Raw genomic sequence first — 57456 nt, 5'->3', positions numbered from 1 at the left:
CACTTCGATTTCTTCCAGCGTGGTGGTGGTGAAGATCGCATTGCGCGGGTCTTCAGCGAATTGCTGGGTCTGGAAATCCTGCGCTTGTCGCAGCCATTCGTCGCGATAGGCGTCAAGCGAGGGGAAGGACAGGCGCCAGTTGTCCGGGTTTGCATCCCGGTTGGCGTTGATGCCGAGAAAGCCGTCCTTTACGAAATCATCCGCGACTTTCGACCAGTCGGCAGTGAGGAAGGCGTCGATATCCCGCGTTACCAGCATGTCCCAGATGGAGTGGCGGGCGACGTCTGTTTCGGGAAAAGGGTTTTTGAATGGGTCGCGCATGATTCAGGTCCGTTGTTGAAATTATTTTCAAGATTTGGATATTTCTCTGGCGAAGATTGTTGGCATATGCTCATCTCGCAATCAACAGAGAAAATAATTTTCAAATCAAAGGTGTCCGGCGTGTCGTCAACGGGGCGAAACATGGTCGATTCAGGGGTGTGTACGGTTGACGTGCGTCTCGGATTAGGGTGCATCGGAAACGGGGCCAAGCCTTAAGTTTTGGCGGAACGGAGACCGGTGAGCATGGATATTTTCGCAAAGATTCAAGACGACAGGGGACAGTTCTCGCAATCGGAGCGGCGGATCGCCGATATCCTGGTTTCGGACTTCGAGTTTGCGGTCAATGCATCGATCATCGAGCTTGCCGCCCGCGCCGAGGTTTCCCCGCCAACTGTGACGCGGTTCTGCCGCCGTCTGGGTTGCCAGAGCTTTTCGGATTTCAAGGTCAGCCTTGCCAAGACCGCTTATGTCGGCATCCGCTACCTCACCTCGGAACCGACAAGCACGGGCCCGTCGGACGTCGCCGAGGAAGTGCTTGCCAAGGCGCAGGAGGCGCTTTTCCTGCTGCACAAGACGCTCGATCCCGCCCTGGCCGACGAAGCGGCCGTCCGGATTGCCAATAGCGGCATGATCTACGCGTTTGGAGCCGGTGGTAATTCCTCGATGATCGCCTCGGAAATTCAGAACCGGCTGTTTCGCCTTGGCCTGCGCGTTTCGACCAGCGCCGATCACAGCATGCAATTGATGATGACTGCCGCTGCGCGGAAGGAAGACGTCATCATCGGATCCTCTTTTTCCGGCCGCAACATGGAGTTGGTGAAGTGCTTCAGGCTGGCGCGGGAAATGGGGGTTACCACCATCGCGCTGACCCAGAGCGATACGCCCGTCGCCTTGGCCGCCGATATGGTGGTGGCCGTCAACGTGCCTGAGGGAAACAATATCTTCCGCCCAACATCATCGCGTTATGCCTATCTGGCGGCGGTTGATGTTCTGGCGACGCTAGCTGCCTATCACCACCGGCAGCGGTCGATGGTGACCCTGCGGCACATCAAGCAGCAGCTTGTGGAGCATCGTGATCCGGACGACCGGCAATTGCTGGGTGACTAGAGCATTTCCAGTGAGCCCGCGTAGCGGTTTCACGCCCGGAAAATGCATAAAAACAAAGATGTAGAGCGGCTTGACCTCAAAACCCGCTCTGGAAAGCTTCGAAGGAGTAGCATGAGATGCAGGACAGGAAAGACCAGGTCGCCGTCGTAACGGGCGCGGCGGGCGACATCGGCCGGGCAATTGCCGCGGCGCTTTCTGAAAGCCACGCGAAGGTGGTGTTGGTCGATATCGATCCCGACGCCCTTTCCAATGCGCTTTCCCTGCTTTCCGGTTCCGCCTTCGTTTCGAAAACCTGCGACGTCACCGATCCGCAGGATCTTGCAAGGCTGGCCTTGGAGGTTGCGGAGCTGGGTGATGTCGCGACCCTCGTCAACAATGCCGGTGCTGCAAGGGCCGTCAGCCTGCACGACACGACCGCAGAGATATGGCGCAAGGACAATGCCCTTAACTTGGAAGCACCGTTTCTCTGCTTCAGGGCTTTCGAGGACGCGCTTAAGCGCACGCAAGGGTCTGTCATCAATATCACCTCCGTCAACGGCATGGCTGTGTTCGGCCATCCCGCCTATAGCGCGGCAAAGGCAGGCTTGATCCATCTGACGAAGCTGATCGCTGTCGAATACGGAAAATTCGGCATCCGTTCCAATGCTGTTGCTCCAGGAACCGTGCGCACGCAGGCTTGGGAAGCGCGGGCGGCAGTCAATCCTCAGGTCTTCGAGGAAGCGAAGCACTGGTATCCGTTGCAGCGCATCGTGAGGCCTGAGGATGTCGCCAACGCAGTCGCTTTTCTAGCAGGGCCACAGGCAGCGGCCATCAGCGGCGTGTGCCTGCCGGTGGATTGCGGCCTGACGGCAGGGCAGGCGCCGCTCGCCCGCACTTTCTCACAATCCGAACACTACTGACCGAAGTCCTCTCGGGCTTGAAGCACAATAAAGGGGAGCATCATGGCGCTCGCACAATTTCGTCTCGAAAACTCATGGCATCCGCTCGAAGATTCCGCATCGGGTGGCTTCACCTTCACCCTGTTCAATCTTTCCAGCGAGGCGGTGAAGGATTTCCGGATCGTCTATACGTCGCTGACGCGGACCATCGACAAGCCCGTCTGCGGCAATGCCGTCTATCTGCGCCGCAATGCCAATTTCCATGAATTTGCGCCGCCAACGGGTTTCGTGCTCGAAGCCGGGAAATCGTGGCGTTTCACCGTTGACGGCCTGCTCAGGCCTGCCCGCCATCGCACAGACGGTGCGAAATCCGCCTATATCAGCCTTGCCGACGGCACATATCGCGCGGTTGATGTCGCTGACCTGATGCTTGACGGGCGCCATAGCGAGCCGGCGCCAGCCCTGCTTCCCGAAGGAAAGCTCGATCTGCCCTTCGCCATCCAGCCCTGGCCTGCGGAAATCGATGCCACGCCGGGCGAAGACTTCCCCGTCGCACTCTTCCCGACCGAAGAGGCAGGCAAGGAAGAAGTGCTTGCGGTGGAAACTGTTTCGTCGCTGTTCCGCAGGCTTTTTGCCGTTGGTCACGTGCCTTTCAGCCTCGCGCCTGTTCATGAGGGCAAACCGCTTCGTTTCAAGCAACATAGCGGTCTGGAAGCGGAAGGTTATCGCCTGTCTTTCTCTGATGACGCCGTCGTCGTGGAATATTCGGCCGCTGCAGGTCTGCAATACGGTCTGACTGTGCTCGCGCAATTGCTGCACGGCGCGCGCACCGATACCAAATTCCGTTTCCCGGTTTCCGGCACCATCGCTGATGCGCCACGTTACAGCTGGCGCGGTTGCCATCTGGATGTCTCGCGACAATTCTATCCGACCGGTGATGTCGTGCGGCTGATCGACATTCTTGCATGGCTGCGCACGAACCGGTTCCATTGGCACCTGACGGATGACGAGGCCTGGCGTCTCGAAATCAAGGCCTACCCGCTGCTGACGACAGTCGGCGCGACGCGCGGCCCGGATGCGCCGCTTCTGCCGCAGCTCGGCAATGGGGCTGAGCCGGTTTCCGGTTATTACACGCAGGATGATGTTCGCATGGTCGTCGCGCATGCGGCGGCACTGAACATCGAAATCGTGCCGGAGGTCGATATTCCCGGCCACAGCACGGCGGCTCTCGTTGCCTATCCGGAGCTGACGGATGGGCAGGAAGCGCCGGACAGCTATCGCTCCGTACAGGGCTATCCCAACAATGCGCTCAATCCCGCCATCGAGCCGACCTATGAATTCCTTGGCAAGATATTCGACGAGATGGTGGAGCTTTTCCCCTCGCGGCTGATCCATATCGGCGGCGACGAGGTAGCAGATGGCTCCTGGCTTGCCTCGCCGCTTGCCAAGTCGTTGATGGAAAAGGAAGGCCTCGACGGCACCTTCGGTATCCAGTCCTATTTCATGAAACGTATTCAGGGGATGCTGCATGAGCGCGGCCGCCAGCTTGCCGGCTGGGACGAAGTTTCGCACGGCGGCGGCGTCGATCCCTCGGGAACATTGCTGATGGCCTGGCAGAAGCCGGAAGTTGGCCTGGAGCTTGCAAAGCAGGGCTATGACGTCGTGATGACGCCGGGACAGGCCTATTATCTCGACATGGTGCAGGATGAGGCCTGGCAGGAGCCGGGCGCAAGCTGGGCCGGCACCGTTCCGCCGTCGCATACATATGCTTACGAGGCAGTCGGTGAGTTCCCCGAGGAATTGAAGGAGCGCATGAAAGGCGTTCAGGCCTGCATCTGGTCCGAGCATTTCCTCAATCGCGCCTATTTCAACCATCTGGTTTTCCCGAGACTGCCCGCCATTGCCGAGGCGGCGTGGACGCCGAAAGCGCAGAAGGACTGGCTGCGTTTCTCCGCCATCGTCCGCTTGAGCCCGGTCTATTGAGAGGAAGGCGAGATGCGTATTGCCGTTGGTGGAATTCATACCGAATGCAGCACCTATTCGCCGGTGTTGATGCGTCAGGAAGATTTTCGCGTCTTTCGCGGGGCGGAGTTGCTGGAAGCCGAATATTTCAATTTCCTCGGTGAAGGCGGGGCGGAGGTGTTGCCGCTTCTGCATGCGCGGGCGGTGCCGGGTGGTCCCGTGTCGCGCGCGGCCTATGATGCGTTCAAGCAGGAATTCTTGGAGCGTCTCAAGGCTTGCCTGCCGCTCGACGGGCTTTATCTCGCCATGCATGGCGCGATGAATGTCGAGGGAATGGACGATGCGGAAGGGGACTGGATTTCCAGCGCCCGCGCCGTAGTCGGACCGGATGTGATCATTTCCGCCAGCTACGACCTGCACGGCAATGTCAGCCAGTCGATCATCGACCAATTGGATATTTTCGCCGGCTACCGAACTGCGCCGCATATCGATGTGCGCGAGACGATGGTGCGGGCGTGGACGATGCTCATCAAGGCTCTGAAAACGGGCGAGAAGCCCGGTGTGGCATGGGCGAAAATCCCCGTTCTACTGCCGGGTGAAAAAACCTCCACGGAAGATGAACCGGCCAAAAGCCTCTATGCCGTCTTGCCGGACTACGACGCGCGGCCCGGCATTTGGGATGCGAATTTCATGATCGGCTACGTCTGGGCCGATGAACCAAGGGCGACGGCCTGCGCTGTCGTTACCGGGACGGACAGAGAGGCCGCGCAGGCGGTCGCCTCGGAGATTGCGCAATCCTACTGGAATGCCCGACAGGATTTCCGTTTCGGTCCCGTGACCGAACCGCTCGAGGTCATCATGGATATTGCGGAAAAAACAACAACCGTGCCGATCATTCTGGCGGATTCCGGCGACAATCCGACCGGCGGCGGGGTGGGCGATCGCGCCGATGTTCTGGCGGCGTTGATTGCGCGCAATTGGCAGGGCGCGTTGATCGGCGGCATCACCGACAGGCCGGCGGTCGAGGCCTGTTTTGCGGCGGGCGAGGGCGCGGCGCTTTTCCTGAAGATCGGCGGCAGTCTCGATACCGAAAGCCCTTCCATCACTGTCGAAGCCAAGGTCCTGAAACTGGACGATCCAGGTGCTTCCGATCAGCGGCAGGCGGTCGTCGTCATCGATGGCATTACCGTCATTCTGGCCGCACGGCGCAGGCCCTATCACATGATCGCGGATTTCACCCGTCTGGGCTTCGATCCGAAGGCGGTAAGGCTGCTGGTCGTCAAGTCAGGTTATCTTTCGCCGGACCTTGCGCCCATCGCCAATCCCAATCTCATGGCGTTGACGGAGGGGGTTATCAATCAGGATATCGAAAACCTCCCCAATCGCCGCCGGGATGGCGATTTTTACCCATGGAAATCGCATTTCAACTATATCCCGAAACCCATCCTTTCGGCCCGCTGGCGATGACAGCGGTTCGATAGCATTTCATTCAGCGATCCGGCCGTGCCGGATCATCTCAGGCGAACCTTCATGCCGTCGGCTCTTTCCATCGTTTTCAACAATCCGTCGATCCGCATCGGGGCGCTCGCCATCCTGTTCTTCGGATTTTCGAATGCCGCCACCGCCCCCTATCAGGCGGTGATCGGCATTCGCGAAATCGGGCTCAGCAACACCGTCTATTCCCTGCTGATGCTGTTTGCCGCCATCATCAATGTCAGCGCCAGCGTGCTGATGGGCATCGTTGCAGACCGGCTCGGCGAATATCGCAAACCCATGCTGCTGATCGCGCTTTTCGGCGTCAGCGGCTATCTGCTGGTTTATCTCGTCGGTAATGCCACCGCCTTCGTGACCGCGAAGCTGCTGCTCCTGCCGATTTTCGGGGCGATGAACTCCCTGATTTTCGCGCATGTGCGCGCCGATGCCCGCAATCTTTCGACGGGCGACATGATTGCCGTGAATTCGATCATGCGGGCCACCATCTCGCTGTCCTGGGTGCTGGTGCCTGGTATCGTCGGTATTTTTCTGGTGAATTCCGGCAATATGCTGCTGGCTTTCCTGTTCTCAGGCATCTGCGCGCTTATCTGCTTTCTGCTTGTCGCCTTCTGCCTGCCGCGCACGGCCACGCCGGGATCGGTGAACACGCAGGCACGCTTCGGTGTCCGCGCTTCACTTGCGGAAATCGGGGAGCGACGGGTGCTGCTGCGGATCATCGCCATCGCGCTCATCTGCTCGATGCTGCATCTCAATGATTCCATCCGCTCGCTCATCATAACGGGTCAGGCAAAGGGAACGGTCGCGGATATCGGTATCGTCGCGGGCATCGTTGCCGCGCTGGAAATCGTCTTCATTCTGCTGTGGGGCTGGATCGAAAAAAAGGTGCCGCAAACGCTGACCCTTGCGGCGGGAGCGGGGCTTTATGCCATCTACCTCATCCTCCAGGGGCTCGCGACGGCACCTTGGCATATCTATGCGCAGACCTTGATCAGCGCGCTCGGCGCAGCCGCCATCATCAGTATCCCGATCACCTATCTGCAGGAACTGATTGCGGATCGGCCGGGGCTTGGAAGCTCGCTGATTGCCGTCAACATCTTCCTCGGCGCGGGTTTGGGTGCGCTGATTTTTGCCGTCGGCACGCTCGTCACGAGCTATTCAGGCACTTCAATCCTGGGAGCGGTTGTAGGTCTCGGCGGCGTTTACATGCTCTACGCGCTTGATGGGAAGGGCCGCCGCAGGTAGAGCGTCGGACCGAAAAGTGTGGGCGGTTTTCGGATAAGCCGGCGCGAAAACACGGCACATTTAAAAGAAAGAGGTTACGATGATTCTCGAGATTTGCGTGGACGACGTGGCCGGTCTGGAAGCGGCGGTCAGGGGTGGGGCCGACCGAATAGAACTTTGCGCGGCATTGTCCGGTGGCGGTGTGACGCCGTCTGCGGGTTTCATGCACCGGGCGGCGGCCTACGCCCTGCCGGTGAGCGTGATGATCAGGCCGCGCGCCGGGGATTTCGTGTTCACGCGCGACGAGGCCGATGTGATGAAACGCGATATCGATGCGGCGCGCGCGGCGGGGCTTTCCGGCGTGGTGCTCGGTGCCTCGCTTGGCGATGGCTCGCTTGATATTCCCCTGCTCGAAGAACTGCGCCGCCACGCCGACGGGCTCGATATGACGCTGCACCGGGCGATCGATGTTGTTCCCGACATGGATGAAGCCTTGGAAGCCGCTATCGCGCTGGGTTTCCCGAGAATTCTGACCTCCGGGGGCGCGCGTTCTGCGCTTGAGGGCATCGAGACCTTGGCGCGATTATCCGAGCTTGCCGCCGGGCGGATTGTCATCATGCCGGGGGCCGGGGTGCGTCCACCAGTCGTGCAGACATTGCTGGACCGCTTTCCCATTACGGAGATCCACGCATCCTGTTCCGCCATTCCGTTTTACGATCCGGAAAGCCGGGTGGCGAAACTCGGTTTCACCGGCGCGGGGCGCAAGGGCACCGATGAAGAGGCCGTTCGAGAGTTAAAGGCGATCCTCACCGCTCATCAAAAAGGCGGCGCAAAGCTCTAGCCGTTCCTGCGGCGCCATCGAGATCGAGGTGGATCACGTCCGGTCCCGGCAGGGCCAATGCCGCCCTGATGGCATCGGCCATGGATTGCGCAGAGATATGCTTCTCTTCCAGCACCTGTGCCAGCCCCATCCGCGCCAGCCGTTCGGCGCGGGCGCTCTGTTCCGTTTCGCCATCGGCCGCAAACGGGATCAGAAGCGAGCGGCATTTTGCCTGTAGAATATCGCAGACGGTGTTGTAACCGGCCTGCGAAACCGAAAGCCGCGCGCCGGCAAGCAGGCTTGCGAAATCCTTGCGGAAGCGGAAGATGGACACATTTTCGGGCGCCTGCGCCGAGATCGCATCGAAATCTGCCTGCGGCATGTTGGGGCCGGTTATGAGGCACCAGCTTTTGATCTCTTCCAGCAGAGGCGATGCCTCAAGTGCGGCCCGGATAAGGGCTGCACCAACGGCACCTCCGCCAGCGGAAACGACGATATCGAATTTTTCCGCCGGTTCCGGCGATGGCAGCGGCGCGACGAGGCCGGTATAGACAACGCGCTGGCTGATTTCGCCGGCAAGGGGAAAGGTCTCCTCCAGCCGGACGAAATCCGGATCTCCGTGGACCAGCACCGCGTCGAAATGTTTCTTCACCAGCGACACGGTTTCTTCGTCACGGCCGGGTTTGGTTTTTTCCTGCAGAATATCGCGCAGCGACGTCATGACGAGCGGGCGTGGTTCACTGTCCTCGATCTCGTGCAGAAGCGGCAGCAATTCGAAACGCACCTGCCTTCGGCCGAAGGGGAAGGCCTCTATGATGACGATATCCGGCTTTGCGCCGTGATAAGCGCCGATCAGCATATCCGTTCGCAGCTTCTTGAAGTCGTCATCGACCGGTTTGCCGGAACTATCGACAAGGCCGGAAAAGCTGCCGTCGCTGACGGCGATCGGCGGCAATTCGACATGGCGGATGCCTTCGCCCGGAAAGCCGGGAACCGGGGTGCCACCTGTCACCAGAACGACATCGAAACCATCTGCCTGAAGGGCATTGGCCACGCGGCTGGCGCGGGCGATATGGCCGATGCCCAGAAGGTGCTGGACGTAGAAGAAAACGGAAGGGCGCTTTTCCGTATCGGTCATGGCGTTTTTTCCCACTCGGTTTCGAACAGCGTCTTCAACTCGGCAATGCTGGTGCGGTTGTCGAAGGCGGTTCGCACACGGTTTTCGGCCGCACTACCCAGACGCTCACGCAATTGTGGATCGGTAATCGCCGTGCGCAGAGCCTCGGCGAAGGCAACCGGATTTTCGGGCTCCGTCAGCAGGCCGTTTTCACCATCCACGAAGAATTCCGGAATGCCTGATATATTGGTGGAAATGCAGGTCAGCGCCTGGCTGGCGGCCTCGACCAGCACATTGGGAAGACCGTCGCGGTCACCATCGCTGGTGATGCGGCAGGCAAGGGCGAAGAGGTCGGCCTCGCGGTAATTCTCCAGCACCTGTTTCTGGTCCATGGCGCCGGTCCAGACGATCCTGTCGGCGATGCCAAGCTCGTCGGCGAGTTTTTTCAACCCGGCAAGTTCGTCGCCGCCACCGATATGGGTGAAACGCCAATGGATGTCCTGTGGAAGCGAGGCCAAAGCCTGCAACAGAATATCGATGCCCTTTTTCTTGACGGCCCGTCCAACACTCAAAATCCTGACCGGATCATGAGCGTCCGATCCATCTCTTTGCGGACGCGGCGTGTCGAAATGCGGGAAGCGGGTGAGATCAAGACCGTGATAGCTCAAATGCACATTCTGCTTGACGCCGGAAAGGGTGCGAAGATGCTGAAAGCCGCTTGCGGTGCAGGTCACGGCCCAGCGGGCGCTTTCCAGCTTTGCGGCAAGGTCCCGGTCGCTGGAGGTCCAGATATCCTTGGCGTGAGCCGAAATCGTCCAGGGCGTGCCGGTGATAAGATGGGTATAGGCGGCGACCGAGGCGGGTGTGTGGATGAAGTGGACATGCAGCCACCCGGCATCTACAGGCCATTCGTGCGCCAGCACGGCCGCCTGCCCGAAACGGCGGAAGCGGTTGCGGCTGAGATCATGCGGCAGATCGCTGAAAAACCGACGCAGCGCCTTGGTGAAGCCTGGCTTTTTGCGGCATGCCCACAGGGCCTTCAGCACGCGGATGGGCTCGTCATGCAGATATTCCGGCAGGTAGGTCACGGGTGCGCGGATTTCATCGTGAACGGGGTGGCGTTTTTTATCCGTCGGGCGGCGCATGGACATGAGTTCCAGCGTAAGGCCAGCCTTTTCAAGCCCCAGAAGTTCCTGGGCAATGAAAGTCTCGGACAGGCGCGGATAGCCCTTGAGGAGCACCACGATTTTTTTTGTGTCGGTCACGTTGCGCGTGTCTCTTTTGAAGCGGTGGTTGTCGGGGAGCCGGTCACGCTGTCAGCGTTATTGGCACCTTGTCGCCCTCGGGCGGCAGCCATTCGGCTATCCGTTTCGAAATGTTTTCCAGACCATCGAGCTTCAGGTCCTGCGAATTGACGGAAGGCGGCGCGCGATTCGGCAGCGCTTTAAGAGCTGCCGCCATTTTTGCCGGATTCTCGGCATCCTCAGGTAAAAGCATGTCGAAAAGGCCGAGCTCCGACGCGCGGCTTGCGCGGATAAGCTGCTCCTCCCTCGGCACCGTGCGCGGCACGACGAGGGCAGGCTTGTCGAACGACAATATCTCGCAGACGGTGTTGTAGCCGCCCATCGACACGACGGCCTGAGCGCCGGCAACGAGGTCTTCCATGCGATTGTCGAATTCGATGATCTCGATGTATGGAATATCGGCAACACTGCTCATGAATCGCTGGCGCTGGTCTGCCGGCATGTAAGGGCCGAGCACCACCAGCGCCTTGTGCGTCAGTTCGCTATCATGACGGTAGGCGTTGATGACGTCATCGATCAATTCGCTGCCGTCACCGCCGCCGCCAGTGGTGATGAGTAGATAGTCGCCCTCCGGCCGGTGCGCCACGGTTTCCGCCTGCGTTTTGGAGCGTTGCAGGAAGCCGACGAAATCCATCTTGTCCCGAACGGTCTGGGGAACGTCGAGCCCCGTCAAGGGGTCGTGGAAGTCCGGCGGGCCATAAATCCAGACGTGGTCATAGAACTTGCCGATCTTGGTCATCACGTCATTGCGCTTCCACTCCGCTTCAAGCAGCTGCGGTGCATCCATGACGTCACGCAGGCCGATGACAAGCTTGGTTCCCTGTCCCTTGAGATACGCAAGCGTTTCCTCCACCTCGCCACGAAGACCCATGGGCTCCTTGTCGACGATGAAGATATCCGGCTGGAAGCTTTCGGCAGTGTGATAGATGATGGAGCGGCGCATCTTCAGTGTTTCCTGAAGATCGATATGCCGGTCCATGGAGGTGTATTCGCCGTTGCGCAGCTTGATGACGCTCGGGATTTTCACGAAATCGACACGAGCGCGATAATCGAAGGCACCGGCGATAGTCGCACCCGAAATGATAAGCACGTTGAGGCCGCGATAATCCTCCACCAGCGCGTGAGCGATCGTGCGACAGCGCCGCAGATGTCCGAGGCCGAAGGAATCGTGGCTGTACATGAGGATGCGTGCGTCGTTCAGACGGGAGGTCATCGGCCACACCTCTTTTTGCCTTTCCCAAAAAAGGCGATGGCGGAAGAGCAGTTTATCAAGGCGTGTTCCATTTTATCTGAAGGGATCCGCAGCATCACGTAGTCCGTCACCGAAGAAATTAAAGGCCAGAATGACGAGAACAACCGGAATCGTCGGGATGAGAAGCCACGGATATAGCGCAATGACGCTGACGCTGCGCGCCTCCGTGAGCAGAATTCCCCAACTTGTGATCGGCGGCCTGAGGCCGAGACCAAGGAAGCTCAGCGCGGTTTCGCCGAGAATCATGCCCGGTATCGTCAGCGTCGCCGAGGCGATCAGATGTGACATGAAGCCGGGGATAAGGTGCCTGCCGATGATGCGCGGCGTGCCGGCGCCCATCAGTTGTGCAGCCAAAACATAGTCTTCCTCGCGCAATGCCAGCAATTTGGAGCGCACGGCGCGCGCCAGTCCCGTCCAGTCCAGCATGCCGAGAATGATGGTGATGCCGAGATAGACGAGGATCGGACTCCAGGTCACCGGCATGATTGCTGCGAGTGCGAGCCACAGCGGAATGCTCGGAATGGATTGCAGGACTTCGATGATACGCTGGACGATGAGATCGAAAGTGCCGCCGCGATAACCTGCAAGTCCGCCGATCACAATGCCGAGAACGAAGCTCATGGCGACACCGAGAAGGCCGATCGTCAGCGAGATGCGCGCGCCGTAGATGATTCGCGACAGCACGTCTCGTCCAAGCCGGTCGGTGCCGAGCAGGAACATTTCACCACCTTCGGCCGGACATACGAGGTGGGTTCTAGCCTCGATCATGCCCCAGAAATGATAGGTATCGCCCTTGCAGAAGAAACGCAGCGGCTGGATATCCGTCGGCACATCCCGGTAGACACGCCGCAGATTGTCCATGTCGAGCGTCATTTCCCGACCATAGACGAAGGGCCCGACAAATTTTCCGTCATTGAAAAGGTGAATGGCCTGGGGTGGGGCGTAGATATGCTCGATATTGCGGGTGTGAAGATTGTAAGGCGCGAGGAACTCGCTGATCAGGATCGAAAGATAAAGCACCACCAGAAAGGCGCCGGACCAGACGGCGATCTTGTGCTGGCGGAACTGCCACCACATGAGCCGCAGCTGCGACGCCTTGCTGAAGGCCGCCATTCCGGACGTATTGGGTTCGATGAGCGACGGGTCGAACGGCGCCGTCGAAACGTAGTGGGGCAGCGCTTCGCCGGATGTCGGGATGGATGAAGTCATTTGACGTTACCACCTCCGAAGCGGATTCTCGGGTCAAGTATGGCAAGGGCGATATCCGACACAAGAACGCCGATCACCGTGAGGAAAGCAAGGAACATCAGGAAGGAGCCGGCCAGGTACATGTCCTGGCTTTGCAGCGCCCGGATGAGCATCGGACCGGTTGTTTCGAGCGACAGCACGACGGCGGTAATTTCCGCGCCTGATATGATAGCGGGCAGGATCGAGCCGATGTCCGAGATGAAGAAATTCAGCGCCATGCGCAGCGGGTATTTGATCAGCACCTTGAAAGGGTGAAGCCCCTTGGCGCGGGCGGTTACGACATATTGTTTCTGCAACTCGTCCAAGAGGTTGGCGCGCAGGCGGCGGATCATGCCGGCCGTGCCCGCCGTTCCGATGATGAGGACGGGTATCCAGATATGTTCGAGAATCGATTTGAACTTTGGCCAGCTCATCGCCTGGTTCAGATATTCCCGATCCATCAGATGGCCGATGGAGATGCCGAACCAGATATTGGCGAAATACATCAGGATCAGCGCCAGCATGAAGTTGGGGATGGCGATGCCAAGCAGACCGAGGAAGGTCAGGCCGTAGTCGCCCCAGCTATATTTGTGAGTGGCGGAGTAGATGCCGATCGGGAAGGCAAGAATCCAGGTGACGATGATGGTGACGAAGGACACCAGAACCGTCAACCACAGACGGTCTCCCACAACCTCGTTTACCGGGAGCTGATATTCGAAAGAATAACCGAAATCGCCGACCAGCATGCCGGTTGCCCAGCGGAAGTAACGGATCGGCGCCGGCTGGTCGAAGCCGTAGCGGACGCGCAACTCCTCGATTTCGGCAAGGTTTGCGGTCTCGCCCATGGCGCGCAGTTCGGCGACGTAGCTTTCGAAATAATCGCCCGGTGGCAATTCGATGATGGTGAAGACCAGCATCGAGATCAGGATCAGCGTGGGGATCATGACGAGGATGCGCTTGAGAATATACCGCAGCATATCAGGCGTCTCCGTCATACCAGAAGGCATCCGGCATGTAGATGCCGAGATACGATGTGGGTTCAAAGCCGAAAAGCGCCTTTTCCGGCACGTTTCGCATGCGTTTGACATGGACGACGGGTTGCAGCGCGCCGTTGACGATGCCGATGGAAAATACCTGCTGCGTGTAGATACCAAGCATTTCCAGCCAGATTGCCTCGCGCTCTTCCTCGGTGACGCTTCGGCGCCATTTTTTCAGGAGATCGAGCAGATGCGCTGCTTCCGGCAGGTCAGGCTCCTTGCCCTCGCGCCCGCCGGACAGATAGTGGATGCCCCAGACCGGCCATTGCAACTGGTCGTCGCCGGTGGGCGCAAGGCCCGAAGGCAACATGTCGGGGGTCGGCACGCCATTGTCCATGCCCATCCACACCGACATCAGCACCTCGCCGCCCATGGCACGCTTGCGGAAGACATCGCGCTGGGTCGGGCGGACCGAAACCGCAATGCCGATATGCCGCCAGTGGTCCGTGACCAGTTCCATCACGTCCGTTTCGAGCGTGCTTTCGCCTGTGGTCTCGACGATGATATAGGCTGGACGGCCGTCCGGCAGAAGCCGGTAGCCGGCGCTGTCGCGCTTATCGAGACCTGCTTCGTCAAGCAACCTGTTGGCCATCGCCCGGTCGAAGGCACTCCAGGCCTCGGCAAATTCCGGTCGGTAAAGCGGGCTTTCCGGCAAGACGGTGTCGGCGCTTTCCTTGGCCAGCCCGTAAAAGCAGACCATGTTGATTTCGTGCCGGTTTATAGCGAGCGACATTGCGCGGCGCACGCGCACGTCCTGGAAACAGCTCCGCCATACAGGATCGGCGCAGTTCAGATTGGGCAGAAGCGCAATGCGCGACCCTTGAGAGCGTTTGTAGAGGTTCACCTTCAGAGGAAAGCGCTTTTCGGCATCCTTCAGGAAGGTGTAGTCGGCGAAATCGAGGCCGAAATATTGCAGATCGCTGTCACCCGACGCCGTCTTGGCCGAGATGATGTCGGAGGAGGTGACGTTCAGCAGGAACCGGTCGAGATAGGGCAGTTGAAGGCCGTTTTCGTCGACACGGTGATAATAGGGATTGCGTTCGAAAACGAACTGTTCGGCCGGTGGCGAAGTCGTATTGCGCCAGGCGTCCAGCGTCGGCAGAGCGGGATTTTCTGGACGGACCTGCCGCGACATCTTGATATGCAGACCGCTCCAGTCATCCGCCTTGTTCTTCTTGATGAGCTTGGCGAGGTTTTCCGCGGTCTGATATTTGATGTGGAACTGCTTCATATAGGCGGCGGGCAGGAAAAGCCGCGCGGGCGATGCTGCTGCGAGCTTTGCCAGAAAATCGGGGTTCGGACCTTCCCAGGTATAGCGCACCGTCAGCCGGTCAATGACTTCGATCTGGGGAGGATTGTTGTTGACCAGCAGTTCGATTGGCGGGCCGCCCTTGTGAATTTCCTTGTTGAGAGCAACATCCTCCCAGAAATACCGGAAATCCTCGGAGGTTAAATCGCTGCCGTCGGACCATTTGTGGCCTTCTCGCAGCTTGAAGGTGAAGATGCGTTCGTCCTGAACGTCGTAGCTTTCCAGAATGTCGGGATGAAGCTCGAATTTTTCGTCGTAACCAACCAGGCGGGCATAGTTGCTGATGGGCATAAGCCGGATATCGCGCTGGCCGCCGATCAGCATGCGCACGGAACCGCCGTGTTTTCCGGGCTCCCGGCCAAGCGCCTTCATATCGATGACGCGCGGGTTTTTCGGCAAGCGCTCGGCAATATCAGGCAGCTCACCTTTTTCCCGCTTTTCCTTGAAGTAGGCGGGGTCGGTATAGGCAGCGCGCGCATAGGTCGGCAAAAAGACGGAGGCCATCAAGGCAAGGGTGGTGCGGCGCGTAATCACGAGCGAAGCTCCCTGATGTCGGCATTGCCATTTGCGAGAACGAAATGGCCATCGCCAAGATCGGCAGAGATCATTTCGCCGTCACCCTCGTCGCGGAATTGCTTGCCCCAGTCGAACTTGCCCGTCGCGCTGATCTTGCCGATGGTGCGGAAATCGAGCGGACGGTCGAGATCGGGAAAAGGCACGGCCGCCAGCAACGATTTTGTATAGGGGTGAACCGGAGAGCGCATCATGATTTCCCGCGGCGCCAGCTCGACGATGCGGCCCTCGCACATCACCGCCACGCGGTCCGCCATGTAATCCACCACTGCCAGATTGTGCGAGATGAAGAGGTAGGTAAGTCCGAGGTCCTTCTGCAAATCCTTGAGCAGGTTGAGGATTTGCGCCTGCACCGAGACATCTAGGGCAGAAACGGGTTCGTCGCAGATCAGCAGTTCGGGACCCAACGCCAGGGCTCTGGCAATGCCGATACGCTGCCTCTGGCCGCCTGAGAAACTGTGCGGATAACGGTTCAGCGCGCTTTCTCCAAGGCCGATTGCCTTGACGAGATTACGGACTTTTTCCGCGCGGTATTTCGCATCGCCCCGTCCATGGATTTCAAGCGGCTCGCTCAAAATATTGCGCACGGTCATGCGCGGTGAAAGCGATGAGATCGGGTCCTGGAAGACCATCTGTATCTTCGACCGCAATTCCTTTAGATCGCCGTCCCTTGCATTGAGGACGTCGATATCGCCCTGCGGCCGGTGAAAGGTCACGGAGCCTTCATCCGGGCGAACGGCGCGCATGAGGATTTTGCTGACGGTTGTCTTGCCGCTGCCGCTTTCGCCGACGAGGCCAAGGCATTCTCCCCGGCGGATTTCAAAACTCACGCTGTTGACCGCCTTGGTGGCATTGGCATCGCGGCGGCTAAACCAGCTGGACTTCCGGGTCGTGAAGGTCTTGCTGATATTCTCCACGGTCAAGAGCGGGCCGGGGGTCTTGTTCACTGCGGCGGTCTTCTTGCCGACAAGGCTTTCGTGGTCGACGGTGATCTCACGAAGCGCCTTCAGCCTCTCACCCGGCTTCATGTCGAAATGCGGCACGGCGGCCATCAGGCCCTTGAGATAGGGGTGGCTCGGTGCCTTGAAAATATCGTCGACCGTTCCGGCTTCCATGATCTCGCCCTGATAGATCACGGCAACCTCGTCGGCGATGTTTGCCACCACGCCGAGATCGTGGGTGATGAGCAGCATGCTCATGTTCAGCCGGCTCTGGAGATCGCGCAGGAGTTTGAGGATTTGCGCCTGTATGGTCACATCAAGAGCCGTCGTCGGTTCGTCGGCGATCAGAAGCGCGGGGCGACAGATCAGTGCCATGGCAATCATGGCGCGCTGGCGCATGCCGCCCGACAATTCGAAGGGATACATGTTCACGACCTTCTTTGGGTTGGAAAACCCTACAAGGTCGAGCGTCTCATGCATTTTTTCCGCGCGCTCGGCCGGCGACAGGATGCTGTGGATTCTCAGCGCTTCGTCAATCTGGTTGCCGATCGTGTGCAGCGGCGAAAAAGACGTCATGGGTTCCTGAAAAATCAGCCCGATGCGATTTCCGCGTATAGCGCGGATTTCCCGGCCATCCTTCGGCAGTTGCAGCAGATCGACGGGGCCGGCTGCGGCATTTGCGGGATCGGTAAACAGCACGCGGCCGTTCACGCGCGCCGTCTTGGGGTGGATGCCCATGATCGTCTGGCCGATGACGGATTTTCCGGAGCCGGATTCTCCGACAAGCGCGGTCACTTTTCCCGGAAGAATGCGAAGGCTGGCACCCCTCACGGCGTCAATCGTGCCACCCATAAGAGAAAACGAGACCCGCAGATTTTCAATACGGAGCAAATCTGCGCCTGCGCTCATGCTAAAGGGTTCCTTGCCGTCTCTCTTTATCGTTGTCTTGTGACAATTTGCTCAGGAGGGCTTAAAGGCACGTTATCGTAGGGTTTGTTGTCTGTCTATGCCTCTGAAACATCGAATTGTTTAGCAAATTCAAAGCCGGCTTCCAAATTGCAATGGCTTGCCTGATGGCTTGTGTTTGGCGATATGTTAACGAACGTTCCCGGGTGAGGATCCATGTCCGACAAGAAATATTACGATGCCCAGCTGGATAGAGCCCGGCAGTTGCAAAACCAAGGACAATATGCGGAAGCGCATGCGCTTCTCTTATCGCTGGTTGCAGTAAAGGACGGGCACCTGATGGGTGAGCGGACAGTGCTCGGTCTGCCGCGCAGGCTGCATGCGGCACGGCTGCGTCTTGCCAAGGCTGAAGGCGATGTGGTCGCGAGGATCGGCTATCAATACACGCTGGTTCCGCCGCCGCAGGTGCTTGCAAAATATGCGCATTTTTCCCCGGAGGAGCACCGCGCTATCAATCTGAAAAGCAGGGAGGACGTGCCGAGGCGCATCCATCAGATTTGGATCGGAGACAAGGCCCCGCCCGTATCGGTCAAGGCCTGGGCCGCCCATGCCGCCTCGCATGGTTACGAATATCGCCTCTGGCGGGAGGCCGATCTTGAGCGGGAAGGCGTGTTTTCGAATGACGTCTTCAGGACGATGCTGGAAGACGGCGATTATCCCGGTGCTGTCGATGTGGCCCGCTATGTCGTGCTGGAGCGTTTTGGTGGCATCTATCTTGATTGCGACTGGTATCCGGCGCGGGATGATGCGAGTTTCGATGCTTTCCTGCCACTGGTAGGGCTGACGGCGTTTGATGAAGAAACACCGCGCGATACCGGGCAGGGCAGCATGCTTCTTGCCAACTCTTTCATTGCGACACCTGCCGGCCATCCGGTCTTCCGCAGGATGCTGGAGGCGTTTCCGAGGATTCTTGAGGAAATGCCGCGTGCGCCAGCCTGGTGGTCGACGGGTCCGCTGATCTTTACCGTCATCGCTCGGGCTGGGAGCATCAGCCTTGCGCCGGCGGGGTTTGTTGCCGCTTCTCTTGCCGATCGCGCCGCGTTGCAGGAGGTTGAAGCTGTCAGGCGCGAACTTGCCACCAAGACGGGTGGTTTGCTGATTGCCTGGAAGTCATGGTGATATCTGGTTGATGAGTTCCGCCGAGGAACGCCAGCGCGCGGCAGGATGTTTGCCGGTAATTTCGAACAGCCGTTTCAGAAAACGCCAGACGTTGTCATCATGCACGAGATGATGGGTGAGGATGCCGGTCGTGCCGCCGTGCTCCGCAGTCTGCAGGATGCGGGCGGCGGTCTCGGCGAAAAGGATGTCGTCTTCGCGCCCACCGCGGCTGCCGTGCCAGTCAATCACGTCGACATGGGTGTTCAGGCAAGGTGGCACGGCGTCTTTCTCCGGGCCGAAAACCGAAAGCGCTCGATATCCGAGGTCTGCCAGTCCCTGCACCACATTGGCATCTATGCGGTTCCACGGCGGAACGAGCATAGGCACGAAACGCCTGCCATGCAGATCGTGCAGTTTTTCCAGCCCGGATTGCAACTCGTCGAGAACGATGGACAGGTCACGGTGTGATCCGAGTTCCTGTTTCTTTTCTTTCTCGGTGGCATAGTTTGTATGGGACCAGCCATGCACGGCGACATGGGCAATGTCAGTCGTATCCAGGTGCCGCGCGAGCTTGTCCGTCGTCATCTCGGGGATAACCGCAAGCGTGACCGGCGCGGAAAAGCTGCTGCAAAGATCGAGCAGCGTGTCGAGCGCCGGTGTCGGTTCCACCGCATCGTCGTCCCTGAGCCAGAGATCGGCCGTTATGCCGCGTCGTCCACATTCATCCAGTGCCGCTACGAGTGTTTCCAGACTCATGATGTTCGTGCCTTTGCTCGCAACAGGATATCGTTCAGTTCTCTTGCGGCGTTTTCCAGAGATCGTTCATTTTTTACGAACTGGCGGGCTGCACTTGCCAATTCCTCACGCCGCTTGTCATCGCCGAGCAGGGTTTCGATTGCTCCAGCATAGGCGGCTGTATCATTTTCCGGTGTCAGTAATCCGGTGGTTCCGGATTTTAACACTTCGGGGACGCCGGCCACCGCTTCGGCGATAACGGGCAGGCCCGCAGCCTGTGCCTCGAGATAGGCGAGACCGTAGGCTTCGCCATGCCCCGGCCAGACGTAAACCGATGCTTTTGAAAGAAGTTCTGCGATTTCGTTTGCGTTTTTTTCTCCGTGCCAGACAAGACGGCGATCGGGAAAAGAGCTGAACATGGCATGTACGGCAGCGCGTTCCGGCCCGTCGCCGATGATATCCAATGTCCAGTTCAAATCGTGCGGCAACAGCGCAAGCGCTTCGCGAAGCGCACGATAGCTGTCGAACTTGTCGCCCGCCCGCATCATGGCGACGGTGATGAGTTTTCCCGGTGTGGGGCGCGGAGCAATTTCAAGAAAATTACTGGCATCGATAAAGGGCGCCAACATCGCCGAGCGGAGTGCGGGAGAGGCGCGGACAAGCCCGTCGCGATCACGCGCGGTGAAGCAGATATTGATGGCGGCAGCGTTCAATGCGGCCAGTAACTCGTCCTGAACCGCCTGCCAGCCCATGCCATTGCGCTTGGGGGAATAGGAGGCCTCGGCGGTGACGTAGGCAATACCGAAACGTCTGCTTATTTCCGGCCCGAGCAAGTCCGGGGCCTTGTAATAGGGGTGATAACAAAACCACAGATCCGGCGCGCCTTCCCGCTGCCAGCGCTCCGTGATGGTCTCGATTTCGTGCGTCGCCGCATCGGCAAGCAAGGACCTCGCCGGATCGTCAGCCTGTTTGAGAAAGCTGCGCAGCTCGGAAGCGACGGAAACATCGTGGCCGCTCATCGCCATCGCCTTCATCAGCAGGCGGGCCATCAGCCGGTCTCCGGAGGGAACGGGATGGTTGGGCGATTTGAGCGGTGAATAAAAAGCGATCCTCATCCGGATGGTTGTGCGTCGCCCATGGCTCTGGCGTCAACCGGAATTTGAGAGGGCCGAGCCTTGACAGCCTGACCATTCTTGCCCAACTGAAAGGCATCTTTTGCACATGCGCGGAGCGTGACACGCTTTGACTTTCCCAGTCGTTTCCCAGAACCTGCTTTCCAGCATCGAAAACAAGAGCGCCAAAGCGGCGGTGATCGGCCTTGGCTATGTCGGTCTGCCGCTAGCCATCACGATCGCCAAGGCTGGTTTCAAGGTCGTCGGTTTCGATATCGATCCCGGTAAAATGGTCGCGATCGATGCCGGCCGCAGCTATATCGAGGCGGTTTCGGACGAGGTGCTGGCAAGCGTCAGGCGCGATGATGGCTTCATCGCAACGTCTGATTTTTCCAGACTGGTTGAATGCGATGTGATTGCCATTTGCGTGCCGACGCCCCTGACGAAATATCGCGAGCCGGACCTCTCCTATGTCGAAAAGACCTGCCGGGACATTGCCGCGCATCTGCGCAGGGGGCAGCTTGTGGTGCTGGAATCGACCACCTATCCCGGCACGACCGACGGAGTTGTGAAGACCATTCTGGAAGGTACCGGACTTGTCTCCGGCGTCGACTTCTTCATCGGTTTTTCGCCCGAGCGGGAAGATCCCGGTAATCGCGATTTCGAGACCTCTACGATTCCAAAGGTCGTTGCAGGCGATGGTGAGGCTGCCGGAAAACTGATGGCTGCATTCTACGGCTCAGTGGTCAAGAAGATCGTTCCGGTCTCGACAAACGCCACGGCCGAGGCGGTGAAAATCACCGAAAACGTCTTCCGCGCTGTCAATATCGCGCTCGTCAATGAACTCAAGGTCGTCTACGAGGCCATGGGCATCGACATCTGGGAAGTGATCGACGCGGCGAAAACCAAGCCGTTCGGTTTCATGCCGTTTTATCCCGGCCCGGGTCTTGGTGGCCACTGCATACCGATCGATCCTTTCTATCTCACCTGGAAGTCGCGAGAGTACGAGTTGCCGACGAGGTTCATCGAGCTCGCCGGCGAAATCAACACCGGCATGCCGCGTCATGTCATCGGACGGGTTGCGGAAGCCCTCGACATCCGTTCCGGCAAGGCGCTCAGCCGCTCCAAGGTGCTGGTGGTCGGTCTCGCCTACAAGAAGAATGTGCCCGATATTCGTGAAAGTCCTTCGCTGAAACTCATAGAACTTATTCAGGAGCGCGGCGGCGAAGCGGCCTATTATGATCCGCACGTGGCAGAAATCCCGAAAACCCGGGAATATAGCCACCTGATGGGCATGAAATCCGTGGCTTGGGACAAGCAGACCGTCAGCGCCTTTGACGCTGTTCTGGTCGCGACCGATCACGACAATGTGGACTATGCCGCTCTTTGCGAATGGTCGCCGCTGATCATCGATACGCGAAACGTCTTCGCACGTCGGGATATCGCCGCAAAACACATCATCAAGGCCTGATCGCCTTCTCCCGGGCATTTCCGGCAACATCGCCATACGGTTTTACTGGAAATGCCCGGCATTCATGAACGGACGGACTATGAGCAGATTGGACAGTTTCATTCGCCGGTTGACCGCGCAGCGCGATATCCTCAACCACGTCAAGGCCGATCTCGATCTGCCTGACGAAGGTGCGATCATGGAAATCGGCCTTGGAAACGGGCGGACGTTCAATCATTTGCGCGAACTGTTTCCGCAACGCCGTATCGTTGCCTTCGACAGGGCCATGGGCGCGCACGCCTCGTCTGTTCCGGCGCAGGAAGATCTCGTCATCGGTGAAATATCGGAAACCGCTCCGGCCTTCATCGGTGTGGAGGCGGCCATGGTGCATGCCGATATCGGCACGGGCTACCCGGAAAAGGATGCCATTACCCTGACATGGCTGCCGGACCTTGCCGCGGGCATGCTGGCAAAAGGCGGCGTTGCGGTCAGCGGTCTGCCTCTGGATCATGCCATGCTTAAGCCTCTGCCGGTGCCGGAAAGCGTGCCGACCGACCGTTATTTTCTCTATCGCAAGATTTGAGGCCGGATGGCCCGTCAGAGAGAGCGCCGGGGTTGCCTTATAGGTAGCGCTCGCTCTCTTCTTTCGAGAGCAGGAAAACTTTCATTTGCGAGTTTCTCCCGCGAATGGCGATTTTTTCGCTTCGCAAATCGGCAATCTCCTGTCCCGCCTGAATGATGGCGGGTTCGGAAACGACAATGGCGGCGCCGAATTCCTTGGCCTTGGATTCCAGCCTGCTCGCCACATTCACGGTGTCGCCGATGGCGGTCAGGGTTTTCGCTGCGCCATAGCCCATGACGCCGACGATCGTCGGGCCGGCGTGGATGCCTACTACCACTTCCAGCCGGACGGCAAATTGTTTTTCCAGTCCCTCATTCAGGATTGAAAGCTCCCGCAATATGATAGCCGCGGCCTTCATGGCGTTGCGGCAGGCATTTTCTGCATCGTCGCCAAGTCCGAAAAGAGCCATGGCGCCATCACCGATGAATTTGTCGAGATGTCCTCCGGCCTGTTCTACGGCCTGCCCGACGATGGTGAAGTAGCGGTTTAGAAGAAACACGACGTCATATGGCAGTTTCGCCTCGGAAAGCGCGGTGAAATTGCGGATATCACAAAAGAGGATGGCGATCTCCTCTTCCTTGCCCGGCCGTGCCGGTTGCGCATCCGCTGGCAGGTCGCTCTGTTGGGGCGGCGATACCAGAAGAGCTATTCCAATATCCTGGGTGGGCCGCAACTGGCAGCCGAGCCGCACATCTGAATCGGCATGGATGCGCCTCAAAGTGGTTTGTTCGATATCTCCGGGAGGCGGAAGCGGGCCTTTGCTTTCGACAATCCTGACCCGGCAGGTCGAACAGCGTCCTTTGCCGCCGCATACGGAATAATGCGGTACGCCCGCGAGTCTGCTGGCCTCCAGAATGCTGAGCCCGGCAGGGACGCGCGCTTGCGCGCCATGCTCATAACGGATTTCGATAGCCGTCGATCTCTGTCGCCAGCTGCGCACGCCGCGCAAGACGAACACCAGCATGACCGCGCCGACAAAAATCGCTTCCGTTGCGTCGGTAACGAAACGGATACGCGTCTCCATCTCCCGTTGCAACGGTATGTCGTCTCTTTGAACGGTGGTATCTGCAAGCCCGGGAGGAAGTGAGTATTTTCTGTCCACCTCCTCCAGCCAGCGGCCGGCATCGCTGAAGCCCAGAAGCGCCAACAAAGGCAGCATCACCGCCACAGTCATGAATATCCCGGCAATTTTGGGATACCAGTCCCGGTAACGTAACCAGAAAAACAGGCCGATACACCCGTGGGTCCAGATCACGATCAATGCGAGGCTTTGCCACGCGCCGGCCATCGGGTTGTTGATCCAGAGCCGGCGAACGACCGAGTAATATCCCACGTCGATGTTGTAGATCATGTGCGACACGCGAATATTGACGGCGTGGCTTATGATCAAAAACGGGATCGACAGGCCAAGTATGGCTTGCAGCGCTTCGCGAAGGGGCATGCGCAATGTCCGGCGCTGATAAAGCGAGCGCAGGACAAGACAGACGTGCACCACAACCGACCCATAAAACAGCAGGCTGCTGACGGGATTGAGCCAGATCAGGCTGAACCATTTTCGCGCCCGCTCGGCGGTATCGATGGAGATGAGAGCGAGCGAATGGTTGAAAAGATGGGAAAATACAAAGGCAAAAATGATGAGGCCGGACAAGATCCGGGCGCGTCTCAAATTGGTCTCCGAAAAGAAACGGATCATGCAAATCCCATCATGCGGTCATTTGGCGCAGAATCATCATTAAGTGTGCTCTGTTGTATTTAATGCAGGGTATCTCGTGGCAATATCGTGGAGCAATGGGCCGGCGATGGTCAATTGTGCGTGTTCGAACGTCTGTTCGCCGCATGATACAAATCAGGCTTCAAAAAAGCGTCAAACGAACGCCAGCAACACGAGATTGGTGACCGCGATCAGAGGTCGATGATCTGGCCGTCCATTGTCGCGAATGCACCGCTGAACTGGGCTTTTGCCTGTTTTTCGATATCGTCCAGCTCATCGTCGCTGCGGCTTGGGGCGTGGTGGATGAAGCCGACATTTTTTGCGCCTGCCAGTTTGGCAAGGCGGATCGCCTCCTGCCAGGACGAATGGCCATAACCGCGATAAAGGCCCATCTCCTCATCGGTAAACATGGCGTCGTAGAGGAAGAGATCGACGTCCTTGATCAGATCAAGCACGTTCTTGTCGATATTGCCCGGTTCATGTTCCGTATCGGTGATGATGGCGAATGACTTTCCCGCCCAGTCCAGGCGATACCCGATGGCGTTGCCCGGATGATTGAGCATTCCAGTTCGGATCGAGAGGCCCGGATGAACATCCAGGACGTCGCCCGGCATAAAGTCACGGGTTGCCATTTTTGCGCAGCAGACTTCCAGAGGTACGGGGAACCATGGCGGGCTCATGAAGTCCTTGAGCATTTCCCGCGTTGTCATGGTGCCGGCAAGATGACCCGACCAGATGGCGACATCGTTGGAGCTATTGTAGAACGGCTTGAAATAGGGAAAGCCGACGATGTGGTCGTAATGGCAGTGAGAGAAGAACAGGTTGACGTCGGTAATACCTTCCGCCCGCAACGCCAGACCAGCAGGGTGTAACCCCGAACCCGCGTCGAACAAAAGAACATGATCTCCGCATCGTACCTCGATGCAGATGGTATTCCCGCCATATTTTCGGAAGTTTTCACCTGAAACAGGAAGCGTTCCCCGCGCACCCCAGATCTTTACCCGAAAATCTTTATTACCTTCCCGACTTACTATGTCGGAATCGAACGCCATGACACACCCCGATTACAACGGAATCTTGCACGCTTCCTCCCATGAAGCCCGTTGTCTCTACAGATTATTATATCCGCTCTCTTTTGGCGGACGCCCTTGCCCTTATTCAGTCAGCATTTCATTTATATTGCAATGGTGCGACATTTATTTTTCCAACATCGCCATCCAAGGTAGCAAGAAATTGCGGCTCATGTTCTCGCGTTTGCACGCGCTTTGCTAAGCTCCGTCGTCGTCTGGGTGAGACGTTCGGCAAGAACGCGCATGACCTTGATGGTAATGTCAGGGAAATCGGACATGAGCTTGAAGAACTGTTCCTTGCCGATACGCAGGGCTTCCACGTTGGTGGAGGCGCGCACGGTTGCGGTTCTGACGCTGTCGCAGAGAATGGCGATTTCACCGACGATCGCATTACCGGTCATTTCGGCCACTTTTAACGTGCCCGACGGAGAATCGACCAGAACATCCACTTTACCGGTCAAAAGGACGTAGGCCGCATCGCCGACATCTCCCTGCCGGAACAGCATGTCGCCGGTGTGATAGGACACGCGGTCGGATGCGAATGCGAGAAGTTTGAGCTTCGACGGTTCCATTTCCGAAAAAAACGGGACGCGTTTCAGCATTTGAATTTCGTCTTTGAAAAGCATTGCCTTACCCTGTTCTTGTTCCACCTCGGTCACTTTCTTGGATTTATGTTGCGACCATATCCTTGAATGTACCGTTTTCCTGCGCAAGAGTCTCGTAACTTCCATCAGCGCTGATAAGGCCCTGATGGACGACGATGACCCGGTCGAACATGCGCGAGAGCGTCGCATTCGACAGAACCCACACGATCGCCGGGTTATTATTGTTCTGTTTCAGGAATGTGATGACCCGTTCGACAATTTCCTCCTGTTGCCGCGGATCGAGGCCGGGAAGGGGGCGATTGAAGACGTAATAGTCGGACTTGCGGATCAGCGCCCTTGCGAGATTGAGCTTCTGCCGCTGGAGTGGCCCGAGCCGCTTGCCGCCGGCGCCGAGGTTGAAATCCAGACCCACCGCAAGCACACGCTCATAGACGCCCTGCTTGCGCATGACCTCGGCCACGATGTGGGTGATGCGCCGTGATGCGTCGGTATAACGATGGCTGACCTTGCCGAAGAGAATATTGTCCAGAAGGCTGGTGGCACTCATGTATTTCGTCGGATCGTAGATTTCGATCACGTTCTTCAGGCTGTCCGGCAGGTTTTCATGGAACATGTGCCGGACTTCAACGATCCGGTTCATGATTTCCGGTGACAGCAGGCCGAAACGCTGCCGGGGCTCAATGTAGAAGAAGCTCAGCCGCAGCATCGCGCGTCTTTCGCTTTCATTGGCCTCGTCGAAACTCCGGCTCTGAAGACGCTGCAGCATTTGCTGATAGACCGGAACATCGTCGGGTGTCATGAATGTCAGCTGCTGGAAGAAGGGGTGGTCACCCGGCAGGTCGGCGAAGATTTCCACGATGTTTTCGGCAATCGTATACCCCATTTCGAACAGGGTTTTGACGAGGCCTGTTTCGCGCATCAGCGAACGGAAATATTCGCTTTCTATGACGGTCCTGATCGACTGTGATGAGTCGCGCATGGTGCCGAACAACAGGTTCTCGCCCACGGTGGCCTCACTGTTGTAGCTCTCCAGCTCAAACGGAGCGATGAGGCCGCTCAGGTTCTCCTTTTCCAGTTCGGCGCGCAGGACATGTCGCAGTTCCACAATGCGGGCCGCAAGATGCAGGTCGGTCAAAGGGTCGATCGTCGAGCGCAACGCGAATTCCAGAATATCCTGTGAAAGTTCCACGCTGTCGAGCACAGCCAGAACGGCCTGGATGAGGTTTTCCGGCTTGCCGTCACCGGCCGGGCTTGAAGCGTAGTCGATCCATTCGCTGTTGATGTCGATCGTCGGATTGCCCGCAAGCTTGGCTTCGCGGATCTCCCATTTGCGGTGTTCCAGCGCTGCACCTTCGTATTGCTTTTCGACAAGCGGTGCATGCTTGAGACCGTAAAGCAGATTGTCCTTCAGGCTGGCGTGGAAAAAATAGCTGTCCGAGGACACATAGGAGATGCGCCGGCCCGTCAGCGATTCAGGCAATTCCAATATGTCGACGTCGTTGATGCTCACCTTGCCGGAAGTCGGCCAGAGCGTGCGGCCGATAGCATCCGCGAGCGCCTCTGCTCCCGATCCGCCGACGATGGCGATCACCTCGCCTGCCTCGATCTTCAACGATGCCTGTTCCAGAAGCCGGCTGCCGCTATCGTCTTCCAGCGTCAGATTGCTGACGACGATCGGTGCGGCAATTGCCGCGACTGCTCCCGGTGACAGTTTTTGCACCTTGTCATCGATCATGTTCGACGCATCGAACTGCTCGAAGACCTGCTCGTATTTTACCTGAACATCCTGACGCGCCTGATCCCAGTCGATCAGCTCCTTCAGCGGTCCTGGCAGTTCCTTATAAGCGTTGATGACGGCAACCAGCTGCCCGACATCGAGGCTGCCCTTGAGCGTGAGATAACCGCCCAGTGCATAAAAGAAGAAAGGGGTGAGCTGCGCGAGGAAGTTATTGATGAATTTGACCAGAAACTTCCACTGGTAGAGATCGTAGCGGATCCTGAAGATGTCGCCGAGCCGGTGCGAGGCATCGGCACGCTCGAAATTGGAGGTGTCATAGGCGTGGATGGTGCCGATGCCGTCGACCATTTCGCCGATGCGCCCGGCAAGCTGGCGTGCGCTCAGCTGCCGCTGGCGCCCGAGTTCGATGAGGCGACGGCGCATTTTGGGGATGATGCCGACCTGGATGGCGGCCATGAAAGCCGCAATCAGACCCAGCCAGAAATTCTGCACGAGAATGAAGAAGAGTGCCGAGAGCGCCTGACCGCCCAGAAGCGCCGGCTGCACAAAGGCGTCGCCGGTAAATCCGCCCAGCGGCTCGACCTCGTCCTTCACCATGCTGGAGATTTCAGCACCCTTGACCCGCTTGAAATGCGTGGGCGGGAACCGCAGGATCCGATCGATAAGTTCGAAACGGATACGCCTGAGAAGCCGCTCGCCGAGGCGGCCCTTGAAGGTGTTGATATAATATTTGAAAAGCCCGTTGATGACGACAAGCGCAAGGAAGGTGAGGCTGAGCGCCATCAGCATCGACATGCGGTTGAGTTCGAGCCCGGGGAAGAGCGTCACGGTGCCCCAATAGGGAATATCGACCGTGAGATGCATGAAAAGCTGTGTCGCGTTTGCCCCTTCGAAGCCGTCTCCCTGAATGGGCCCGTTGACGATCTGTTTGGGCAGATCGAAGGCGAGGAAATAGGGGATCATGGACAGGGCGACGATCAGCAGAATGAAAAGCTGCTGCCGCTTCGTATGCGACCAGATATAACGCGTAAGGCTTTGTTCCATATAAAACTTCTATGACCTGTCGGGCAGGGCCCGGCGTGTTGGTTTGCGCGGTGTCAAGACGGTCAGGCTGCCGGGTGGCGGGATCCCCTCCTGCAAATAGGTATGTGACTCGCTATTTATCAGTATATTCAAGCGGTTTCGAGCAAAATAGCGCCCGTGCCGAGGCTGGCCCACGATCCCCGATATTTGTTTTTGTAACGTGCATTCCACATTCGATATTGAGACGACTACATTTTTAGACTTCCCTAATGTTATTGGTTTTACTGTAGAACAGGACGTTAGGACGCTCCGGTATAGTTATCCCGCAAATGGTTGAGCCGACACAGGCGTAGTGATTGCAAGGTCGATGGCGATAGATATTTCAGAGCGTGAAAGCGGTGAACCGTCCCCTGACATGTTGTCGCTCTCGGGCATTGCATCCGATGGGTCGATCGCACATCCGGTTTCTTTTCAAGGATGCACGGGTGTTTTTCACCCGGCGCGCAAAGAGGTCAAACAGGATCATGCGGTTCTTTTCGTCAGCCCCTGGGGCATGGAGGAACTGTGCACTCGCAAGTTTCAGCGGGTTGTGGCTGAACGGCTGGCGGCGGCCGGCGTCGCCAGCCTGCGATTCGACTATCATGGCGCCGGGGATGCGCTCGATCCGGAGGATGTCGACCGTGCGGCGGATTGGCTTTCCGACACGCGAGCGGCGCTCGATTATCTAAAACGTCTTTCCGGCTGTTCCAGGGTGGTCGTCATCGCTCAGGGTCTCGGCTGTCTGATCGCGATACAGGCGCTCGCCGATGCGGCGGCGGTCGGTTCCATGGCGCTTCTGGCGCCCGTCGTCTCCGGTCGGAGCTATCTTCGCGAACTGGCGATGTGGTCGTCCATGATTGACGATGGCCTTGGTCTTCGGCCCGGGCAGCGCATGGCGGAGGCGGGGGCAATTGCAGGCATGGCCATGCCGGTGGGTGTTGCTGATGCTATCAAGAAGGTCAATCTTGCAAAGCTGGATACTGCTCCTGCGCGCAGCATTCTGGTGCTGTCGAGACCGGGCCGGGCGAGCGACAGCGATTTTGCCAAACAACTCGCCGCGATTGGTGCCGAGGTGGGGGAGGCGGAATTTGAGGGATATGACGATCTCGTATCCAGTCCTACACTCTCGAAAATACCCGGCGATGTGGTGAAGCGGCTTCGGGATTGGGTCCTGTCCAAGACCCAGACCACGGATGCGGCAGGTCCGCAGGAGGATTTCATCGTCAACGCTCCGCAGCGCGGTCGCGGTTTTCTGGAACAGCCGGTGCAATTTGGCGAAGCCGGCCGGCTTTTCGGTGTTTTTTGCGAGCCTGACGATCGGGTGGCGGTCTCCTCGGTCCTTCTGCTGGGCGCAGCCTACGATCGGCATGCGGGTTGGGGCAGGCTTTCCGTGCAAACGGCCCGTTTGCTCGCACGGGAGGGTATCGCTTCGTTGCGGTTCGACGCGGCCAATATTGCCGACAGCCCCCCGGTCAAAAACGCGCCCGATCAGGTTCTTTACGATGTGACGCAGAATGACGACGTGGCCGCAGCGCTCGATTTTCTCAGTCGGCGTGGCAAAGGACCCGTCGTTGCTGCTGGGCGCTGCAGTGGCGCCTACCTCGCCTTCAATGGCGCGCTTGCCGATGACCGGATCAGCGGGGTGGTTGCGGTTAATCCGGTTGTGTTCCATTGGCGGAAAGGCCGCTCGGTCGATGAAGCGCTGCACAAACCGCCACGGTCCTTTGGGGAATACAGCCAGCGTTTTCGCCAGGGCGCTACGTTCAAGCGTCTCGTCAGCGGCGATGTCGATGTGGTGAGCGCTGGTCGCAATATCGCCAAGGCGACGCTCAAGAAGCTTTCGATAAAAACGGCAAGGCTTTCCCGCCGGGGGAGCGAGGAAGGGCGTGCCGTCTACGGTGCTTTCGACAAGCTCAAGACAAGGGATGTGTCCATTAGCCTGCTTTACAGCGAGAATGACGACGGGCTTGAGCATTTCCGGTATTATTTCAACGCCGATGGCAGGGGCTTGTCGGCCTATCGGAATGTGTCGCTGACGATTGTTCCTGACGCCGACCATAATCTTTCAACGCCTGAGGCCAGAAAAGCCTACATCGATGCGGTGAAGCTGATGGCTCTAAAAGGAAAATCGCCGGCTGGAGCCTAGCGAGACGACATCGCCGGAAGGGGGCGTTTCGGATGTTGCTGTCTCCGGGATAAGGTCGATTTTTCTGGTTTCACCGGGTGCGAGATGGAACCAGCTTTCCGAGGCGCGGTAATCTTGCGCCGTGATATGGACGGATTGCGCCAGCCGGTCCGTGCCGATCTCGAGCGACCAGATGCCGTTCGCCTCGCTCACCCCCACCTGAAGGTTGGCGGCGTGCAGTGCTTTTTTCCGACCGAGAGGAAAATGGAATGCGTCGGCGATGACAGATCCGGTCGCGACATCGCGGAGCCGGGCTACCGTCACATCATGGGAGCGCGGGCCGAAACGATAGGCATAGGTCGTATCGAAAAAGGCGCCGAACAAATCGGTTGCGGCGATGGTCTGGCTCTGTCGCGGCGAGAGCGTGAGCGGCCGTTTGGCATGGACGACGGGTTGCGTGCCATCGCGCAGGCAGGTCAGTTCCAGCATGGCGTCAAGGTTGTCGCCGGTTTCGTTGATGACATGAATGTCCAGCCCGTTGGTGCCTTCATCGGAAAGGCTGACCTGGATGGGACGAAACGCTCTTTTCAGCGCATGCCAGACGGATTTGGGTCTGCCGGTGGCATCGATGATACCCCAGCCAGCGCCGGGAACGAGATCCTGCAAGGTCCAGACCAGGGCGCCCCGGCAAGAGGACGTGTCGCGACGCCATTCGGCGAAGGTTGCTTCCATGACCTCGGCAGTGACGGCACGAGACATGTCGAGATAGAGGCCGCCATCCTCCCGACGCAGCACGTCCGGCTCAACGTCGTAAAGCAGTTTCAGATAATGGTCGCGAATATCCTCGAAATCCCAGGAAGCGCCGCGATCGCGTGGCGTGCGCGCCTTCCAGCGCGGATCATGCACCGCCAGAGCGGGAAGATGTCTGTCCAGCGTTTCCTGTTCGGGAATATTGGCGAAGGCCAGGCACTCTGCAGCAAAGCGGAGATCGGCCCGGCGGGCATCTTCCAGCGGACGGCAATAGGCGCCCACACCGTAATAATGACCAACTCCGGCATTGGGAAAGAAGGGCAAGGCGCCGCCTGAAGGGGAATTCGCCACATAGGCCGCGTCTGGCCGTTTTTCGGTCAGGACTTCGGGCAAAATTGTCTCGGTGAGCGTTCCCTTCCATATCTGTTCCGGCAGACCGAGCATCGCGCCCTGCTGGTACATTTCGCTACCACCGCAAAAAACGATCAGCGAAGGGGAAAGGGCGGTCGCCTCGAGGAACTGCGAGACTTCCGTAACGATGTGCTGGCTGAGCGCCTCATCCTTTGCTGGATAATCAAAATTGGCAAGCATGGCGTCCTGCCAAACCATGATGCCGAGTTCATCGCAGAGCGCGAAGAACTCCGGCGTTTCATAGGCCATCGTGCCGCCGATGCGGATCATGTTCATACCGGCTTCGGCAGCTTTTCGAAGCCAAGGCTCATAGTCCGGTCTTGTTCCCGGCAGGCGCACGATGTCGGCAGTCGTCCAGACTGCGCCCCGGCAGAAAACGGGGAGCCCGTTTACCCGGATGCCGAAACCGTTGCCGTCTTCGCCGTAATCCACCTCCATGCGCCTGAAGCCGGTGCGCCCGAGTCTGTGTTGCTTACCATCCAGTTCCAGAATGACTTCATGGAGCGCCGGTCTGCCGTGGGTATGCGGCCACCAGGTCTCGACATCGGGTATCCGGAGTTCGCCCAAGAATTCGCCGTTTTCACCTCTGGAAAGATCGGTGCTGTAACCGGCGCAGGTGAGCCGTGCGGATGGAATGTCGTGGTTCGCCTCCAGGGCGATGTTGACCGTTCCCGTCCCGGTTTCGTCGAGCGAGGACCGGACTGTGCAAAGCACGTCTGCCTGTCTTATAAGGCTGATGGGTCGCCATGGGCCGGCGGCATGGATTTCCGGGCACCAGCCTGGCATATATCCGAGCGCCGTGGTGCGGATCAGCCGCAGACCTTGAGTGTTCATCATCTGCGGACGCCAGCGGGCGCGGGGACCGGTTTTTTCGAGCCTTGGCGAAAGTGCCCGGAAGCAGATCGAAAGTTCGTCCGCGCCCGTCAGTTCAACCGGCACTTCCAGCCTTTCGAACATGCTCTGGCTGGCGGCGATCAGTTCGCCGTTGAGGAAGATTTCTGCAATCGTCGACAGGCCGTCGAAGCGCAGGATCGCCCGCTCCCGCACATCGGAAATCATCGTCAGACGGTACCAGGCATCCCTGTCGTTCAATGGTGTCGGATTGAAACGGTCGAATTTCCCGGCCAGTTCCAGAGCTTGCGCCACTGTTCCGGGAACGGATACGTGGAAGCTTTCAAGGGTTGCGGGAATTTCCGAGGGCGTTTCGCAGGCGTTGGCGGACGTCAGTGTCAGCGTCCAGCCTTCGCTTAGTAATTTTTCGCTTTCGCGCGGAAGATAAGTCCTCACGCGGCCTCGCTGGTGTTCGACAATTTTGCCGCAAGGGCTTCCATCACACCATCCCATGCTTCCGCAGCCGGATCGAGCACCGAGGCGAGCGCGTCGAATTTACGGCGCGTGACGGCGCGAGCTAGCTGGAACTGCACGGTCTTGGCGACCTCGGATATGCGCAGCGCGTGGTCTCTCGCTTCAGCAAATTCGCTCTTGTCCAGCCATTCGAGGTGGCTCGCCGCCAGTTCGAAATTGGCGCCGAGCTGGCGCAGCGTATTGAAGGCATATTTGTGGAAAAAGCCGAACGGCCGGTCTGCCACCTTCTCGACCTGAGCCGGAAACACGGCTGCAAAAGACCTGACCGGATTGTCGGATGGTCGCCGTGAAAAATGAAACTTCAGCAGCCGTTCGGCCGTTTTGCGGATATGTGCCGGCGAAGGGTTGCTGTCTGCAAATTTCGCAAATTCCGTATAGGGCAGGAAGGGCGGCTCGCTCTCTGTCAGATGATGCTGGAACAGGCCGTCGAAATCTTCGCCCGACAGGTGGAAAAAGCCTGCATTATGAAAATAATCGAGTTCCCGGTTTGCAAGGTCCAGCCGGTTGATGGCGATGGTGGTCTTGCCATGTTCCTTCCGGTAGCCCACCCCGTGGGTATCGGGCATATAGAAGCTATCCATCTCGATCAGGCAGATGCGACCGCGCTCCAGTTGCGCTTCGATATGGTTTTCCACCCGGTCGAAGATCGCAAGTTCGGTGGCGCGAACGCCATAAAGTGCTTCCAGATCTTCCAGCGGCACTTTGAAGAAGGTGAACTGGTCGCCTTCGAAATCCTGCGTCAGTGTGAAGCCGAACATGGCCTCAGGCGGCAACCCTTTCGAGGCCAGCACCTCGATCCACAAATCGATGTAGCAATTGGTCTCCGGCCACATTCTTTCCGAAGAATGAAGCGCGTGCTGCACATAATTTTTGGGATCGAGACCGGGGAAAATCTGCCGCATGAATGGTTAGCCCCAGAGTGTTTTCAAGGCCTTTTCGGGCCATGTTTTTACATCCAGTCCGTGATGCGCAAAAAGTGCCAGCGCAATGCGCTCAAGGCCGAAACCGACGCAGGCAGTGTGAGCCACATCACCATTGTCGAGGTTCAATCCCCATTTCTGGCCAAAGGCGTCCTGATGGTAATTGAAGCTCATGCAGGCCGTCGGGTTGGTGGCGGATGTGACGGGAATCAACAGTTCGAATTTCAGGTTCTGGTCGCGCTGGTTGTTGGCGAGCATTTTGCCGGCGCGGCCGAAGAAGGGATCGTTGGCCACGTCGATGGTCACTTCAAGGCCCACGGCTTCCATCATCGCCACGCCGCGATCCATCCATGTCTGGCGGAATTCGGTCACATCGCTCTCCGTGCCCATGCGCACATATTCCCGCATGCGGAAAAGCTGCTGACGTGCCGGGTCCTTCGAGGGTTCATGGCGGAAACAATAGGACTGGATGTCGTAGAGACCGCCGCCGGAAGGCAATGCGCCGCGCTTGGCGATGGTCGGATAAAGAGGGTAGCAAGCGGCCGGCGTCAGCACGATATCGGTTGCTTTCTGGTCCTTTGTCCAGTCGCCGCCCTCATCCATGGATTTGAGAAGGCTGACATGGTCAAGTTCGCAACCGCAGAAGGAATGCACCGTGCCCGCAAGCTGCGGGAAGCTTTTCATGTAACCGCTCTTTTCGAAATAGGCGCGGTTGATGCCGGGCGGGAAGCGGATCGCCTCTGCACTGTCCGGGCCGCCGGTGCGGTCGATCAGGCGTTCGAATGCGGCAATGACGTCCTCGAACTGGCCGCTGCGTCCGTAAAGACCATCGACACCCGTTTCAATCAGCAGGCCTTCTTCGAACAGTCGATCGAGAAACGATGTTTGCATATCCATGGTCTTATCCCAAGAGGCTGGTGTCCTGCTTGTGAACCAGCAGGAGATTGGCGGAATTGCCGAGAATACGGTCGTTGGAAATCATCAGGCGCGCGGAATGCGCGTCGCGAAGGTGTCGGCCAAGGCTGTAGGGCGTACCGTTCTTGTAACCCATGATGCCGCAGACCAGCATCGCTTGGTCGATGATCTCCAGAATGGTTTCCGAAGAACAGATCTTCACATTGTTCATGGCAACCGCGAACGCCATGGACATCAGCTTGTCCGGGTCGCTCTTGGTGTCTTCGTAAGCCTTTACGCCCGCAATGACGTTGGATTTGACCACCTGCAATTTGGTGGAAATTTCGGCAATGTGGATAGCGCCTGGCGGTGTGACACCGGGCGACTTGCGTGCAGCCGTCCTGACGAAGGATTGCGCGCGCAGCACCGCATCCGACGCGATGCCATACCAAACGGCGCTCCACAGAAGATGCGAGCTTGCAAGCATGGATTGCGCGGCGATTTCCGCAAAGGGTTTTGGGAATATCTGCACCGCTGGCGCCTCGCCGCGGAACAGGAAACCGTCCGAACAGGTGCCGCGCATGCCGAGTGTGTCCCAGACATGGGTCTTCTCGAGCTTGTACTGATCTTTCAGGAAGATGGTCATCACCTGATCGGCCGGGGCGGCATCCTTGTGGGCGCGCGAGGTGATGAGGATGGCATCCGCATTGCTGCCGTAGGAAATGACGGTGGCGTCCTTCTCCAGCCGGCAGATGTCTCCTTCCACCTCGATTGCGCAGATGGAATTGCGCAGATTGCCGCCGATTCCGCCTTCGGTCGTGGCCGATGCGAGCAGAAGCTGTTCGCTTGCAATGCGGCTCATGAAGCCCGCATGCCATGGGCTTGTCTCGCCGTGTTCCACAAGGCTCGATGCCTTGATGTGGTGCATGGCGAAAATCATCGCGGTTGCCGAACAGGCCTGGCCAAGCCGGGCGCAGATATCGGCGATTTGCTGTATGGATGCGCCTTCGCCACCAAGAGAGGACGGGACCTGAATGCCGAGAAGGCGCTCTTGTCTCAGCGCCTTGACGGCTTCCTCCGGGAAGCGACCGGTGACGTCCACCTCGTCCGCGTGTTTGGCGGCAATTGCTGCGACGCGGCTTGCGCGCGCGGACAGCGTTTCATCCTGCGGCGCAACGGTCACATTCATCAGGCTGCCTCTTTACCATCCAGAATGAGCTTAACGGTGTCTTCAATGGCCTTGATGCTGGCAAAGGACTTGCGGTTCAAGAGGTTGTCGGGGAATTCGATATCGAAAGCTTCCTCGATACCCAGCATCAATTGCACCGAGGCAAAGGAAGAAAGACCTGCCGCATAAAGATCTGCTTCGTTTTCAATCGTATCGACGGGGGTAGGAAGCTGGCCGAATTTTGCCAGTATTTCACGAATAGTCGCATTCATTCCGACTTATCTCCCATGAATTTAACATCAGGATGGTTTGTGCTTATCGTTAATTTGAAAACGATAATATTCGCCTAAACCGTTAGGTTAATTACCACTAACGGCGCTTTTGTTGTTCGTCCACCTTTGCCAGCCATCAGCAGCACCCTTGACAAATGTCGGGCGGTGTTTTCTCTTGTGTCCATTCACCAGGGGTGTCCCGTCAAGGGGCTGAGATTCTGCTTTTATGCGCAGTGACCCGTTGAACCTGATCCAGTTCATACTGGCGTAGGGACGGTGCAAAGACCGAAGGTCGGATTGCGTGTAACTTGCGCTGCCGACGCGTCGGTATTTTCCATCATTCCGGCTCGAACTGGGTCTCCACTGTCAAACTTTGGAGCCTCATGATGAATATCGTTGCCAAGAATATCCCGCTTGTCGTCACAACCGGGCCGCATCCCGCCTCCACGAAAATCCACAAAACCGGAATTTTGCATCCGCATATTCGCGTGCCCATGCGCGAAATCGCCGTCCACCCGACGGCGGGAGAACCGCCGGTCACGGTCTATGATTCTTCAGGCCCCTATACCGATCCATTGCATAACGTTCTGATCGAAAAGGGTCTGCCGCGCCTGCGTCACGACTGGGTTGTAGCGCGCGGCGATGTCGCGGCTTACGACGGTCGGCACGTCAAACCGGAGGATAACGGCTTTGCCACCGGCGAGCGCCTGACGCCTGAATTTGCCATGCGCCACCAGCCGCTGATGGCCACGGAAGGAAAAGCCGTAACGCAGCTTGCCTATGCGCGGGCAGGCATCATCACGCCGGAAATGGAGTTCATCGCCATCCGCGAAAATCTGGGGCGCGAAGCGGCGAAGGAGAAGCTGGCTCGTGATGGCGAGAGTTTCGGTGCACAGATACCCGATTATGTGACGCCGGAGTTCGTCCGTCAGGAAGTCGCATCGGGCCGCGCCATCATCCCGGCCAACATCAATCACCCCGAGCTTGAGCCGATGATCATCGGCCGTAATTTTCTGGTCAAGATCAACGCCAATATCGGCAATTCCGCCGTTACCTCCTCCATGGCCGAAGAGGTGGAGAAGATGGTCTGGGCGATCCGCTGGGGTGCCGATACCGTCATGGACCTTTCGACCGGGCGCAACATCCACAATATCCGCGAATGGATCATCCGCAATTCGCCGGTGCCGATCGGCACGGTGCCGCTTTATCAGGCGCTGGAGAAGGTCAACGGCATTGCCGAGGACCTGAACTGGGAAGTGTTCCGCGATACGTTGATCGAACAGGCGGAGCAAGGCGTGGATTATTTCACCATCCATGCCGGTGTTCGGCTGCATTACATTCCGCTTACCGTCAACCGTGTCACCGGTATCGTCTCACGCGGCGGGTCGATTATGGCCAAGTGGTGTCTGCATCATCACAAGGAAAGCTTCCTCTACGAGCATTTCGACGAGATCTGCGACATCTGCCGTGCCTATGATGTTTCCTTCTCGCTGGGTGACGGGTTGCGGCCCGGTTCGATTGCCGACGCCAACGACGCCGCGCAATTTGCCGAGCTGGAGACGCTCGGTGAGTTGACACAGATCGCATGGGCGAAGGATTGCCAGGTCATGATCGAGGGCCCCGGCCATGTGCCGATGCACAAGATCAAGGAGAACATGGACAAGCAGTTGAAAACCTGCGGTGAGGCGCCCTTTTATACGCTTGGGCCGCTAACGACTGATATCGCCCCCGGTTACGACCACATCACTTCCGGCATCGGGGCAGCGATGATCGGCTGGTTTGGCACGGCGATGCTCTGCTATGTCACGCCGAAGGAACATCTGGGTCTGCCGGATCGTAACGACGTGAAGGTCGGTGTCATCACCTACAAGATCGCGGCTCACGCGGCCGATCTCGCCAAGGGCCATCCGGCAGCACAGGTGCGGGACGATGCGCTGTCGCGTGCAAGGTTCGAGTTCCGTTGGGAAGACCAGTTCAACCTGTCGCTGGATCCGGACACGGCGCGCTCCTTCCATGACGAGACCCTGCCGAAGGAGGCGCACAAGGTCGCGCATTTCTGCTCGATGTGCGGGCCGAAATTCTGCTCGATGCGGATTTCCCATGACATCCGCGCCGAGGCGCAGAAGGAAGGGCTGGAGGCCATGGCCGCGCGCTTCAAGGAAGGTGGCGAGCTTTACATGCCGCTCGCGACCCCGGCAGACGGCCAGTAGCATGCGTGTCCTTGTCAAGGGAACGGGGGTCGCCGGTCTGACGGCGGCCTTCGAACTGGCGCGGCGCGGTGCAACCGTGGAGGTTTCGGAGCGCAATGCTGAAGCCTCGCGCGGCGCATCCTTTTATGCGGGCGGAATGCTGGCGCCCTGGTGCGAGCGTGAAAGTGCGGACGAGGCGGTACTGACACTCGGCCAGGCGGCTCTCGACTGGTGGGATGAGGCGACCCCCGGCCTTGTCATCAGACACGGCACGCTGGTCGTCGCGCCCGCCCGCGACAAAGCCGAGCTTTCGCGTTTCGCATCCAGAACAACTGGATACCAGTGGGTGGATGAGGGTGAAATCGCCGCTCTGGAGCCTGACCTTGCCGGGCGGTTCCGCTCCGGGCTTTATTTCCCGGGCGAGGGGCATCTCGATCCGCGCCTTGCACTCAAATCGCTGCATACGCGGCTTTGCGGCTTGGGCGTGCTGTTTCATATGGGTATTCCGGTGGATGAGCAGCCGTTCGATCGGGTGGTGGATTGCACCGGCGCTGCGGCGGTGGGCGAGATTGCCAATCTTCGCGGCGTGCGGGGAGAAATGCTCTATCTAGCCACGTCAGAGGTTTCCCTGTCGCGCGCCGTCCGGCTCTTACATCCGCGCATTCCGCTTTACATTGTGCCGCGTGAGCCGGGTCGCTTCATGGTGGGGGCGACGATGATCGAGACAGAGGATGCCGGAGCCATTTCAGCGCGCTCGATGATGGAGTTTCTGAACGCCGCCTATGCCGTACATCCGGCCTTCGGCGAAGCGGAAATCATCGAGACCGGAACGGGCGTGCGCCCCGCCTATCCCGACAATCTGCCGAAAGTTACGCAGGACGGCCGGACCGTCTTCATCAACGGCGCCCACCGGCATGGCTTCCTGCTGTCGCCGGCGATGGCGCGGCAGGCGGCTGAAATCGTCTGCCAAGATATCTCTGGAAAGGAACAGGATCATGAAACTTCTGGTGAATGGCGACGAGCTTGATCTCGCCACCGAGACGCTGGCCGGGTTACTCACCAGCCTCGACTATGAAGGCGAGTGGCTGGCGACGGCGGTCAATGGCGATCTGGTGCATTCGGAAGAGCGCGCCGATTATCGATTGAAGGCGTTCGACCGTGTCGAAATCCTCTCGCCGATGCAGGGAGGTTGAGGCCATGCTGACGCTTTATGGCCGTGAGGTCTCGTCGCGCCTCCTGCTCGGCACGGCGCGTTATCCGTCTCCCGCCGTGCTTGCCGATGCAGTGCGGGCCAGCAACACGGATATTCTGACGATTTCGCTGCGTCGGGAAACGGCAGGCGGCAAGAAGGGTGGCCAGTTTTTTGAGCTGATCCGCGAGCTGGATCGTTACATTCTGCCCAATACGGCTGGCTGCCATACCGTGAAGGAAGCGGTGCTGACGGCGAAGATGGCGCGTGAGGTTTTTCACACCAACTGGATCAAGTTGGAGGTCATCGGCCATCACGACACTTTGCAGCCCGATGTGTTTGCGCTCGTCGAAGCGGCGAAAATTCTCTGCGACGATGGTTTCGAAGTCTTTCCGTATACGACTGATGATCTTGTCGTGGCGGAAAAGCTCCTGGATGCGGGTTGCAAGGTGCTGATGCCCTGGTGTGCGCCGATCGGCAGCGCCATGGGGCCGCTTAATCTGATGGCGCTGAAATCCATGCGGGCGCGTTTTCCGGATGTGCCGCTGATCGTCGATGCCGGTATCGGCCGGCCGTCACATGCGGTGACGGTGATGGAGCTTGGTTACGATGCCGTTCTGCTCAACACGGCGGTCGCGGGGGCGGGTGACCCGGTCGGCATGGCGGAAGCTTTCGCCCGCGCCATTGAGTCAGGGCATCAGGCTTTTGTGGCGGGGCCGCTGGAGCCGAGAGATATGGCCATTCCCTCGACACCGGTGATTGGCACGGCGGTATTTTCCTGATTCACCTTTTGCGTTGACAGTGCCCCGTGGCGGCGGGATACCGGGAGAAAAGGGGAACGGCATGGCGGCACGCAATAATCTTCTGACGGATATCAATGGGATTTTGGTCGGCAATGTCACCGATCTTGCACTCGGCTCCGGCGTCACCGCAATCGTTTTCGAAAAACCCGTAATCGCCTCCGGTTCGGTTCTTGGCGGGGCGCCCGGTGGTCGTGATACCGGCCTGCTCGACCCGGCGATGACGGTGGAAACCGTGGATGCCTTCGTACTTTCAGGCGGTTCGGCCTTCGGGCTGGATGCGGCGGGTGGTGTTCAGGCCGGTCTGCGCGAGATCGGCCGTGGCCTGCAAGTCGGTTCCACCCGTGTTCCCATTGTGCCGCAGGCGATCCTCATGGATCTGCTGAATGGTGGCAACAAGGAGTGGGGGCTGCATTCGCCCTATCGCGAGATGGGCTATGCGGCTTTCAGGTCGGCGCGTGCGGAGCCCTTCGGGCTTGGAACAGTCGGCGCGGGAACGGGGGCGACCACCGCCACCTTCAAGGGCGGTCTTGGTTCGGCAAGCGCTGTCAGTTCCGGCGGTTACAAGGTGGCGGCCATCGTCGCCGTCAATGCGCTTGGCTCGGCAACCGTTGGCACCAGCCGCCATTTCTGGTCTGCGCCTTTTGAAGAGCAGGGCGAGTTCGGCGACTGCGGTTTTCCTGATCGTTTCGAACCGGATCATACCGCGCTTCGTCTCAAGGGCGTCAACCTCACCGCGACTACCATCGGCGCCGTGGTCACCGATGCCGTCCTTACCAAAGCGCAGGCGCACCGCCTTTCCATCATGGCGCATGACGGGCTGGCGCGCGCCGTGCTGCCCGCCCATCTGCCGAGCGACGGCGACACCATGTTTTCGGCTGCGACCGGTGAGAAGCCGCTTGAGGGCGGCGCTCATTTCGCGGAACTCTGCCATCTCGCTACCATCGTTATGGCGCGCGCAGTGGCGCGCGGTGTTTACGAGGCGAAGGCTCTGCCGCAGCACGGTGCGCAGAAAGCCTATCACGATCTTCATGGCCGGGGTTTCTAGCCGATGAGCAATATACATCAGCCACTGAAGCCCGTTCTCCGCATCGATTTTCCGCCCGGAGATCGTCTCGGCCACGGTAAGATCGAGTTGATGGAGCTGATTGTCGAGACCGGCTCGATATCGGCCGCCGGGCGAGCGATGGACATGTCCTATCGCCGTGCATGGCTGCTTGTGGATGCGCTGAACCATATGTTCAGGCAGCCGGTGATCGAATCCCAGCGGGGCGGCAAGCAGGGTGGTGGGGCCGCGCTGACCGCATTCGGTGCCGAATTGCTTGAACGGTATCGCAGCATGGAAAAGCGGATGAATGAGGCCCTGCGCAAGGATATCGACTGGCTTGAGGCCAACCGCAATCCTGATGCCGCCATCACTAATACGGATCGAGAGCCGCCGACTTTATGATCGCATGTACCGGTTTCCCGGGTTCCAGCTGGAGACGTTCGCGCGACAGATCGGTGATACGCGACTGTATAATATCGCCGCCGCAATCCACCTGAACGGTTACCATGCCATCTTCGCTGGCGGAGATACCGGCAATATGGCCTTCGAGGATGTTAAGTGCGCTCAGGCCTTCGGGTTTTGCCGTGGCAAGCATGACGTCACGCGCCGGTATCAGCACGCGTGCCGGGGTGCGGGGTGTTCCTCCTTTTGCTGGAACCTGCAGGAGCGACGAGCAGAGCCTTACGGCAGCAAGCCCGTGCCTTTCATCGAAGCTTTCGATGTGTCCCGAAAGGATGCTGCCCGCTTCTCGTCGCTCAAGATGTGCGCTGAAATCCGACTGTGACAGCACGTCGGCCGCTTTTCCCTGTGCCTCCACCTTGCCGTCCTTCATAACAACTATGCGGTCGGCAAGGCGGGCGACTTCCTGGATGGAGTGGCTGACATAGACGATCGGGATTTTCGTCTCGTCGCGCAGCCGTTCCAGATAAGGGATGATCTCGGCCTTTCGTTCCTCGTCCAGTGAGGCGAGAGGTTCGTCCATCAACAGTAGTCTGGGCGATGACAGGAGTGCGCGGCCGATGGCGACCCGCTGTTTTTCACCGCCGGAAAGTTTGTTCGGACGACGCTGGAGAAGATGGCCGATGCCAAGCATGTCGATAATGCGGTTTTCATTCGCCCGCTCAGCTTTTTCCGTAGCGAACCATTTGCCATAGTTCAGGTTCTGGGCAACGCTGAGATGAGGAAACAGCCGCGCTTCCTGAAAAACATAACCAAAATGGCGCCTGTGCGCCGGCAGGAACAGGCGCTTTCCGCTATCGGCCAGCACTTCGCCATCGAGCGATACCTGACCACTATCTGGCCGCAACAGACCTGCGATGATGCGGATCATCGAGGTTTTGCCGGAGCCGGAGCGTCCGAAAAGCGCCGTGACGCCGCCATCAGAGGTGAATGACGCGTTGAGTTCGAAGGAGCCGAGGCGGTGGCGGGTGGAGACAGAAAGCGTCATTCCATGCTCACCCGTTTGCCGATGATGCGGGCCAGAAACTCCGAGACGAGCAAGGCCAACATGGAAATCACGACGGAAACGATGGTCAGCCGCAATGCGCCTGCATCGCCGCCCGGAACCTGCGTGAAAGTGTAGATGGCAGCGGACAGCGTCTGGGTTTCGCCGGGAATATTGGAAACGAAGGTGATGGTCGCGCCGAATTCGCCCATGGCCTTGGCGAAAGCGAGGATCATGCCTGCGATGATGCCGGGCAGGATCAGGGGAAGCGTGACGGTGAGGAACACCCATAGGGGGCTTGCACCCAGGGTTCCGGCCGCCTCTTCCAGCTTGTTGTCCACCGCTTCGATGGAGAGGCGGATGGAGCGCACCATCAGCGGAAACGCCATGACGGCGCATGCGAGCGCCGCCCCCGTCCAGCGAAAGGAAAAGACGATGCCGAACCAGCTGTCGAGAAACTGGCCGATGGCGCCTCTGCGGCCGAAGAGGACGAGCAGTAGAAAGCCGGTGACGACGGGCGGCAGAATGAGCGGCAGGTGGACAATGCCATTGAGCAGCGACTTGCCCCAGAAGCGCCCGCGCGCCAGCGCGACGGCAACCGCAATGCCGAAGGGCAGGCTGGCGAACATGGCGATGGAGGACACCCACAGGCTGAGCCTGATCGCCGTCCATTCTTCAGGGCTGAGTGTCCACCAATGCAAAGCCATATCCTACAATCGTCATCTCTCGCGGTCCCATACGGGATGGGACCGCAAAACGCAGTTTATTTCAAAACGGTAAAGCCTTGCTTTTCGAAGAAGGGCGTAGCCTTGGCGGACTTCAGGAAATCCAGATAGGATTTTGCCGCCGGAGATTTTGCTTCCGAGAGAATGGCGACGGGGTAGATGATCGGCGGATGGCTGTCTTCCGGGAAGGTGCCGACGATCTTCACGCCCGGATCGGCGGCCGCATCGGTCTGGTAGACGATGCCATAGGGCGCTTCGCCGCGCGACACGAGCAGCAGCGCTGCGCGCACGCTTTCCGCGCCGGCGACTTTCTTTTCCACGGATGACCAGACGCCGAGCTTTTCCAGCGCAGCCTTGCCGTATTTACCCGCCGGAACGGAATCGACCGCACCCATGGCCAGTCGGCCATCGCCCACCAGTCCGGCGAGATCGAAGTCCTTCTTGATATCGACCGGCTTGGTCTTGTCGGCCGGGGCGACGAGAACGATGCGGTTGCCAAGAAGATTGGAGCGGCTTTCGACGTCGATCAGCTTCTTTTCGGCAACATAATCCATCCAGGCGAGGTCGGCGGAAATGAAGATATCCGCCGGTGCACCCTGCTCGATCTGTTTGGCGAGTGCGGAGCTTGCGGCGTAGGACACGGTCGCTTCATTGCCGCTTTCCTTCGCCCATTCAGCATTGATCGCATCAAGTGCGTTTTTCATGCTCGCGGCAGCAAACACCGTGACTTTTTCGGCGGCATGGGCGGGAACCACCGCAAAGGATGCCGCCACCCAGAAGGATGTTGCTGCGGCGATGGTTTTGAAGAAGGTGCGGCGTAAGAGTCTCATGGTGTGTTCCCCCGGTTCGAGATATCCTGATGAATATATCGATAGGCCTATAGGGCAATCATTATATTTTCAAGAATATATCGATGCCGTTTAAAAAAGCCGCCACGACCGGCGGCTTTCGGCCTGGTTGATCAGAAGCGTTCACCGGCGAAATGAGCGATCTGTGCGCCCGCCTCGTAATATGCTTCCTTCACTGCCCGGAAGGCCTGCGCTTTTGGTTCGGTCACGGGAAGAGGCAGGTCGTTTTCGGCGATATCACCGAGAATATGTTGCGCAATCACCTTGCCGAAGGCAGTACCGGGTGCGATGCCGCGGCCATTATAACCGGAAAAACCGACGACATTTTCCGCGAATTTATGGAAACGCGGCACGGCATTGTCCGTCATGCCGATCTGGCCGTACCATTCGCATTCGAATTCCGTCTCTCCCAGTTGCGGGAAAAGCCGCTTCAGCGATCGTTTGGCCCATGCCCGGTGAATGGCGGCACCCGTGCTGCGCAAGGCGCCGACGCTGCCGAAGACCAGCCGACCCGCTTTGTCCATGCGGAACGAGGAGAGGATTTCCTTTGTATCCCAGCAACCTTCTCGGTTCGGCAGGATACTCTTTTGCAGATTGTCGCTAAGCGGTCTGGTCGCGAAGTTGAAGTAGGGCAGGTAGGTCTGTTCGTCGCGGACGATCTGCCACGGCCCGGTGCTGTAGGCTTCGGTGGCGACGACGATCCAGTTGGCGGTCACCGATCCCTGCGGTGTTTTTACCACCCATTTTCCGCCGCTGCGTTCGGTCGACACGACGGGGCTGGCGGTGTGCAGCCGTGCTCCTGCCTTTTGCGCGGTGGCAGCCAGACCACGAACATAGGCAAGCGGCTGAAGCGTGCCCGCGCGCGTATCGAAAAGTGCGCCGGAATAGGCGGTGCTGCCGGTGTGTCTTGCCGTTTCATCGGCATCGAGAAGGCGGACGGGAGCGCCTCTGGCTGCCCATTGTTCGCAGCGCTCGCGAATTTCGGCGAGCCCTTTTTCACCGACGGCGCAATGCAATGTGCCATTCTTTTCGATCTCGCAGGGAATCGCGTGTTTTTCCACCAATTCGCGCACCAGCAACGGCGCATCACCCAGAAGGCTGAGAAGCCGTTCCCCGTAGGTTTCGCCCAGCACGCCGGGCAACTCCCTCGGCATGACCCACATGCCGCCGTTGATGAGACCGACATTGCGGCCGGCGCCGCCAAAGCCGATTTCCCTGGCTTCGAGAAGAACGACATCCATGCCCTTTTCAGCAAGATGAAGGGCGGCGGATTGTCCGGTGAAGCCGCCACCGACAATCACCACATCGGCAACCGCCTCGCCTTGCAGAGCAGGCGTTGCGGGCGGCTGCGGCGCGGTCTTTTCCCAGAGGCCGTGCGAGCGGGGATCATTATACATCGTTCCACCATTTTCCGGGCGAGTTCATTTGTTTTCCGTATGAGTGACAAGCCCTTGTTTATGAGACTTTACAAGCGGCCTTACCTGTTGAATATCGACATATCGTCAAGAGTTCATTCCGTGAGGGAATATGGTTCTGCCGCCTCGGCGCTTCTTACCGTCGCTTTCACTTCTTGCGGCCTTTGAAACCGCCTCGCGCACGGGCAGCGTGACCGCGGCTGCGAGAGAACTCGGGCTTACTCAAGGCGCGGTCAGCCGGCAGATCCTCGCGCTTGAGGAGCAGCTTGGCGTGGCGCTGTTTCTGCGCGAGCGGCAGACAATCCGGCTTACCCGGGCGGGGGAGGGTTATGCGCGGGAAATCCGGGAGGCCCTGCGGCGAATATCGACCGCGTCGCTCAATCTGCGCGCCAATCCGGATGGCGGCACGCTCAATCTCGGTGTTTTGCCAAGCTTTGGTACGCGCTGGCTGGTGCCGCGTCTTCCCGATTTCATTGCCCGACATCCGGGCGTTTCTGTCAATCTTCTTACGCGTTCGTCGCTGTTCGATTTTCGAACTGATACAGTCGATGCGGCGATTCATTTTGGTTTGCCGCATTGGCCAGGTACCGAACTCGTTTTTCTGATGCATGAAACAGTCATACCGGTGTGCAGTCCCGCTTTCAGGGAGCGCTACGGGCTTTCACAGCCGGGCGATCTGCTGCATGTGCCGCTGCTGCACATGACGACCCGGCCGGACGCCTGGGAACAATGGTTTCGCAGCCATGATGTGGTTTTCGACAATGTGCATGGCATGCTTTTTGATCAGTTCACGACGATTGCCGAGGCGGCGAGTGCCGGGGTCGGGGCATCGCTCATTCCGTCCTTCATGATCGGGGAGGAGTTGCGAAGCGGCCGGCTTGTCGCGGCGGTTACCGGCGAGGTGGAGAGCGAAGAGGCCTATTATCTCGCCTGCATGCCGGATCGCGCCGGTTACGCTCCGCTTGAAAGTTTTCGAAGCTGGATCGTTTCTCAGGCCGCGATCGGAGTTGGTAGCAGCGGATGAGACTTTTCTGCCTAAACCGGCAGGCGGTCTTGCAAGACCGGCGCGGCTAAGCCAATAGTGCGCCATGACGCATGGCGAAGAGCCACGCACCACAAGTTCCAATACGGGAGATGTCCGTGAAGCCCATTTTTGTCCAGCTTCAATGCGAGCCCGGCAAGACCTATGATGTCGCCGATGCCATCTACAAAACGGAGCTGGTTTCCGAGCTTTATTCCACCAGCGGCGAATATGATCTGATGCTGAAGATCTATCTTCCGCAGGAAGAGGATATCGGCAAGTTCATCAACCAGAACATCGTCAATATTCCAGGCATCGTTCGCTCGTTGACGACGCTGACCTTTACCGCGTTCTGAAGCGCGTCTGGGCGGCGAGAGAGTCTTTTCAGCCCTGGGATCTGGGCTGGCTGGATTCCTGTGACAAGCACAGAAACCAGGAGAGGTGGGAGCTCTAGGAGCGCGTGGCTTTTGCACTCTAATCCGGATTTGAAAAAGCTATTTCACCTTAGTGCAGGGCGTATTGATACACCCCGTCGTGGTTTATGACAGACCAGTGGACGAATTGTCAGGCAATAGAAAAGCGCGCCATCGACCCGGTATTCGGGATCCGATATTGGGCGCGCTTTGGTTTTGAAAGGTCCGTGAGCGGGTGATGGGTTTCCCGCATCAGGCCGCGGCCAGGTTCCGGCTGCGCACGAGATTGCGAATTGCAATCCGCACATCGTCGGCGCTGTCGAACTTCTGTTCGTCCAGGTCGTGGACGTGGAACTTCACCGCGATGAACTTCAGCCGGTCGTTGTCCGGTATGACGATGCCGACGGGTTCGCCAGCGAATTCAATAACTTGCTTTTGCATAGGTATACTCCCGCTGTGGCTCATTAACACAGCATGTCGTCGAACTGATTTTCAGAAAATTGAGACCGTCAGGTCACATTCGACAGCAGCGGGAACACGTGGATTTAAATCCAGCATTCCAGGACTCAAGACCAAGGATTGCGTTGATGCGAATATATTTTGACATGACACACTCCCTGTATTGGTGTTGATCCGGAATCAGGAGACTCGCTCTCCAGTTCCACACTGATAATCCAGACCACCATTAAAATCAATGCTGATTGTTATAGGTAGAATATTTTTCTTTATGATGACAGGAGGGGGGCGGAAATGTGAAATTTTTGTTTTCGTTCGACGCCGCTTTGAAAAGCCCGGCACGGCGGGCTTTTTATGCTTTTTTTAATCGTCGCCGGATGCAGGCGGTGGGTAAATATGATCGTTTCCGTTGAAGTCCGAGACGGAGTAGCAGCCATCGCGGGTTTTTTCGGCCGCATTCGGGCCGATCGTGGCCTTGCCGTGACCGCCCGGAATGTCGAGGACGTAGGTCGGCTGGCAAAGACCGGAGACATGCCCGCGCAAGGCGGAAACGATTCGCTGACCTTCTTCTATCGTCAGCCGGAAATGGCTGGTGCCGGGCGCAAGGTCGGGGTGGTGCAGGTAGTAAGGCTTGATACGGTTCTCGACAAAGGCGCGCATCAGTTCGACGAGAATTGCCGAATCATCGTTGATGCCCTTCAAAAGCACGGTCTGGCTGACCATGGCGATGCCGGCATCGATCAGCCGCGCGCAAGCACTTCTGGCTGCTTGCCCAAGTTCGCGTGCGTGGTTGGCGTGCAGGGCCACATAGGTGGTTTTGCCGCTGGCCTTCAATGCCTCGATCAGCGGCCCGTCGATTCGTTCGGGATCGACGACCGGCACACGGGTGTGGAAGCGAACGATCTTGACGTGCGGTACGTCTTTCAGCCGCGTCATCAGGTCGGACAATCGCCGCGCCGAGAGTACCAGAGGATCGCCGCCGGTGAGGATGACCTCCCAGATGGCCGGGTTGGCTTTTATATAGTCGAATGCGGCGTCCAGCTCTTCCGGGCTCATCATGCCGTTGCCCTGCGGCCCGACCATTTCGCGGCGGAAACAGAAACGGCAATAGACGGGGCAGACATGCACCGCCTTCAAGAGCACCCGGTCCGGGTAACGGTGGACGATGCCATGGACGGGACTATGTGCAGCGTCGCCGATCGGATCGTCCCGTTCTTCGGGAAGGTGGACGAGTTCGGCTAGGTCCGGCAAGAATTGCCGCGCGATGGGGTCCTGCGGATCGCCGCTGTCCATCAGATCGGCCATTGTCGCTGTGATGGCTAACGCGTAACGCTGCGTCACCGCGCGCACGTCCTCGAGCGCCTCGGTCTTGATCAACCCTGCCTCAACAAGTGCTTCGGGTGTCTTGATGGTTTCAAGCCTTGTCATCGTCCGTATTCCGCGACGGGTGCCCACATGACCAGATCGATTCGGGGCGCGCCGGTTGCCAGCATCACCAGTCGGTCGAAACCGAGTGCTATGCCGCTTGCCGGCGGCATGATCGCCAGCGCCGCCAGAAAATCCTCGTCCAAAGGATAGGTCTCGCCGTAAACCCGCTGCTTCTCAACCATCTCCATTTCGAAACGCCGTCTCTGCTCAGCAGCGTCTGTCAATTCGCCAAAGGCATTGGCAAGTTCCACGCCACACGCATAAAGCTCGAACCGTTCCGCCACCCGCGCATCCCCAGGCGATTTGCGGGCAAGCGCAGCCTGGATTGTGGGATATTCATCGAGAATGGTGGCGCGGCCGAAGCCCAGTTCTGGTTCCACCCGCTCCACGATAACGCGGCTGAACATATCCGCCCAGGTGTCGTCCCTAGCCACACGAATTCCGGCATTGGTGAGGCTTGCGGCGAGGTGCTGGCTATCCGTCTCGCCGTTTCGGTCAATCGTCGCCAGAAGATCAATTCCCGCATAGCGATCGAAGGCTTCCGCGACGCTCAGACGTTCCGGTTCGAGGAACGGATCGACGCTGCGGCCACGATAGGTGAAATTGTTTGTTTTGGCGGTTTCTGCCGCCAGCGCCAGAAGATTGGCGCTGTCCTTCATCAGGATCTCGTAGGTTTCTCCGACCCTATACCATTCCAGCATCGTGAATTCTGGGTGGTGCAGGGGGCCTCTTTCCCGGTTTCGATAAACGTGGGCGAAACAGAAAATGCGTTCTTCACCGGCCGCGAGCAATTTCTTGCAGGCGAATTCGGGCGAGGTGTGGAGATAGAGCGGAGCGGCGTCGCCGGCTGGCGTCAGTCCCTGGGTGGCGAAGGCATGCAGATGTGCCTCGTTGCCGGGAGAAATCTGCAATGTGGCGGTGTCGACCTCTAGAAAGTCCGCGCGCGCGAAATAGCTGCGAAATTCCGACTGGATCGCGTTGCGTCCAAGCAGAAAGGCGCGGCGGTCGGCATGGACGTCGGGCGTCCACCAGGGCGACATTGTCTCGTTGCTTGAGCCCATCTCTTTTTTCTTTTCCGTCTTACCTGCTGGCCTTGTTACGGATAAACGGCCCGCAAAACGCCTGATCGCATCATTTAAAGCAATTCCGGGCGGAAAACCGCTAGGCACTCTTCCGCGAATTGCTGTAGAAGGCTGGCAATTCGCGCGGATTTAAGGTAGTTGCGCCCCAGAAAAAAGACAAAACGTCTGCCGGGCCGGTGCTATCGCGCAGTCCTTTACGACGCATTTCATCGAGTTACAAGGAAGTCATATGGTCAAGGTTATCGCCTCATCCGTCCGCAAGGGCAATGTTCTCGACGTGGACGGCAAGCTCTACGTTGTTCTCACCGCGCAGAACTTTCACCCGGGCAAGGGCACGCCGGTCACGCAGGTTGACATGCGCCGCATCGTTGACGGCGTGAAGGTCTCCGAGCGCTGGCGCACGACCGAACAGGTTGAGCGTGCTTTCGTCGAAGACCTGAACTTCCAGTTCCTTTATGAAGACGGCGAAGGCTTCCACTTCATGAACCCGGCAAACTACGATCAGGTCGTTGTCGATGTTGAGACGATGGGCGACCAGAAGGCCTATCTGCAGGAAGGCATGACCTGCGTTCTTTCCATTCACGAAGGCAATCCGCTGGCTGTCGAACTGCCGCGCCACGTCACGCTTGAAATCGTCGAAACGGAACCGGTTGTGAAGGGCCAGACGGCTTCTTCTTCCTACAAGCCGGCAATTCTTTCCAACGGCATCCGCACCATGGTGCCGCCGCACATCGACGCCGGTATCCGCGTGGTCATCGCGACGGAAGACAATTCCTACGTCGAGCGCGCCAAGAACTGAGCCTGACGGCAGGTTAAACAAAAAGCACCGGGCGACCGGTGCTTTTTTGTGTCTGGAATACAAAAAAGCCCGCGTCTCGACGCGGGCTTTTCATTTGCCTTGAGGCGTTTCTTACATGCCCTTTGCAGCGGCCACGGTTGGGCCGGCGGACTTCTTCGGGACAGGCTGGCCAACGGCATAACCGCCACCGAGAGCCACGTTGAGCGAGACATAATCCTGCGCGGTCGTCTGGATCGCCGTTGCAAGGTTTGCCTGCGCATCGGAGACCGACCGCTGGGCATCCAGAACGTCGAGCAGAGACGACGCACCGTCACGATAGCTGGCTGTCGAGAGCTGCAGCGCTTCCTGGTAGGATGAGACAGTCTTTCTCAGCGCGTCGACGGTACGCTGGTCGCGATTGATGGCGGCCAAGGCGTTTTCGACTTCTTCAACCGCGTTGAGAACGGTTGCCTTCCAGACGAGATATTGCTCGCGTGCTTGCGAGTTCGCGATGTCGACATTGGCGCGCAGTCTGCCACCATCGAGGATCGGGAGAGTGAGGCTCGGACCGAAGGACCAGCTATTGGCCGTTCCCCTGCCGCCGCCACTCAGGAAATTGTAGCTCGGGGTGATCGCGCCACCAAGCTCGATGCTTGGATAAAGCTGTGCCTCGGTTACACCGATCGTGGCGACCGCAGCGGCGAGATTGCGTTCAGCGACGCGGATGTCCGGACGGTTGCGGATCAGGTCGGCCGGGATGCCGGTGCGGGGAACAGCGCGCGCAACAGGCTGGCGTGCGCCCTTCTGCAGCTCGGTGATGAGCGACGAGGCCGGCATGCCGAGCAGGGTCGCGATGCGGTGGGCTGACTTGCGGAAGCTGGTTTCGAGACCGGGTATCTGCGACAGCGTTGAATTGACCAGACCTTCGGACTGGACGACATCGAGACGCGAGGCCGCACCCGCTTCGAGCTGCAGCTTCGTCAGATCGAGCGTTTCGCGGCGTGAACTCAGGTTCTGGCGGGCAATCGCCAGGCGCTCCTGATAATAGCGCACGTCGATATAGGCCGCGGCGACTGAGGAAATCAGCGTCAGGCGCTGAACGTCGACGGTGGAGTACGCGGCGTCAAGCGAAGCATCGGCGCTTTCCGTTGCCCGGCGATAGCGACCGAAAAGGTCGAGGAACCAGGAAATGCTAAGGCTGCCGTTTGATACGTTGGTGACGGGAACGTCACGGTAGCTGCCCTTGGTCTCGCTGGTCGTGTGGCTGCCACTGCCAGTCAGGCTCGGCAGGCCGCCGGCGCCGTCCACGATCACCTGGGCCTGCGCCTGATTGATGCGCTCGATTGCCTGCATCACGGTGAGGTTCTGCGCAAGGCCAGTGGAGACGTAACCGTTCAGGCGGTTGTCGTTAAAGGCCGTCCACCATGCAACGCTGCTGATGTCGCCATTACTGGTTTTTCCGGCTTCCGCGAACTTTCCCGGCAATTGAATTTCCGGCGTCTTGTGGTCGGGTCCGACAACGCAGCCCGAAAGCAGTAGCATTGTCAGGGGAATAGTAGCGCGAATAGACAGCATATAATTTTCCCAATTCTCTGGTTGGCTTACCAAGCGCGGCTTGCTGACAAATGGGCTGCGCGGTCGATATGCCCTAGAAACGTGCGTTTGCCAAATCGGCCATATTTCTAGCAGCGTATTAACGGTTGGCACAGCCCATTTTTGTTTTGTTAACGCCTTGAAAGGCGACGAATGATGACGAAAAAGGACGGAACGAAGAAAATTCCGAGCAGTGTTGCAGAAAGCATACCACCCAGCACCCCGATACCGATTGCATTTTGCGCAGCGGAACCCGCTCCGGTTGCGATCGCGAGAGGCACGACGCCGAGGATGAAGGCGAGCGACGTCATGATGATCGGGCGCAGGCGCAGCTTCGCCGCCTCGAGTGCCGCCTCCACCAGACTTAACCCGTGCTCCTGCCTCTCCTTGGCGAATTCAACGATCAGGATCGCGTTTTTCGCGGCAAGGCCGATGGTCGTCAGCAGGCCCACCTTGAAGTAGACGTCGTTCGTCTGGCCGAAGAAATGGGCCGCAGTCAAAGCGCCGAGGACACCCACCGGGACAGCCAGAATGACCGAGAACGGGATCGACCAGCTTTCATAAAGGGCAGCCAGGCAAAGGAACACGATGAGAACCGACAGCGCGTACAGCATGGGCGCCTGCGAGCCGGAAAGGCGTTCCTGATAGGAGATGCCCTGCCATGCCACGGTGTAGCCGCCTGGCATGCTTGCCGTCAGACGTTCCATCTCGTCCATGGCTTCGCCGGAAGCAATGCCCGCGCCGGCGGTGCCTTCAAGCGAGATCGCGCCCGTACCGTTGTAGCGTGCCAGTGACGGCGGCGCGTTGATCCACTTCACCTCGCTGAAGGAGGAGAAAGGTACCATTTCGCCGCTGGTGTTGCGGGCATACCAGAACTTCAGGTCGTCCGGCTGCATGCGATAGGGTGCATCGCCCTGAACATAGACCGGCTTGAGCTCACCGTTCAGGGTGAAGTCGTTGACATCCCGGCCGGCAAAGATCGTCGACAGCATCAGGTTCACGGACGAAAGATCGACGCCCATGGCCCCCATCTTTTCCTGATCGAGAATGATCTTCATCTGCGTTTCGTTGTCCTGGCTGTCGCTTCGCAGAGAGCTGATTTTTGGATTGCTTGTTGCAAGCGCAATCAGGTCCTTGGAGGTTGCGGTCAGAGCGTCGGTGCCGTTGCGGCCGCTATCCACGAGATACATGGAGAAACCGCTCGACGTGCCCATGCCCTGAATTGCCGGCGGCAAAAGCGGGAATACCTGTGCATCGCGGAAGCCGAAGAACGTACCCATTGCCCGCTGCACAATGGCGGCGGCGTGTTGATCGGGTGCGGTTCGCTCGGAAAAGTCCTTGAGCTTGGTGAAGACGATCGCGTTGTTCTGACCCGAACCGCTGAAGCTGAATCCAAGCACGCCGAAAACCGATTCGACATTGGCTGCTTCTTTTTCACGGAAGTAGCTCTCGACCTGTTTTACCACCTCGTTGGTGCGTTCGATGTTCGAACCGGTCGGTGTCTGGATGATCGTCAGCAGCACGCCCTGATCTTCCTGTGGGAGGAAGGAGCTTGGCAGTTTGGTGAAGAACCAGGCGCAGCCGCCGACGACGATCAGGAAAAGAATCGTCACGCGCAGTGGCCGTTTCAGCAGATAGCCGATCGACGAAACATAGCCGTCCGTCGTCTTGCCGAAGCCGCGGTTGAACCAGGCACCCGGTCCACGCTGCTTTTTGGTATGGTCGATGGGCTTCAGCATTGTTGCGCACAGCGCCGGCGTCAGAACGATGGCGACCACCGCCGAAAGCAGCATGGCCGAAACGATCGTGATCGAGAACTGGCGATAGATGATACCAGTCGATCCGCCAAAGAAGGCCATGGGAATAAACACGGCGGTCAGGACGAGCGCGATGCCGATGATGGCGCCGGTTATCTCGCCCATCGATTTTTCCGTCGCCTCGACCGGCGACAGGCCCTCTTCCGACATGATGCGCTCGACGTTTTCAACAACGACGATGGCGTCATCCACGAGAAGGCCGATCGCTAGAACCATGGCAAACATGGTCAGCGTGTTGATGGAATATCCGGTGACTGCGAGGATGCCGAACGTGCCGAGGAGCACGACGGGCACGGCGATCATCGGAATGAAGGTGGCGCGCAGGTTTTGCAGGAAGACCAGCAGCACGACGAAGACGAGGATGATCGCCTCGATCAGCGTATGCACCACTTTCTCGATCGACAGCTTCACGAAGGGTGTCGTGTCGTAGGGATATTCGATCGAGACGCCTGCAGGCAGCGAGCCCTCAACGGCGGTAAGTGCGGACTTGACACGTGCTGCAGTATCGAGCGCGTTGGCGCCCGTGGCGAGGTTGACCGCGAAACCGGCGGAAGGACGGCCGTTCGAGCGGGAATCACCGCCATAGGTTTCCTGGCCGATTTCGATGCGGGCCACGTCGCTCAGGCGAACGGTTGCGCCGTCCTTCTCAACCTTCAATATGACCGATTCGAAATCGGCGACGGTGGTGAGCTGGCTCTGCGCCGTCACCGTCACATTGAGCTGCTGGCCCTGGACGGCGGGAACGGCACCGAGGGAGCCGACCGAAACCTGGGTGTTCTGGCTTTCGATGGCGCCGGTGACGTCATCCGTGGTCAGCTGGTATTTGTTGAGCTTGAACGGGTCGAGCCAGATGCGCATCGCATATTCGGAACCGAAGACGTTGATGCTGCCCACGCCTTCAAGGCGCTTGATCTGGTCTTCAACGCGCGAGGAGAACACGTCGCCGAGATCGGCCGAATTGCGCTTGCCGTCCGTCGATATCAGCGCACCCACCATCAGAATGCTCGATGTGGAGCGGCTGACCTGAATACCGCGCTGCTGCACGGTGTCGGGCAATTGCGACTGCACGAGCTGCAGCTTGTTCTGCACCTGAACCTGCGCGATGTCAGGCAGGATGCTGTTGCCGAAGGTCAGCGTCACTTCGGCGCTGCCTGTCGAGGAAGACGAGGTCATATAGGTGAGGTCGTCGAGGCCGGTCATGCCGTCCTCAATGATGGTCGTCACCGATTTTTCGACCGTCTCCGCGCTAGCGCCGTTATAGGTTGCGCTGACGCGGACCGTCGTTGGGGCAATATCGGGATATTGCGAGATGGAGAGCGTCACAATTGCCAGAGCGCCGCCCAGCATGATGACGATGGCGATAACCCATGCAAAAACGGGGCGCCTGATAAAGAAATGGGCCATGGCAGTCCTGCCTTACCTTTTACGAGCTTCGACCGAGGGTTTCGTGCTCATGTTTATTTCGAGGGGGCGGCGGCAGGCGGAGCTTGCTGCGGCAGAACGACGATACCGCGATCGTCGATGGTCACTTCCACGGGCGCGACCGTCGCGCCGTCGGCAATCCACTGGAAGCCGTCAACGATGAGTTTGTCGCCATCCTTGACATTTTCCGTCACCAGCCAAGCATTGCCCGACTGCTGGCTGGACGGGAAGGTGCGCGTTTCCACCTTGTTTTCCGCGGTGACAAATTTTGCGGTCAGTTCGCCATTGGCGTTCCGGCTCGCTGCGCGCTGCGGGATGCGGAAACCCGTTTCCTTACCGATGGTCAGCGTTGCGCGAACATAGGTGCCGGGAAGCAGAAGATCGTCCGGGTTATCGAAGAGAGCACGGATGGAGAAGGTGCCCGTGGTTTCGCTCACCGCCATGTCCGACATGTCGATCTTGCCGTCATGCTTGTATTCGGTGCCGTCTTCCAGCGTCAGGTGAATGCCGGTTTCCTTGGTATCGCCGCCGAGCTGGCCCGACGAGATCGCCTTTTTCAGACGCAGAAGATTGATGCTGGATTCCATCAGATCGATGTAGATCGGATCGATGCGGCGCAGCGTCGTCAAAGCCGTCGTCTGGTTTGCCGTCACCACGTTCCCGATGCTGAAAGCGGTAGCGCTGGTGATGCCATCGAAAGGCGCGCGGACCTTGGTGAGATCGAGATTGATCTCAGCCGTTTCCAGCGCAGCCTTGGTCTGGGCCACGTCGGCTTCGGCCTGAAGCAGCGTCACCTTGGCGTTTTCATATTCGATCTGCGTTGCGCCGCTGTTGACCAGCCGCTCGTAGCGGGCAAGATTCGCCTGGGCGCTCGGAACGCTTGCTTCGGCTTTCGCCACGCTTGCCTTGGCCTGTGCCACTTCTGCCAGATAGGTGTTGTCTTCAATCTGGTAGAGAATGTCACCCTGCTTGACCTCGCTGCCTTCCTTGAAGGGAATGTCGCGGATGATGCCAGTGACGCGCGGGCGGATTTCCGCCGTCTGGAACGCGCTTGCGCGGCCGGGAAGAACGGTGGTCAGGGGATATTCGCTCGTCTTCATCACAATGATGCTGACCGGAGACGGGGGACGCGCGGCGCCCTGGCCGGCGGT

General features: G+C 58.6%; 48 protein-coding genes and 1 riboswitch (2 of these 49 cut by a window edge). Of the genes, 19 read left to right on the top strand and 29 right to left on the bottom strand.

Annotation, left to right across the window (positions count from 1 at the left end; all coding sequences use genetic code 11):
- A protein-coding gene (locus ACZ5A6_RS11500; RefSeq protein WP_013636865.1) for a hypothetical protein crosses the window boundary here: on the bottom strand, positions 1-321 show its 5' portion. Its footprint begins 165 nt before the window's first position; 321 of the gene's 486 nt are visible here — the first part of the coding sequence; it begins with the start codon at positions 319-321; the stop codon falls past the left edge of the window.
- A gap of 243 nt (positions 322-564) precedes the next feature.
- On the opposite strand from ACZ5A6_RS11500, the gene ACZ5A6_RS11495 reads away from it, so the two are divergent.
- From ACZ5A6_RS11495 to ACZ5A6_RS11470, 6 genes are all read left to right on the top strand, one after another.
- Positions 565-1428, top strand: coding sequence for a MurR/RpiR family transcriptional regulator (locus ACZ5A6_RS11495; protein ID WP_003516783.1), 864 nt, complete (start codon positions 565-567; stop codon positions 1426-1428).
- Positions 1429-1544: 116 nt separating this feature from the next.
- Positions 1545-2327: an SDR family oxidoreductase gene (locus ACZ5A6_RS11490; RefSeq protein ID WP_003516784.1), complete on the top strand. Its 783-nt coding sequence runs from the start codon at positions 1545-1547 to the stop codon at positions 2325-2327.
- A 42-nt stretch (positions 2328-2369) separates the two neighbouring features.
- The gene (locus ACZ5A6_RS11485) at positions 2370-4289 is read left to right on the top strand and encodes a beta-N-acetylhexosaminidase (protein WP_464110943.1); all 1920 of its coding nucleotides are present in this window, start codon (positions 2370-2372) and stop codon (positions 4287-4289) included.
- A gap of 12 nt (positions 4290-4301) precedes the next feature.
- Positions 4302-5735, top strand: a complete 1434-nt coding sequence (locus ACZ5A6_RS11480) for a M81 family metallopeptidase (protein WP_174060515.1) — start codon at positions 4302-4304, stop codon at positions 5733-5735.
- A gap of 63 nt (positions 5736-5798) precedes the next feature.
- Positions 5799-7004 (top strand): MFS transporter, encoded by a 1206-nt coding sequence (locus ACZ5A6_RS11475; RefSeq protein ID WP_174060514.1) that lies wholly within the window; start codon positions 5799-5801, stop codon positions 7002-7004.
- A 79-nt stretch (positions 7005-7083) separates the two neighbouring features.
- Entirely contained in the window at positions 7084-7824 is a 741-nt protein-coding gene (locus ACZ5A6_RS11470) for a copper homeostasis protein CutC (protein WP_025594519.1), read from the top strand.
- Here the strand turns inward: ACZ5A6_RS11470 and ACZ5A6_RS11465 are convergent.
- The 7 genes from ACZ5A6_RS11465 to ACZ5A6_RS11435 all read right to left on the bottom strand — a co-directional run bounded on the left by ACZ5A6_RS11465 (position 7790) and on the right by ACZ5A6_RS11435 (position 17472).
- Entirely contained in the window at positions 7790-8941 is a 1152-nt protein-coding gene (locus ACZ5A6_RS11465; RefSeq protein ID WP_464110942.1) for a glycosyltransferase family protein, read from the bottom strand. The two genes, ACZ5A6_RS11470 and ACZ5A6_RS11465, sit on opposite strands and share 35 nt — an antisense overlap.
- On the bottom strand, positions 8938-10185 hold the full coding sequence (locus ACZ5A6_RS11460; protein ID WP_065663009.1) for a glycosyltransferase family 4 protein: 1248 nt from the start codon (positions 10183-10185) through the stop codon (positions 8938-8940). The genes ACZ5A6_RS11465 and ACZ5A6_RS11460 overlap by 4 nt, the downstream gene beginning before the upstream one ends.
- A gap of 43 nt (positions 10186-10228) precedes the next feature.
- On the bottom strand, positions 10229-11437 hold the full coding sequence (locus ACZ5A6_RS11455; RefSeq protein ID WP_003516795.1) for a glycosyltransferase family protein: 1209 nt from the start codon (positions 11435-11437) through the stop codon (positions 10229-10231).
- A 72-nt stretch (positions 11438-11509) separates the two neighbouring features.
- A complete protein-coding gene (locus ACZ5A6_RS11450) occupies positions 11510-12685 on the bottom strand; it encodes an ABC transporter permease (protein ID WP_003516796.1) in 1176 nt (391 codons plus the stop codon).
- A complete protein-coding gene (locus ACZ5A6_RS11445; RefSeq protein WP_003516797.1) occupies positions 12682-13680 on the bottom strand; it encodes an ABC transporter permease in 999 nt (332 codons plus the stop codon). Before ACZ5A6_RS11445 ends, ACZ5A6_RS11450 begins: the two co-directional genes overlap by 4 nt.
- A 1-nt stretch (position 13681) precedes the next feature.
- Positions 13682-15583, bottom strand: a complete 1902-nt coding sequence (locus tag ACZ5A6_RS11440; protein ID WP_019566081.1) for an ABC transporter substrate-binding protein — start codon at positions 15581-15583, stop codon at positions 13682-13684.
- A complete protein-coding gene (locus ACZ5A6_RS11435) occupies positions 15580-17472 on the bottom strand; it encodes an ABC transporter ATP-binding protein (RefSeq protein WP_003516799.1) in 1893 nt (630 codons plus the stop codon). Before ACZ5A6_RS11435 ends, ACZ5A6_RS11440 begins: the two co-directional genes overlap by 4 nt.
- Positions 17473-17685: 213 nt before the next feature.
- Here ACZ5A6_RS11435 and ACZ5A6_RS11430 point away from each other — a divergent pair, with 213 nt between their 5' ends.
- Complete coding sequence (locus ACZ5A6_RS11430; protein WP_019566083.1) at positions 17686-18648, top strand: glycosyltransferase family 32 protein; 963 nt, start codon at positions 17686-17688, stop codon at positions 18646-18648.
- On the opposite strand, the gene ACZ5A6_RS11425 is transcribed toward ACZ5A6_RS11430, so the two are convergent.
- Positions 18640-19383: a polysaccharide deacetylase family protein gene (locus ACZ5A6_RS11425; protein WP_111799110.1), complete on the bottom strand. Its 744-nt coding sequence runs from the start codon at positions 19381-19383 to the stop codon at positions 18640-18642. The two genes, ACZ5A6_RS11430 and ACZ5A6_RS11425, sit on opposite strands and share 9 nt — an antisense overlap.
- A complete protein-coding gene (locus ACZ5A6_RS11420; protein WP_174060512.1) occupies positions 19380-20477 on the bottom strand; it encodes a glycosyltransferase family 4 protein in 1098 nt (365 codons plus the stop codon). The genes ACZ5A6_RS11425 and ACZ5A6_RS11420 overlap by 4 nt, the downstream gene beginning before the upstream one ends.
- A 127-nt stretch (positions 20478-20604) precedes the next feature.
- Here ACZ5A6_RS11420 and ACZ5A6_RS11415 point away from each other — a divergent pair, with 127 nt between their 5' ends.
- Together ACZ5A6_RS11415 and ACZ5A6_RS11410 are read left to right on the top strand one after the other, a co-directional pair.
- Positions 20605-21945 (top strand): nucleotide sugar dehydrogenase, encoded by a 1341-nt coding sequence (locus ACZ5A6_RS11415; RefSeq protein WP_174060511.1) that lies wholly within the window; start codon positions 20605-20607, stop codon positions 21943-21945.
- Positions 21946-22024: 79 nt separating this feature from the next.
- The gene (locus tag ACZ5A6_RS11410; protein WP_174060510.1) at positions 22025-22507 is read left to right on the top strand and encodes a class I SAM-dependent methyltransferase; all 483 of its coding nucleotides are present in this window, start codon (positions 22025-22027) and stop codon (positions 22505-22507) included.
- A gap of 37 nt (positions 22508-22544) precedes the next feature.
- On the opposite strand, the gene ACZ5A6_RS11405 is transcribed toward ACZ5A6_RS11410, so the two are convergent.
- The 4 genes from ACZ5A6_RS11405 to ACZ5A6_RS11390 all read right to left on the bottom strand — a co-directional run bounded on the left by ACZ5A6_RS11405 (position 22545) and on the right by ACZ5A6_RS11390 (position 28714).
- A complete protein-coding gene (locus tag ACZ5A6_RS11405; RefSeq protein ID WP_003516805.1) occupies positions 22545-24239 on the bottom strand; it encodes an adenylate/guanylate cyclase domain-containing protein in 1695 nt (564 codons plus the stop codon).
- A 209-nt stretch (positions 24240-24448) separates the two neighbouring features.
- Positions 24449-25150, bottom strand: a complete 702-nt coding sequence (locus ACZ5A6_RS11400; protein WP_003516806.1) for an MBL fold metallo-hydrolase — start codon at positions 25148-25150, stop codon at positions 24449-24451.
- Positions 25151-25497: 347 nt separating this feature from the next.
- Complete coding sequence (locus tag ACZ5A6_RS11395) at positions 25498-25953, bottom strand: cyclic nucleotide-binding domain-containing protein (protein WP_003516807.1); 456 nt, start codon at positions 25951-25953, stop codon at positions 25498-25500.
- Positions 25954-25996: 43 nt separating this feature from the next.
- On the bottom strand, positions 25997-28714 hold the full coding sequence (locus tag ACZ5A6_RS11390; protein ID WP_003516808.1) for an ABC transporter ATP-binding protein: 2718 nt from the start codon (positions 28712-28714) through the stop codon (positions 25997-25999).
- 346 nt (positions 28715-29060) lie between these two features.
- Here ACZ5A6_RS11390 and ACZ5A6_RS11385 point away from each other — a divergent pair, with 346 nt between their 5' ends.
- The gene (locus tag ACZ5A6_RS11385; protein WP_174060509.1) at positions 29061-30878 is read left to right on the top strand and encodes a serine aminopeptidase domain-containing protein; all 1818 of its coding nucleotides are present in this window, start codon (positions 29061-29063) and stop codon (positions 30876-30878) included.
- Here the strand turns inward: ACZ5A6_RS11385 and ACZ5A6_RS11380 are convergent.
- The 5 genes from ACZ5A6_RS11380 to ACZ5A6_RS11360 are packed head-to-tail and all read right to left on the bottom strand — an operon-like array spanning position 30849 to position 36637.
- Positions 30849-33305: a glycoside hydrolase family 2 protein gene (locus ACZ5A6_RS11380; RefSeq protein ID WP_003516811.1), complete on the bottom strand. Its 2457-nt coding sequence runs from the start codon at positions 33303-33305 to the stop codon at positions 30849-30851. The genes ACZ5A6_RS11385 and ACZ5A6_RS11380 overlap by 30 nt on opposite strands.
- Entirely contained in the window at positions 33302-34285 is a 984-nt protein-coding gene (locus ACZ5A6_RS11375; RefSeq protein WP_113556176.1) for a DUF1839 family protein, read from the bottom strand. Before ACZ5A6_RS11375 ends, ACZ5A6_RS11380 begins: the two co-directional genes overlap by 4 nt.
- 6 nt (positions 34286-34291) lie before the next feature.
- Complete coding sequence (locus tag ACZ5A6_RS11370) at positions 34292-35200, bottom strand: amino acid--[acyl-carrier-protein] ligase (protein ID WP_013636844.1); 909 nt, start codon at positions 35198-35200, stop codon at positions 34292-34294.
- Between the two features lie 4 nt (positions 35201-35204).
- Positions 35205-36386 carry an acyl-CoA dehydrogenase family protein gene (locus ACZ5A6_RS11365; RefSeq protein WP_174060508.1) on the bottom strand — a complete coding sequence of 394 codons (1182 nt, stop codon included), beginning with the start codon at positions 36384-36386 and terminating at the stop codon, positions 35205-35207.
- Complete coding sequence (locus ACZ5A6_RS11360) at positions 36386-36637, bottom strand: acyl carrier protein (protein WP_003492279.1); 252 nt, start codon at positions 36635-36637, stop codon at positions 36386-36388. Before ACZ5A6_RS11360 ends, ACZ5A6_RS11365 begins: the two co-directional genes overlap by 1 nt.
- Before the next feature lie 180 nt (positions 36638-36817).
- Positions 36818-36929, top strand: a riboswitch (TPP riboswitch).
- 94 nt (positions 36930-37023) lie between these two features.
- Between ACZ5A6_RS11360 and thiC the strand changes: the two genes are divergently transcribed.
- The 6 genes from thiC to ACZ5A6_RS11330 all read left to right on the top strand — a co-directional run bounded on the left by thiC (position 37024) and on the right by ACZ5A6_RS11330 (position 42265).
- The gene (gene thiC / locus ACZ5A6_RS11355) at positions 37024-38847 is read left to right on the top strand and encodes a phosphomethylpyrimidine synthase ThiC (RefSeq protein ID WP_025594493.1); all 1824 of its coding nucleotides are present in this window, start codon (positions 37024-37026) and stop codon (positions 38845-38847) included.
- 1 nt (position 38848) lies between these two features.
- Complete coding sequence (gene thiO, locus ACZ5A6_RS11350) at positions 38849-39853, top strand: glycine oxidase ThiO (protein ID WP_025594492.1); 1005 nt, start codon at positions 38849-38851, stop codon at positions 39851-39853.
- The gene (thiS, locus tag ACZ5A6_RS11345) at positions 39822-40019 is read left to right on the top strand and encodes a sulfur carrier protein ThiS (RefSeq protein WP_003516823.1); all 198 of its coding nucleotides are present in this window, start codon (positions 39822-39824) and stop codon (positions 40017-40019) included. The genes thiO and thiS overlap by 32 nt, the downstream gene beginning before the upstream one ends.
- 4 nt (positions 40020-40023) lie before the next feature.
- A complete protein-coding gene (locus tag ACZ5A6_RS11340) occupies positions 40024-40797 on the top strand; it encodes a thiazole synthase (protein ID WP_113291870.1) in 774 nt (257 codons plus the stop codon).
- Positions 40798-40858: 61 nt separating this feature from the next.
- Complete coding sequence (locus tag ACZ5A6_RS11335) at positions 40859-41863, top strand: P1 family peptidase (RefSeq protein ID WP_174060507.1); 1005 nt, start codon at positions 40859-40861, stop codon at positions 41861-41863.
- Between the two features lie 3 nt (positions 41864-41866).
- On the top strand, positions 41867-42265 hold the full coding sequence (locus tag ACZ5A6_RS11330; RefSeq protein WP_013636838.1) for a winged helix-turn-helix domain-containing protein: 399 nt from the start codon (positions 41867-41869) through the stop codon (positions 42263-42265).
- Here the strand turns inward: ACZ5A6_RS11330 and modC are convergent.
- From modC to ACZ5A6_RS11310, 4 genes are all read right to left on the bottom strand, one after another.
- On the bottom strand, positions 42234-43310 hold the full coding sequence (modC, locus tag ACZ5A6_RS11325) for a molybdenum ABC transporter ATP-binding protein (RefSeq protein WP_174060506.1): 1077 nt from the start codon (positions 43308-43310) through the stop codon (positions 42234-42236). The two genes, ACZ5A6_RS11330 and modC, sit on opposite strands and share 32 nt — an antisense overlap.
- Entirely contained in the window at positions 43307-44014 is a 708-nt protein-coding gene (gene modB, locus ACZ5A6_RS11320) for a molybdate ABC transporter permease subunit (protein WP_174060505.1), read from the bottom strand. The genes modC and modB overlap by 4 nt, the downstream gene beginning before the upstream one ends.
- 56 nt (positions 44015-44070) lie before the next feature.
- Positions 44071-44862: a molybdate ABC transporter substrate-binding protein gene (gene modA / locus ACZ5A6_RS11315; protein WP_174060504.1), complete on the bottom strand. Its 792-nt coding sequence runs from the start codon at positions 44860-44862 to the stop codon at positions 44071-44073.
- 131 nt (positions 44863-44993) lie between these two features.
- Entirely contained in the window at positions 44994-46277 is a 1284-nt protein-coding gene (locus ACZ5A6_RS11310) for an NAD(P)/FAD-dependent oxidoreductase (protein ID WP_113556182.1), read from the bottom strand.
- Between the two features lie 130 nt (positions 46278-46407).
- On the opposite strand from ACZ5A6_RS11310, the gene ACZ5A6_RS11305 reads away from it, so the two are divergent.
- Both ACZ5A6_RS11305 and ACZ5A6_RS11300 read left to right on the top strand, forming a co-directional pair.
- The gene (locus ACZ5A6_RS11305; RefSeq protein WP_174060503.1) at positions 46408-47319 is read left to right on the top strand and encodes a LysR family transcriptional regulator; all 912 of its coding nucleotides are present in this window, start codon (positions 46408-46410) and stop codon (positions 47317-47319) included.
- 116 nt (positions 47320-47435) lie between these two features.
- The gene (locus tag ACZ5A6_RS11300) at positions 47436-47672 is read left to right on the top strand and encodes an Lrp/AsnC ligand binding domain-containing protein (RefSeq protein ID WP_003516842.1); all 237 of its coding nucleotides are present in this window, start codon (positions 47436-47438) and stop codon (positions 47670-47672) included.
- Positions 47673-47981: 309 nt separating this feature from the next.
- Here the strand turns inward: ACZ5A6_RS11300 and ACZ5A6_RS11295 are convergent, their stop codons facing one another.
- The 3 genes from ACZ5A6_RS11295 to epmA all read right to left on the bottom strand — a co-directional run bounded on the left by ACZ5A6_RS11295 (position 47982) and on the right by epmA (position 50674).
- A complete protein-coding gene (locus ACZ5A6_RS11295; protein ID WP_003516843.1) occupies positions 47982-48170 on the bottom strand; it encodes a hypothetical protein in 189 nt (62 codons plus the stop codon).
- 378 nt (positions 48171-48548) lie between these two features.
- The gene (locus ACZ5A6_RS11290; protein ID WP_464110941.1) at positions 48549-49613 is read right to left on the bottom strand and encodes a lysine-2,3-aminomutase-like protein; all 1065 of its coding nucleotides are present in this window, start codon (positions 49611-49613) and stop codon (positions 48549-48551) included.
- Complete coding sequence (gene epmA / locus ACZ5A6_RS11285; protein ID WP_174060502.1) at positions 49610-50674, bottom strand: EF-P lysine aminoacylase EpmA; 1065 nt, start codon at positions 50672-50674, stop codon at positions 49610-49612. Before epmA ends, ACZ5A6_RS11290 begins: the two co-directional genes overlap by 4 nt.
- Before the next feature lie 250 nt (positions 50675-50924).
- On the opposite strand from epmA, the gene efp reads away from it, so the two are divergent.
- Positions 50925-51494, top strand: coding sequence for an elongation factor P (gene efp / locus ACZ5A6_RS11280; RefSeq protein WP_003516849.1), 570 nt, complete (start codon positions 50925-50927; stop codon positions 51492-51494).
- A 111-nt stretch (positions 51495-51605) separates the two neighbouring features.
- Here efp and ACZ5A6_RS11275 read toward each other — a convergent pair whose 3' ends face one another.
- From ACZ5A6_RS11275 to ACZ5A6_RS11265, 3 genes are all read right to left on the bottom strand, one after another.
- Positions 51606-53048, bottom strand: a complete 1443-nt coding sequence (locus ACZ5A6_RS11275; RefSeq protein ID WP_174060501.1) for an efflux transporter outer membrane subunit — start codon at positions 53046-53048, stop codon at positions 51606-51608.
- Positions 53049-53197: 149 nt separating this feature from the next.
- Positions 53198-56287 carry an efflux RND transporter permease subunit gene (locus tag ACZ5A6_RS11270; protein ID WP_174060500.1) on the bottom strand — a complete coding sequence of 1030 codons (3090 nt, stop codon included), beginning with the start codon at positions 56285-56287 and terminating at the stop codon, positions 53198-53200.
- Positions 56288-56340: 53 nt separating this feature from the next.
- A protein-coding gene (locus ACZ5A6_RS11265) for an efflux RND transporter periplasmic adaptor subunit (protein ID WP_003516855.1) crosses the window boundary here: on the bottom strand, positions 56341-57456 show its 3' portion. The gene runs 87 nt beyond the window's last position; the window shows 1116 of its 1203 coding nt (coding positions 88-1203); its start codon lies beyond the right edge, outside the window; it ends in the stop codon at positions 56341-56343.

This window comes from Agrobacterium sp. 6Ca8 (assembly GCF_055382765.1).
Note: the sequence above shows the minus strand (reverse complement) of the source record. Positions and strands in the feature narration are given on the sequence as shown.

What these genes read in the sequence shown, in the direction of transcription:
- ACZ5A6_RS11485 (WP_464110943.1), top strand. Translation starts at nt 2,370, where the DNA reads ATGGCGCTCGCACAATTTCGTCTCGAAAACTCATGGCATCCGCTCGAA.
- ACZ5A6_RS11330 (WP_013636838.1), top strand. Translation starts at nt 41,867, where the DNA reads ATGAGCAATATACATCAGCCACTGAAGCCCGTTCTCCGCATCGATTTT.
- thiS (WP_003516823.1), top strand. Translation starts at nt 39,822, where the DNA reads ATGAAACTTCTGGTGAATGGCGACGAGCTTGATCTCGCCACCGAGACG.
- thiO (WP_025594492.1), top strand. Translation starts at nt 38,849, where the DNA reads ATGCGTGTCCTTGTCAAGGGAACGGGGGTCGCCGGTCTGACGGCGGCC.
- ACZ5A6_RS11390 (WP_003516808.1), bottom strand. Translation starts at nt 28,714, where the DNA reads ATGGAACAAAGCCTTACGCGTTATATCTGGTCGCATACGAAGCGGCAG.
- ACZ5A6_RS11490 (WP_003516784.1), top strand. Translation starts at nt 1,545, where the DNA reads ATGCAGGACAGGAAAGACCAGGTCGCCGTCGTAACGGGCGCGGCGGGC.
- efp (WP_003516849.1), top strand. Translation starts at nt 50,925, where the DNA reads ATGGTCAAGGTTATCGCCTCATCCGTCCGCAAGGGCAATGTTCTCGAC.
- ACZ5A6_RS11435 (WP_003516799.1), bottom strand. Translation starts at nt 17,472, where the DNA reads ATGAGCGCAGGCGCAGATTTGCTCCGTATTGAAAATCTGCGGGTCTCG.
- ACZ5A6_RS11445 (WP_003516797.1), bottom strand. Translation starts at nt 13,680, where the DNA reads ATGCTGCGGTATATTCTCAAGCGCATCCTCGTCATGATCCCCACGCTG.
- ACZ5A6_RS11425 (WP_111799110.1), bottom strand. Translation starts at nt 19,383, where the DNA reads ATGAGTCTGGAAACACTCGTAGCGGCACTGGATGAATGTGGACGACGC.
- ACZ5A6_RS11365 (WP_174060508.1), bottom strand. Translation starts at nt 36,386, where the DNA reads ATGAATGTGACCGTTGCGCCGCAGGATGAAACGCTGTCCGCGCGCGCA.
- ACZ5A6_RS11360 (WP_003492279.1), bottom strand. Translation starts at nt 36,637, where the DNA reads ATGAATGCGACTATTCGTGAAATACTGGCAAAATTCGGCCAGCTTCCT.
- ACZ5A6_RS11290 (WP_464110941.1), bottom strand. Translation starts at nt 49,613, where the DNA reads ATGACAAGGCTTGAAACCATCAAGACACCCGAAGCACTTGTTGAGGCA.
- ACZ5A6_RS11395 (WP_003516807.1), bottom strand. Translation starts at nt 25,953, where the DNA reads ATGCTTTTCAAAGACGAAATTCAAATGCTGAAACGCGTCCCGTTTTTT.
- ACZ5A6_RS11430 (WP_019566083.1), top strand. Translation starts at nt 17,686, where the DNA reads ATGTCCGACAAGAAATATTACGATGCCCAGCTGGATAGAGCCCGGCAG.
- ACZ5A6_RS11295 (WP_003516843.1), bottom strand. Translation starts at nt 48,170, where the DNA reads ATGCAAAAGCAAGTTATTGAATTCGCTGGCGAACCCGTCGGCATCGTC.
- ACZ5A6_RS11475 (WP_174060514.1), top strand. Translation starts at nt 5,799, where the DNA reads ATGCCGTCGGCTCTTTCCATCGTTTTCAACAATCCGTCGATCCGCATC.
- ACZ5A6_RS11420 (WP_174060512.1), bottom strand. Translation starts at nt 20,477, where the DNA reads ATGAGGATCGCTTTTTATTCACCGCTCAAATCGCCCAACCATCCCGTT.
- ACZ5A6_RS11470 (WP_025594519.1), top strand. Translation starts at nt 7,084, where the DNA reads ATGATTCTCGAGATTTGCGTGGACGACGTGGCCGGTCTGGAAGCGGCG.
- epmA (WP_174060502.1), bottom strand. Translation starts at nt 50,674, where the DNA reads ATGGGCTCAAGCAACGAGACAATGTCGCCCTGGTGGACGCCCGACGTC.
- ACZ5A6_RS11410 (WP_174060510.1), top strand. Translation starts at nt 22,025, where the DNA reads ATGAGCAGATTGGACAGTTTCATTCGCCGGTTGACCGCGCAGCGCGAT.
- modB (WP_174060505.1), bottom strand. Translation starts at nt 44,014, where the DNA reads ATGGCTTTGCATTGGTGGACACTCAGCCCTGAAGAATGGACGGCGATC.
- ACZ5A6_RS11370 (WP_013636844.1), bottom strand. Translation starts at nt 35,200, where the DNA reads ATGGATATGCAAACATCGTTTCTCGATCGACTGTTCGAAGAAGGCCTG.
- ACZ5A6_RS11275 (WP_174060501.1), bottom strand. Translation starts at nt 53,048, where the DNA reads ATGCTGTCTATTCGCGCTACTATTCCCCTGACAATGCTACTGCTTTCG.
- ACZ5A6_RS11270 (WP_174060500.1), bottom strand. Translation starts at nt 56,287, where the DNA reads ATGGCCCATTTCTTTATCAGGCGCCCCGTTTTTGCATGGGTTATCGCC.
- ACZ5A6_RS11495 (WP_003516783.1), top strand. Translation starts at nt 565, where the DNA reads ATGGATATTTTCGCAAAGATTCAAGACGACAGGGGACAGTTCTCGCAA.
- modA (WP_174060504.1), bottom strand. Translation starts at nt 44,862, where the DNA reads ATGAGACTCTTACGCCGCACCTTCTTCAAAACCATCGCCGCAGCAACA.
- ACZ5A6_RS11335 (WP_174060507.1), top strand. Translation starts at nt 40,859, where the DNA reads ATGGCGGCACGCAATAATCTTCTGACGGATATCAATGGGATTTTGGTC.
- ACZ5A6_RS11305 (WP_174060503.1), top strand. Translation starts at nt 46,408, where the DNA reads ATGGTTCTGCCGCCTCGGCGCTTCTTACCGTCGCTTTCACTTCTTGCG.
- ACZ5A6_RS11455 (WP_003516795.1), bottom strand. Translation starts at nt 11,437, where the DNA reads ATGACCTCCCGTCTGAACGACGCACGCATCCTCATGTACAGCCACGAT.
- ACZ5A6_RS11405 (WP_003516805.1), bottom strand. Translation starts at nt 24,239, where the DNA reads ATGATCCGTTTCTTTTCGGAGACCAATTTGAGACGCGCCCGGATCTTG.
- ACZ5A6_RS11375 (WP_113556176.1), bottom strand. Translation starts at nt 34,285, where the DNA reads ATGCGGCAGATTTTCCCCGGTCTCGATCCCAAAAATTATGTGCAGCAC.
- ACZ5A6_RS11480 (WP_174060515.1), top strand. Translation starts at nt 4,302, where the DNA reads ATGCGTATTGCCGTTGGTGGAATTCATACCGAATGCAGCACCTATTCG.
- ACZ5A6_RS11310 (WP_113556182.1), bottom strand. Translation starts at nt 46,277, where the DNA reads ATGTATAATGATCCCCGCTCGCACGGCCTCTGGGAAAAGACCGCGCCG.
- ACZ5A6_RS11340 (WP_113291870.1), top strand. Translation starts at nt 40,024, where the DNA reads ATGCTGACGCTTTATGGCCGTGAGGTCTCGTCGCGCCTCCTGCTCGGC.
- ACZ5A6_RS11450 (WP_003516796.1), bottom strand. Translation starts at nt 12,685, where the DNA reads ATGACTTCATCCATCCCGACATCCGGCGAAGCGCTGCCCCACTACGTT.
- ACZ5A6_RS11465 (WP_464110942.1), bottom strand. Translation starts at nt 8,941, where the DNA reads ATGACCGATACGGAAAAGCGCCCTTCCGTTTTCTTCTACGTCCAGCAC.
- modC (WP_174060506.1), bottom strand. Translation starts at nt 43,310, where the DNA reads ATGACGCTTTCTGTCTCCACCCGCCACCGCCTCGGCTCCTTCGAACTC.
- ACZ5A6_RS11385 (WP_174060509.1), top strand. Translation starts at nt 29,061, where the DNA reads ATGGCGATAGATATTTCAGAGCGTGAAAGCGGTGAACCGTCCCCTGAC.
- thiC (WP_025594493.1), top strand. Translation starts at nt 37,024, where the DNA reads ATGAATATCGTTGCCAAGAATATCCCGCTTGTCGTCACAACCGGGCCG.